Source organism: Rhizobium sp. C1 (assembly GCF_021026335.1).
Lineage (GTDB): Bacteria > Pseudomonadota > Alphaproteobacteria > Rhizobiales > Rhizobiaceae > Ensifer_A.
In genome coordinates this window covers 1-56067 of the sequence record NZ_JAJNCY010000012.1, presented here as the reverse complement: position 1 = coordinate 56067, position 56067 = coordinate 1, and the positions used below count along the sequence as shown (strand labels likewise).

The following is a 56067-nucleotide window of genomic DNA, read 5'->3' as shown; positions in this document are numbered from 1 at the left end:
GACCGTGATCAACGGCCCGCTGCATACCGATCGTCGGCACGATTCCGCCCATAAGCATGTGGCCGGTTCCGCCGACTATATCGACGACATGCCGGAGCCCGCCGGCATGCTGCATGCAGCCCTCGGCATGACCGACCGGGCGCACGCGATCATCACCAGCATGGACCTTTCCGGTGTCGAGACCTATCCCGGCGTCGTCGCCGTGCTGACGGCGAAGGATTTCCCGGTCAATGATATCAGTTCCGCGCATAAGCATGACGAGCCGGTTCTGGCCGAAAAGCTGGTCGAGTTCCACGGCCAGCCGACCTTTGTCGTCATTGCGGAAACCCGCGCCGCTGCCCGTCAGGCCGCCCGCCGCGCCCGCATAGACTATGAAGACCTGCCCGCCATCCTCTCGGTCGCCGACGCGAAGGCCGCCGGCGGCAAGCTCGTCACCGAACCGCTGACGCTGAAGCGCGGCGATGCCGATACGGCCCTCGCCAAGGCCCCAAAGCGCCTTCAGGGGCAGATGGAAGTGGGCGGCCAGGAGCATTTCTATCTCGAAGGCCATATCTCCATCGCCATTCCCGGCGAGGACGACGAAATGACCATCTGGGCCTCGACCCAGCATCCGTCCGAAATCCAGCACATGGTCGCAAATGTGCTGGAAGTGCCCTCCAATGCCGTCACCGTCTTCGTGCGCCGCATGGGCGGCGGCTTCGGCGGCAAGGAAACGCAGGGCAACCAGTTCGCAGCCATCGCGGCCATCGCTGCCCGCAAGCTGAAGCGCGCCATCAAGATCCGCCTCGACCGCGACGAAGACATGGCCGCGACCGGCAAGCGCCACGACTTCGTTATCGACTATGATATCGGTTTCGACGAAGAGGGCCGCATCCATGGCGTGAAGGCCGAATTCGCCGCCCGCTGCGGCTTCTCCGCCGACCTGTCCGGGCCGGTCACGGACCGCGCGCTCTTCCATGTCGACAACGCGTACTTCTATCCGCATGTGGAGGTGAAGTCGCTGCCGCTGAAGACCAACACGGTCTCCAACACCGCCTTTCGTGGCTTCGGCGGCCCACAGGGCTGCGTGGGTGCCGAACGTTTCATGGAAGAAATCGCCTATGCGCTGGGCAAGGATCCGCTCGATGTCCGCATCGCCAATTTCTATGGCGAGCCGGGTTCCGACCACGTGCTGACGCCCTACCACCAGACGGTGGAAGACAATATCATGCCGCGCCTCGTCGCCGAGCTGTCCGAGAAGACCGACTACCGCAAGCGCCGCGAAGAGATCATCGCCTTCAACAAACAGAGCCGCGTCATCCGCAAGGGCATTGCGCTGACCCCGGTGAAGTTCGGCATCTCCTTCACCATGACCGCCTTCAACCAGGCCGGCGCGCTCGTCCATGTCTATCAGGATGGCTCGATCCACCTGAACCATGGCGGCACGGAAATGGGCCAAGGCCTTTACACAAAGGTCGCGCAGGTCATTGCCGATTGCTTCCAGGTCGATCTCGACCGCGTGAAGATCACCGCGACGACGACGGGCAAGGTACCGAACACATCCGCCACCGCCGCCTCCTCCGGCACCGACCTCAACGGCATGGCGGCCTATGACGCGGCCCGCCAGATCAAGGAACGCCTTGTCGGCTTCGCCGCTGAGAAATGGAAGGTCTCGGAAGCCGATGTCGAATTCCTGCCGAACCGCGTCCGCGTCGGTACCGACATCATCCCCTTCCCCGAATTCATTTCACAGGCCTATTTCGCGCGCATCCAGCTCTCCGCTGCCGGTTTCTACAAGACGCCGGAAATCCACTGGAACCGCGCAACCGGCCAGGGCCGCCCGTTCTATTACTTCTCCTATGGTGCGTCCGTCTCCGAAGTCTCTGTCGATACGCTCACGGGCGAATATATCGTCAACCGCGCCGATGTGCTGCACGATGTCGGCCATTCGCTGAACCCGGCCATCGACAAGGGCCAGGTCGAGGGCGGCTTCATTCAGGGCATGGGCTGGTTGACGACGGAAGAGCTGTGGTGGGATGGCAAGGGGCGGCTGCGCACGCATGCACCCTCGACCTACAAGATCCCGCTCGCATCCGACAAGCCGGAGATCTTCAATGTCGAGCTGGCCGAATGGTCGGTCAACAAGCTGCCCACCATTGGCCGATCCAAGGCCGTTGGCGAACCGCCGCTCGTCCTGCCGATCTCGGTGGTCGAGGCCATTTCGATGGCCGTCGCAAGCGTGGCGGACTATCGGCAATGCCCGCGCATCGACACGCCGACGACGCCGGAGCGCGTACTGATGGCGATTGAACGGCTGAAGACGGCATAAAGCCAAAACTTGTCCTTTGATGAACGAAATGCGATAATTCGTTTGAAGGAAAAGCCGATGACAGAAGGCGAAGAAGCAAGATTGCTGGCGATCATGAACGCCATGTTCGAGGGGCAAAAACGCACCTTGGGCATGGTGGAAGCGGCTATTGAGAAATTCGACTCAGTGGGAACTGAGATCACCAAACTGAACCGGCGCATGAACGCACTTCAGGAACTCGCAGTGCGCAACCATGCGGAGACGAGCGGCAGACTTGATGCAATTTCGTTCCGGCTGGAGGAGACCGAACGTGTCCTTGATGAGCATGGCCGCGTTATAAAGAAGATGCAGATCGAAGTTGTAAGCCAGTACAACGAGGTGCTGACAGCCCTCCGCGATGCCTCTTATGCGTCCCGCATTGCTGATGGTATGGATGCCCGACTTGCAGAGGTCGAAAGGCGCATCGCCCATCTATGACCCACGATCCCGCCCGCTTTCTGGATAAAGAGGGGGCAAAGGTCCTTGTCGAGGTTGCCTCGGTCAGGGGCTCGGCCCCGCGCGAGCAAGGTGCCTTCATGCTGGTCTCGATGGACGCCATCGCCGGCACGATCGGCGGCGGCCAGTTGGAATATATGGCGATAGACCATGCCCGCCGCATGCTTGCCGGCAAGGCGGCTGACACGGCTATTTCCGTCCCGCTCGGCCCGGAAATCGGCCAGTGCTGCGGCGGTCGGGTCGAGATCGGCTTTCGCCTCGTCGATGCGGAGCTGAAGGCGGAACTCGCCGCCCGGCTAGCCCGCGAAGCCCAGCAACAGCCTTCGGTCTACGTCTTCGGCGCGGGCCATGTCGGCCATGCCATTGCGGCGGCGCTATCGCTTCTGCCCCTCAACGTCACGATGGTGGAATCGCGCGAACACGAACTTGCCGGCCTACCGGACAATGTCACGGCGAAGCTCGCCGCCATGCCCGAAAGTGTGGTCCCAACGATCCCAGCCGGCAGCGCCGTGCTGATCCTGACGCACGACCACGCGCTCGACTTCCTGATCGCGGCGGAAGCCTTGAAACGCAGCGACCTCGCCTATGTCGGCATGATCGGCTCGGCCACCAAGCGCGCCACCTTCGCAAACTGGCTGAAACGCGAAGCGCCTCAGGCCGATCTCGCCGGCCTGACGCTGCCCGTCGGCGGCCCACTCAAAGACAAGCGACCCGCCGTCATCGCAGCCCTCACGGCTGCGGAAATCATGACGGCGCTCACCCATCATGCATTGCAACATGACGCTATTGGGCGTCATATATCGCCCAAAATATAAGTTGGGGAACAAGAGGATCTGAATGTACGAATACGCCATTGCCTGGGAATGGCTCGCCTTTGCGGTGAGATGGCTTCACGTCGTGACGGCCATCGCCTGGATCGGCTCATCCTTCTATTTCATCGCCCTCGATCTGGGCTTGCGCAAAGCGCCCGACCTGCCGCCCGGAGCCTATGGCGAGGAATGGCAGGTCCATGGCGGCGGCTTCTATCATATCCGCAAGTACCTGGTCGCCCCGGCAAGCATGCCGGAGCATCTGACGTGGTTCAAATGGGAAAGCTACGCCACCTGGCTCTCAGGCTTTGCCATGCTGGCAGTGGTCTATTATGGCGGCGCCGACCTCTTCCTCATCGACCGCCACGTGCTCGACGTGCCGCAATGGCAGGCGATCCTCATTTCGCTCGCCTCGCTCTCGGTCGGCTGGATCATCTATGACACGCTGTGCAAATCGCCCATCGGCAAGAACACCTGGGGCCTGATGGCGCTGCTCTATGTCGCGCTGGTCGCCATGGCCTGGGGCTACACGCAGGTCTTCACCGGCCGCGCCGCCTTCCTGCATCTCGGCGCCTTCACCGCCACGATCATGTCGGCCAACGTCTTCTTCATCATCATCCCGAACCAGAAGATCGTCGTCGCCGATCTCATTGCGGGCCGCACACCCGACCCGAAATACGGCGCGATCGCAAAGCAGCGCTCGTTGCACAACAACTACCTGACGCTGCCCGTCATCTTCTTTATGCTGTCCAACCACTATCCGTTGGCCTTCGGCACGAAATACAACTGGATCATCGCAGCCCTCGTCTTCCTCATGGGCGTCACGATCCGCCACTGGTTCAACACGACCCACGCCCGCAAGGGCAAGCCGACCTGGACCTGGGCCGTCACCGCTATCATTTTCATCATCATCATGTGGCTTTCCACCGTGCCGAAAATTCTCGGCGGCGGCGAGAACGACACGTCCTCGATCGCCCCCGCCTTCCAGCGCTTCGCCGGCGACCCGCATTTCAATGCGGCCAAGGACGTCATCGGCACGCGCTGCATGATGTGCCACACGGCAGAGCCTGTCTATGAAGGCATTGCCCGCCCACCCAAGGGCGTCGCCTTTGACAGCGACGCGGCCATTGCCGCCCATGCCCGCGAAATCTATCTCCAGGCAGGCCGCTCGCATGCCATGCCACCCGGAAATGTCACCGATATCACGCTGGATGAGCGCAAGGTTCTGACCGCCTGGTACGAAAGCGCCACTGCCAAGGCTTCTACTCAATGACTGCATTTCTTCTTCGCGGACGCGTCCTCTCCTTCGACCGCAAGCCTGAAACCCTTACCGATACCGCCGCCTATCTCTACGAAGAAGACGGCGGCATCCTCATCGAAGACGGCCTCGTCTCGGCCGTCGGCGGCTTTGCGGACGTGAAGGCCAAGGCCCCGGCAGATACCGAGACGCGCGACCACCGCCCAAATCTCATCCTGCCCGGCCTGATCGACACGCACCTGCATTTCCCGCAGATGCAGGTCATTGGCTCCTATGCCGCGAACCTGCTGGAATGGCTGAACACCTATACGTTCATCGAGGAGCAGCGCTTCGCCTCCGCCGATCACGCCGCCCGCATCGCTGTCCATTTCTTCGACGAAATGGTCCGTCACGGCACGACGACGGCGGTTGCCTATTGCTCGGTGCATAAGACCTCCGCCGACGCCTTCTTCGCCGAAAGCCTGAAGCGCAACATGCGCATGGTCGCCGGCAAGGTCATGATGGACCGCGATGCGCCCGAAGCGCTGCGCGACACTGCGCAAGCCGGCTATGAAGACACGAAGCAGGTGATCGCCGACTGGCACGGCAAGGGCCGCAACCATGTCGCCATCACGCCCCGCTTCGCCATCACCTCGACGCCCGAACAGATGGTAGCTGCCGGCGCGCTGGTGAAGGAATTCCCCAACCTGCATGTGCAGACGCATCTGTCGGAAAACCTCGACGAGATCCGCTTCACCTGCGAACTCTATCCGCAGGCGAAGGATTACACCGACGTTTACGCGCATTACGGCCTGCTCGGCCCCAACACGCTGTTCGGCCACGCGATCCACCTGTCGGAACGCGAGATGGACGCCTTGAGCGAGGCTGGCGGCATCGCCGTGCATTGCCCGACCTCGAACCTCTTCCTCGGCTCCGGCCTCTTTCCGCTGCGCAAGATGACCAACCGGGCCAAGCCCGTGCGCACCGCGGTCGCCACCGATATCGGCGGCGGCTCGTCCTATTCCATGCTGCGCACGATGGACGAGGCCTACAAGATCCAGCAATTGCAGGCCGAGCGCCTGAACCCGCTGGAAAGCTTCTGGTGGATGACACGCGGCAACGCCGAAGCCCTGTCGTTGCAGAACCATATCGGCGGGATCGCTCCCGGCATGGACGCCGACCTTGTCGTCATGGACATGCGCGCGACGCCCGCCATGGCGCTGAAGGCCGAAGTGGTCTCGACACTGGCCGAAGAGCTCTTCCTGCTCCAGACAATGGGCGACGACCGCGCCATTGCCGAGACCTATGTCGCTGGAAAGCCAGCGAAATCGGCACTGGCTGGATAATCGTCAATTCGGGGCCTTGAAACCCCGAAAACGATTAACCATTTGTTAAGCATCTGAGCGCACACTGGTCTCAATCCGGTGTTTTGACGCCGAATGATAGAGGGCCGCGTGAGCACGGATGTACTGCCACGCGGCTTTTGCTATTCAGAGATATCGGATTATTCCAGCCAGCCCCTCGCCAGCGCCGACGCCCACTGCGGTCGACCATAGCTTGCCGCAAGCGCCGCCATGGCCATGTGATCGTAAGAGACATTACGGAAGGTGACGCCGTAGCCCGCGGCGCCCTTTTCCACGATGGCATAGCTTGCCAGTGGATGCCCCGCCTCGATCTTGTGCGGATAGGGCGCGACATCGTCATAGCCAGGGCAACCGACACTGCCCGGATTGACCATCAGCCGCCCATCCGAAAGCCGCAGCATCGCCGGCAGGTGGCTATGCGCAAAGAGGACAACAGGCTGTTCGATCCCCTCAGCCAGCGCCTCGATTTCCGCGAGAGACTTGCGTCGAACCGATCCGTCCTCCAGCACCTCTTCCAGCCAGTATCGATTATCGTCCTGCGGCGTCGCATGGCACATGTAGAATTCGCCGCGATGCACATGGGTAACCGGCAGCCCCCTGATCCAGTCGAAATGCCCGGGCAGCATCTCGCCATGCGCAATCCTGTCGGATGGCCACATCGCCTCGGACGACTGCTCGATCAGATAGCGATCATGATTGCCGCGCACCGTGGGGATATCCATCGCCGTCAACCGTGCAGCAACCTTGCCCGGCTCCAGCGGCCCGCTGAAGCAATCGCCGAGGTTGACGATGTCATCGATCCCCTGGCCCGCGATGTCATCCAGCACGGCCTGAAGTGCAAGATCGTTCCCGTGAATGTCGGCAATCACGGCAAGGCGCATGGTTTAGCTCCCGCGATAGGTGGAATAGCTCCAGGGCGAAATCAGCAGCGGCACATGGTAATGCGCGCTCGTGTCGGCAATGCCGAAGCGGATCGGCACGAGATCGAGAAACGGCGGGTCAGCCAGCACCTGTCCGGTCTTCTTCAGGTATGCGCCGGCATGGAACAGAAGCTCGTATTGCCCCTTCTGGAAGTTATCGCCAATCAACATCGGCCCGCCGTCAACGCGGCCGTCGGAATTGGTCACCACCGACATGATGCGAACCGGGCCATGCGCCTCGATCTTGAAGAGATCGATCGTCAACCCCTCGGCCGGCTTGCCGAGCGCGGTGTCAAGAACGTGCGTGGTGAGACCGGTCATGCGTTGGGCTCCTCGATGATGAAGGGTTCGGAATAGAAATATTCCTCGAGATTATTGCCGGGCCCGGTCCGGTCTACAACGAGAAAATCGCTGATTTCCTTGAGCGACATCAGCGGATGATGCCAGACATTGGCGCGATAGTTCACGCCCTGATGCGCGCCGGCCAGAAACACCTGCGGCACGCCTGGCTTGCCGCCCTCGTCCTCGGCCACCACGACGAGGAAGAGCCGACCGGACAACGGCGAGAACGACTGGCTGCCGAACGGATGCCGCTCCATCATGTTGACGGAATAGGGAAAGGCGCGCGGCTGGCCGCGGAAGATGTTGAGGATGACACTCGCGCCCTCGCCCAACGCCTCGGCATAGGCCAGCGCATGAAACCGCTCCGTCGTGCCGCCATTGATGAGCCGCATCGTGGAAGGGTCAGCCTCGATGACATCGCCGAAGGGCGCGAAGGCGGATCTGGTGAGGGGATGGATGGGGAGAATGCGTGTCAGGGGAAGCTCCGGGTCTTAATCTTCAAGAAGGATGCCATCGAGTTGCCCAACAAAGGATCGGCAAGGATGCCACGACTGTTCGGTACACAAGTTCGAGATTGATGTCAGAATACCCATGAACGATGCGGTTGCGCAGACCTCGCATTTCATGCCACGGCAACGCCGGATGACTGTCAACAAAGTTGCGGTGGCGTTCAGCAATACGCGCCGAGGCTTCTCCGATGGTCGTCAGGCACATGATGACAGCGCGCTGTGTCTTCCGATCCTCTTCAAAAGCTTCAAACGTCATGTCTCCGATGAACGATACCGCATCGCTCGCCGCCAATCTCATATCTCGGATGTAATCCGGGAGGCGCCTTTCCCTACTCATATGGGCCGGGCTTCATTCAGAACCTGCTGGCGCACACGCGGTGGGAAATCTCCAGGGGTCATCACATCAACCTTGACGCCCAGAAGCTCCTTCAACTCCTCCATCAATCCGCCGATATGAAACAACGTCGCACCATCCAGCGCATCCACCAGAATGTCGATATCGCTATCCGGCCGGTCGTCCCCACGCGCCGCCGAACCGAACACGCGCGGATGGGCAAGCGTCGGATAGCGCGCCGTCAGCGCGCGGATTTCAACTGCCTTCAACCGTACCAGTTCCGATGGCCGCATGACCTTGGCTCCCTGCAGCAACCCCGTCAGTATAGTCCAGACCGGACCATCCGTCACGCCATGCGCCGGCTTGAGGGGTTTGCGACAAGCGCACACCGAACGATCCTCAGCGTCCTTCCGGAAGCAGGCCGGTCAGCCGCAGAAGCGCGATGCGTTCCACCTGCGCGGAGGCGGTTGCGAACTCCGTGTTCCGGTCGTTGTTGATACGCGTTTCGAAGGACTTGAGGATGTCATCCTTGTTCAAACCTTTCACCGCGATGATGAACGGAAAGCCGAACGTCTCGACATAGGCGCTGTTGAGGGTGGTGAAGCGCACATGTTCGTCAGCGGTCAGACGATCGAGCCCGGCGCCCGCCTGCTCCTTGCGGCTGTCTTCCGTCAGCTCGCCGGCAATCGCAAGTTTCCCCGCGAGATCGGGATGAGCGCGCAGCACCGCGAGCCTCTCGGCCTCGGCAGCCGCGCGAAAGACTGCAACCATAGCCCCGTGAACGCCGCCGGCTGTCAGCGGTCTGGCAACCCCCGCGTCAAAAGCACGCTCCGCCACCCATGGCGAGTGCTCGAAAACCCCGCCGAAGCGGCTCACAAATTCATCTTTGGTCACGACGCGTCATTCCTGATTTATCGGCGCAGTAGACCAGCGCGTCTGCAGCCTTTCAAGGGGCTGGCGAGGCGAGGATATCAAAAAAGCCGTCCAGCCAAGGCCGGACGGCGCACCTTTTGAAACAGCCATGCAATATCAAAACCTGAAACCCTGCCACGCGAAGACGTCCGACGCCTGCAAACACTGACGATCGATCGCAATCCCGCCTCGCGCGAGCGTCAATATGCGCAGCAACTGTTACAGCGTTGTGAAACCTTTGGGTGTGCGTTCACTTCGGCAGATGATGCTCATACCAATGGTTGGCGATATCGATGCGGCGCGGCACCCAGACCTTTTCGTGGGACAGCACGTACTCGATGAAACGCTTCAGCGCCGCTGCACGACCGGGACGGCCGACGAGGCGGCAATGCAGGCCGATCGACATCATTTTCGGCGAACCTTCCTTGCCTTCCTCATAGAGCGTGTCGAACGCGTCCTTGAGATAGCAGAAGAACTGATCGCCGGAATTGAATCCCTGCGGCGTGGCAAACCGCATGTCGTTGGCTTCCAGCGTATAGGGGATGATCAGGAACGGCTTGCCGTCAATCCCCGGCACCCAGAAGGGCAGATCGTCGGAATAGTTGTCGGAGGAATAGACGAAGCCGCCCTCTTCCATGACGAGCCGCAGCGTGTTGTCCGACGGCTTGCCCTGATACATGCCGAGCGGCCGCGAACCGGCAACCTCGGTGTGGAGCCGCACGGCTTCGGCGATATGGGCCCGCTCCACCTCTTCCGGGCAATCCTTGTATTCGAGCCAGCGATAGCCGTGGGAGGCGATTTCCCAACCCGCTTCGTTCATGGCGGCCACGGCTTCAGGATTGCGCGCCATGGCGAGCGTCACGCCATAAACGGTGACTGGGACGTTCAGCTGTGTGAACATGCGGTGCAGCCGCCAGAAACCGGCGCGGGAACCGTATTCGTAAATCGATTCCATATTGAGATTGCGTTGTTTCGGCCAGGCGGCGGCGCCGACGATTTCTGACAGAAGATTCTCGGACGCAGGGTCGCCATCGAGAATGCAGCTCTCACCACCCTCCTCGTAATTCACCACGAACTGCACCGCGATGCGCGCACCGCCCGGCCATTTCGGGTCCGGAATGTTGCGGCCATAGCCAATGAGGTCACGGGAAGTTTTGACGTCGACAATCATCTGTTCTGCCTTCAGCGGTTACGCAATGTCTCGGCAGGAGAGAACTGCAAACCGCCGCGGCAGTCCAGAGCGAATTTCACCTTTGCGGCATATGCATCAAGCCTGAAGCCAGCTTACCGCCCGATCGCGCTCCGCCATGGCAAAGACCTGCATCTCGGCGGGGATCATGAAGGCGAAATTGCGCGTCAGCGCCGCCATTGCCTCATCGTCGGTGACGAAGGCAAATTTCCGGAAGTCGTGAAAATGCTTCAGCCCGAACGCCAGATCGTCGCGCAACGCTTTGAGTTCCATTCCGTGGAAACCCTCGGGCAACACGAACAGAAGATTGACCGGCCCATTCTTGATGGCCGCATCCATTGCCGGCATCAGCACCGTCTCGTAATCCGCTGCCGTAAACTTGCCGCGCGCCTCGAAGCCTAGAACGGCCGAAGGCAGGTCGGTCAATAGCGTGAACATGGAAGGCTCATTCCGTCTGTCGTCTGGATAAACCGAAAGCCCCAAACACCGTGAAAGCGGAAGAGTTCTTCCCGCTCACGCGCCTGATCTCCGGCAGCTGCCTCTCAAGCCAGATGATGTTCGACGCGAAACGTCGAAGGGATCTCCACTTCGGCACTGCCGAGCACCGATCGCAGTGCCGCATCCGCCAGCCGGTGGGCAATGCCGAAGGAGACTTTGAAGCCCCCTGTCAGCGCGATGATGCGCTGGGCTTCGGGCACTGGCCCCACCATCGGGTCGCGGGCCAGAGCCTTGGGCCTGAGGCCGGCCCAGCGGTCGATCACAGGCGCATCCTTGAGAGCCGGCACCAGTTGCCGCGCCCGCCTAATCAGCGCCTCAAGCTGCTCGTCCGTCGCGAAGGGCTCATCGAAAACATTCTCGCTGGTCGACCCGATGGCAATCTTCGCGCCCTCATGCGGAACCACATAGAGCCCATCCAGAAAGATCAGAGGCAGCGACGGGTCGATCTCTGCCGCCAGCAGTGCAGACTGCCCCTTGACCGGCATGCCGAGCGGCGTCTTCCGCGCCGGGAGCAGACGCTCCAGCATCGGGAATGCCTGATAGCCCGAGGCGACAATCGCGTGGCCGAAGCCGATGATGTCGCCTGTCGAAAGCCGAGCCTCGGACCGCATTCCATCCAGATCAAGCACCGCAACATTCTCGGCCACGCCAACGTTGTTGAAATGCCGGAGTGCCGCCGTCAGAGACGCGGTGAAGCCGCGCGGATTGGCGCGGGCAGCGAAGGTGTCCAGCACGAAGCCGCCCTCAATGCCCTCCGTTTGAGACCAGCCGGGCACCGGCGGCTGATCGGTCACCCGCCATTCGAAGCGGCGGCCGTCGCCTGCCCGCCAATTGATCCTGGCCTCCGTCTCATGGCGCAGAGCGATATCGCGCAGATGCGGCTTCGGCAGCGGGATCAGCCGGCCCGTGCGGGCATAGCCGGTGGAAAGACCAGTCTCAGCCTCGAGCGCGCGAACCTCCGTCTCCAGCGACAGAAGCGCATCGAACTGAAACTGCTTCTTGGCGTTCCACTTGTCCGGCATGTGCGCCATCAGCGCACCGAGATGGCCGTAGCTTGCCCCCTGCCCCAGCCGTCCCTCATCGACCAGCAGGACATCGAGGCCCGCGCGCGCCGCCTTCAGCGCCGCCCAAAGCCCCATGACACCGCCGCCAACGATCAGCAGATCGACGCTGCGGCCCCATTGACCGCCGTTGCGTGGCGCTTTATCGCCTTCGGTCATGGACAACGAAACTCCCGCGAAACCCGAGGCCGGAAAGCCCCAGCCGCTCGAATGGCTCGACGGCGATATGCCCTATTCGACGGCCTTTGGCGACCATTTTTATTGCCGCGAAGATGGCCGCGCCGAATGCGCCTATGTCTTCCTCGACGGCAACGGCCTGCCCGGACGATGGGCCGAAGGCGGCGAATTCGTCATAGGCGAACTCGGCTTCGGCACCGGCCTGAATTTCTGTGAAACGCTGAGACAATGGAAAGCGTTTAACAGGCCCGCCTCCGCCCGGCTTCATTTCATCTCCTTCGAACTCTACCCGATGGAGCGCGACAGCATTGCCAAGGCTCTTGGTCGCTGGCCACTGCTGGATGCTGAACGTGACGCCCTCACTGCGCGTTGGCCGGACAGTCCGGAAGGGACGGTTGCACTCAATTTCGACGAAAACGTCCGCCTCTCCGTGGTCTGCGGCCCGGCGCGTCAGAACATCGAGGCCAGCGCCCGACTGTTCGACGCGTGGTATCTCGACGGCTTTGCCCCATCGCGCAATCCCGACATGTGGTCGCTCGATATCATGCAAGCGCTCCATGAACACACAAGCAAGCACGGCACCTTCGCCACCTACGCCGCTGCAGGTTTCGTCCGCCGCAATCTGCAGGGCGCGGGCTTTGAAGTCCTCCGCCGTCCGGGCTTCGCCGGCAAGCGCGAAATGCTTTACGGAACAAAGCGACCTTAGTCGGCAGGTGCAGTGCCCGGATCACGTGCCGTGTGGAAGACGCTCAGGATGCTTATGGTATTCGCCTCAGCCAGATAGAATATCCGGTAGGGGTACCGAGGCACGACCAGCACGCGGACATTCGCAACCTTGGTCGATCGGCCCAAAGCTGGCATGATCTTCAGATGGCTAAAAAGCAGATCAAGGGCGGCAAAGAAGTCCTCGCCGGCCCTCGGATTGTGATCGAGAAAATATAGACTGATCTCATCGAGTTCATGCGCAGCGCGTTGCGTATAACGCAGCTTCATGCGCGACGATGCCGAGCAAAAATCGTCTCGATCTCCGAAGGATCGGCAAAGCGGCCGGCTCGAACATCCTCCAGCCCATCCTGAACAGCTCTCAACGCAGGCTCAGACAGTTCGTCCGCGCCCGCGCCGGCCGCGGCAAAGAGCGCCACAGCCAACTCGTCCTGCCTCTGGTCCGGCAGGTTGCGAATGATATCGATGGCCTTTTCGAGCAAAAGGGTCATGCGTGTGGTCTAGCACATCGCCAACTGAAATGCGATGGCCCAAAACAACAAGGCCCGCCGTCGCCGGCAGGCCTCTGGAACTTGGGCGGGATATGCGAAACCAATCAGGCGGTTTCGAGATAGTCCGTATTGCCATCGGGCTCGCGCAGCACATAGCCGCGACCCCAGACGGTTTCGATATAGTTTGCGCCGCCGGCAGCGTTTGCGAGCTTCTTGCGCAGCTTGCAGATGAAGACGTCGATGATCTTCAATTCCGGCTCGTCCATACCGCCATAGAGGTGGTTGAGGAACATTTCCTTGGTGAGCGTGGTGCCCTTGCGGAGCGAAAGAAGCTCCAGCATCTGGTATTCCTTGCCCGTCAGGTGAACGCGCTGGCCGCCGACTTCAACCGTCTTGGCGTCGAGGTTCACGATCAGGTCGCCCGTCGCGATCACCGACTGGGCATGGCCCTTGGAGCGACGAACGATGGCGTGGATGCGGGCAACCAGTTCGTCCTTGTGGAAGGGCTTCGTCATGTAGTCGTCAGCCCCGAAGCCGAGACCGCGAACCTTGTCTTCGATACCAGCCATGCCGGACAGGATGAGGATCGGCGTCTTCACCTTGGACAGGCGAAGTGTACGCAGCACTTCATAGCCGGACATGTCGGGAAGATTGAGGTCCAGAAGAATGATGTCGTAGTCGTACAGCTTGCCGAGATCGACACCCTCTTCACCGAGATCGGTGGTATAAACGTTGAAATTCTCGGATTTGAGCATCAGTTCGATGCTCTGCGCCGTCGCGCTGTCGTCTTCAATAAGTAGAACCCGCATTCCCTTGTCCCCTTTTCCGCCGCTCAAGGTCCCTCGTTGGCTGCCCCACGCGGAACGGATCCAGTCGTTGCCTGATTTGAAGCTGCCACGAAATGGTTAACAAATTCTGATTCACCCTGGCAAGATGTCTCTCATTCGTTAAAGAAATTTCTCAGCCCCCTGATTTTCATGAGAAATCAGATTAAGAGATTCTAACTTTCAAGGTTAAGAAATCCCTCTAACCGACTCTTTCGACTCAGCAATGACATATGGCGTTTTTTTGCCCTCGTCGTTTACTGACCCTTAAATCATCCCGCATATCATTCACCATGGCCGTAAACGAATGGTTACCAGCGGTAGGAATTTATTAAGATTGCCGTGGATTTTTCGTCTGCCGCCGGGAATTGCCGTTCGTTTGCGGCGTTCATAACCCAGAAGGTCTCACTTCACGGGAGTATTGCGTATGAAGTCACGTGAGAGCCTCGTTCGCCTGAAGAATTTTCAGGTTAACGAAAAGCGCCGCCAATTGAAGCAGTTACAGATGATGATGGCGGATTTTGAGCGAATGATTCGCGATCTCGAGGCACAAATCGCCTTCGAGGAAAAAAAGTCGGGAATCACCGACCCGAATCACTTTGCCTACCCGACCTTCGCAAAGGCAGCTCGCCAGCGGGCCGATAACCTCGTCGGTTCGATCAAGGAATTGAAGGTTCAGCAGGACGCAGCCGAGCTGGCGCTGGAAGAGGCGGAAGCCGAATACAGCAAGGCGGCAGCGCTGGAAGAGCGCGACACCGCAGCCCGCCTGCGCGCCTGACGCAGACGTCCTTCAGCAGGAGCACGGCCCTTCGCAAGCGCCTGGCAGCAGACGCTTGCGCGGGGTCACGCTGTTCGTGGCAAAGATATCCTGAAATCGTACAACGGGGCGTCTAGGCGCCCCGATCGTTTTGGAAATATCCGCGAAAACGCATCAACGATTGTGAAAACTGAGCGCCGGGCACCAAACACCCCGCTGCTGGCCAAACCGGCCATAACAGGTCAGAGCCAGAGGCGTTTCTGGATCATTTCAGCCCAGCAGCGCCCCAAGTAGCGACTTGATGGCGTCCGTGTCATAGGGCTTGCCGATATTGACCGCATCGCTCAAATCCTCCGGCAGACGCGCACTATCCCCATAGCCGGACGCGAAAGCGAAGGGCACGCCCTGTTGACGCAGCCGACGACCGATATCAAAGCTTGTGTCCGGCCCCAGATTAATGTCGAGAAGCGCGAAGTCAAAAGGTCTTGCCGCACGCTCCACCGTCTGCATCGCAACCCTGAAGCTCGACGCAACGACGATATCCACGCAGCCGAGCGCCTGGAAAATCTCCTCCGCCTCAAGGCCGATAATGAGATTGTCCTCAACGACCAGAACAGAATAAGGCGGCTCGAAATCCGTTGCGGGGATCGCAGAACCGATGCCAGACATATCGCTCTCGGCATGGTCGACCACAAAATGATGCTCGGGCAGTTGAAAGCGAGCGCGCAGCCCCTCCGGATCATAAGAGATCTCGGTCTCTCCTCCGAGTTCAAAGGGAACTGTTCGTTCAACGATCGTAGATCCGAAGCCACGGCGGGTCGGCGCATTGACACGTGGCCCGCCTGTCTCGCACCAGTCTATCACCAGCGGCCCGTTCTCGTGGATCGAGACCGTGATTTCCACGCGGCCAGACTTGTCGGACATCGCGCCATACTTGGCTGAATTCGTCAGCATTTCATGCATGACCAACGCCATGGAAGAAAAGGCCTGCGGTAACAGCCGAACGTTCGGGCCCCTCAGGATCAGCCTGTCCTTCCGATCCAGCAGATAGCTTTCGGCCTCCGTCTGCAGCAATTGCCTGAGAGAAACGGCAGACCAGTTCTGTCGCGTGATGTGATCGTGCGCGCGCGCTAGGGACTGAACGCGGCTATCGAGTTTCCGAACAAACTCCGTTGTCGTCTCGCCACCACTATTGGTCTGCGAGATTAGACCACGAACCAGCCCGAGGATGTTGCGGACGCGATGATTGAGTTCCGCAATCAGCAGCTCCTGCCGCTCCGCGGCCATCTTCTTCTCCCGACCTGCCTCGTCCGTCAGACTCAGCACGATTTCGAGAAGCATGATCCGTAGCTGCACGGCAATGCGCACATCCCGTGGCGTCCACGGTGTACTGTGACACAATACGGTTTCATGCCAGGCTTCGAAGCTCTTCCGGGGCGAGAGCCGCGCACCGTTCTGGCTGAACGTCACCGATTTTGCGGGATCTCCCGCCCAGTTCACGTGCCGGGATTGCTCCTTGCGGAAAAAGATAACGTAGTCGCGGGGGCTGCGCGAAAGCGGTATGACGAGAACACCGGATGCAACATCGGCAAACGCCCCCGCTTCAGACATGAAGCTCGCGAGATGGTCTGTCTCGAAGACCTTGTTACCCGGCAGACCATTCAGCCGCGCGCCGATGCGCAGAACTTCCGCCTCGGAAGGCGTCACACCTTGCAGCACCACCACCTGTTCGTGCACCACAGCATAGCCGTCTGCCTTCAGGAGCTCCATGAACCCGCCGGCGGCGGAGACAAGCACGTCAAACACTGCAGCGCCCGCGGCAACTTCCCGTGAGATCTTGGTCGTGAGGTCGAAAACCTGGCTGTCGCTCGCCTTCTCTTCGGCACTCTCTCGCATCTGGATAATCAACGACAGCATCTGTCCGAAAAGCAGAGCGGAACTCCGCTGGCTCATGGACGGCCTGTGCGGCAAGTCGTGATGACAGGCGATCAACCCCCACAATTGTCCACTCACGATGATCGAAATCGACATGGACGCGCCAACGCCCATGTTACGCAGATATTCGAGATGGATGGGGGAGACAGACCGCAACCGGCTTCCCGAAAGATCAAGCACGCCGGCCGGCGTGAGGGCCGCGTGCCCTACGATAGGTACGCCCGCGTCTGAAACGTCGGCAATCAGACGGATCGGATTTTCGACATAAAGGGCGCGGGCCTGTTTCGGTATATCGCTCGCGGGATAGCGAAGGCCCATGAAGGGCTCCTTGCCGTGCTTCACCGCTTCGGCAACAACCTCACCGCTGCCATCATGCTGAAATTGGTAAAGCATGACCCGGTCGAAACCCAACACCATCCGGACAAAGCGAACCGTCTGCTTGTAGATCGCCGTCATCGACGGCAGGTCACCAATCTGATCGATCGCCGTTCTGACATTGGCTATGTCATTCGCCATGCTCGCCAGCCGATCGGCAGGCTCGAATTCCATGACAATATGGCCATCCGAAATATGAACAGACACGTCGAAAAGCTTGTCAGTGGACTTCAATTCCAGTCCATACACGACCTCAACGCCACGGCGCGGCCGCAAGAATTGCAGCCGGTTGCGAATGGAGTGAATGGCTTCGCGCGGCAAGATCACTTCCGCCGACTGTCCAAGCAGATTGACCGCGCTGTCCGACGCAATCTCGTCAATGTTTTCGGAGGCCCATGAAATGATCCATTCGTTATCGACAGCCAGAAGATAGCCGAATTTCTGGACGCGTCCCAAAAGGTGGATGGGCTCTGCATCGCAACTTGTCAGATCAACTTCGTGAGCCATATGGCCGCATTCCTGTTTATTGCGCCCTGGACCCAGACAAATTCGTCCCCGACACGTGCATCTTTTTCATTACAACCGCCAAGGATAAACCCATATCCTCGCGCTTAAACCCCTGCCCGCTCAATCCAGCGCCGCAAGATATTCGTCAAACATGGCCTCGGCGGCATATGTCGCACGATCAATGCTTTTTCTTGACTGTTCGCGCGTCGAAAGCCAGTCAAGAAAGCTTCGCCAAAGCGGCAGGTCGCGGCCCTGCGAAAGAAAGTTCACGGGATGCGAAGCACCGTCTCTGCCAATCAGGGTGGCCAGATAGGCGCCGCCCAACCGCGAGCCTTCCAGCACGTAACAAATACCGGCAACAGAGGCGGTTTCATTTAAAAATGACATGTTTCGAGGCGCTGGCATGGGTACATTGAGGAGCTGGAAGTCCCGCGCAAGCTCGGCTGACCTCTTGCGATTATCTGAATCGGGGATCGATTGAAATTCCTGCGTGCTGGCAAGCCATGTCTCGACAGTCGGAAGAACACGCGCATGCATGGTGAGGAAGCGGACATACCCATCATGGGTCACGATAGAGCGATCAGCGACTCTCTCATCAAGCATGCGATGCAATTGATGAGTATGGTCTCTCAAGGCCTGCAGCAAAGTATTGTTCGACGGCCCTGCCGATGCGTTCGCGACTGTCATCTAGGCGGACATTCCTGCAGACGCCTGACGGGCAGCGCCGATGGCCTGCTGCAACCGCTGAGGATCAGACGGCTTGGTAATCACCTGTGCGCCGCTGTATCGGGTTGCCAGCTCATCGCTCTTGCTGTTCGCCGTATGGAAGATCAACGGCACGTTGCGACTTTTGAGCTGATCTGCGATCGGAAAGATCTCTCCATCGAGCAAGTTGACGTCGAGAAGCGCGACTTCAGGCGTAACGTCGTCGAGCAGCGAAGAGGCCTCCCGTATCGAGGGAAAAGGACCCACAACCTCAAGGCCGAGGGAGCTCACGACATCTTCAAGCATCCACGCGATCAATGGCTCGTCTTCCACGATCAGAACGCTCGATCTCAGCACTTTCATGCACTCCACTCCGTGTCGGGCTTTGAACCCTATTGACTCTATTCGTTCTCGAAAACGAACAAAGAAGCATTAAGTTCCTCCGAAGCCAGAAATAATTCCCCTGCAATTTCAACACCAAAATTAATATTCATGAACAATATGTTAATATTTTAAGAATAACGAATATCGGCAAGACAAAAAACAGCATTAGAAAAACATCAAAAAAGCATAGGACTTCAGGCGATACAACTTCGCATCAAGACGCTTCCGGCGCGCAGGAATTGCTGAAAGGCTCACATTCATAATGGCCTGCATTTCGCCGCGAAAGAACGCCGAAAAAAGAAAACCCTGGCGCAAAAAGCGCCAGGGCCAAACCTGCAATAGCCAGGGAGTTCGCAATCAGTCGACGTTGAACGCCAGCGGCTTGGCCTGGCGGATCGCCGGGTGGGCGGTCAGCTTGGCCAGAACCTCGTCCTTCACCTTCTCGTCGACATAGAGAAGCGCGATGGCGTCGCCGCCCTGCTTGTCGCGGCCGAGCTGGAAGTTGGCGATGTTGACGCCGCCTTCGCCCAGCGTCGTACCCATATAGCCGATCATGCCGGGAACGTCGGTGTTTGCGATATAGATCATGTTGGCGCCGACGTCGGCATCCATGTTGATGCCCTTGATCTGGATGAAGCGCGGCTTGCCGTCGGAGAAGACCGTACCGGCCACCGAGCGCGTCTGTGTCTCGGTCGTCACGGTCAGCTTGATGTAGCCGTCATAAACGCCGGTCTTGTCGCGCTTGACCTCGGAAACGATGATGCCCTTTTCCTTGACCATGATCGGGGCCGAAACCATGTTGACGTCGGCGACCTGCGGACGGATGAGACCAGCCAGCAGCGCGGAGGTCAGCGCCTTGGTGTTCATCGTGGCGGTGACGCCGTCGAACAGGATTTCGATTTCCTTGATCGGACCTTCCGTGACCTGACCGACGAAGGCACCGAGGCAATCCGCGAGCCGGATGAACGGCTTCAGGATCGGCGCTTCTTCAGCGGTGATCGAGGGCATGTTGATCGCGTTGGAGACGGCACCCTTGACGAGGTAGTCCGACATCTGTTCGGCAACCTGCAGGGCCACATTCTCCTGGGCTTCCGTGGTCGATGCACCAAGATGCGGCGTGCAGACGACGTTTTCCAGACCGAAGAGCGGGCTCTCGGTGGCGGGCTCGACCTCGAACACGTCAAAGCCGGCACCGGCGACATGGCCGGACTTGATGGCTTCGGCGAGCGCTGCCTCGTCAACCAGACCACCACGGGCGCAGTTGATGATGCGAACGCCCGGCTTCGTCTTGGCCAGCGCTTCCTTGTTCAGGATGCCGCGCGTCTTGTCCGTCATCGGCACATGCAGCGTGATGAAATCGGCGCGGGCGAGCAGATCGTCCAACTCGACCTTCTCGACGCCCATTTCCTGGGCGCGCTCCTTCGACAGGAAGGGGTCATAGGCAATGACATTCATGCGCAGGCCGATGGCGCGGGCGCAGACGATGGAGCCGATATTGCCGGCACCGATGACGCCGAGCGTCTTGCCGGTGATTTCGACACCCATGAACTTCGACTTTTCCCACTTGCCGGCCTGCGTGGAGGTGTCCGCTGCGGGAAGCTGACGGGCCACGGCAAACATCAGCGCGATGGCGTGTTCGGCGGTCGTGATCGAGTTGCCGAAGGGCGTGTTCATCACGATGATACCGCGCTTGGAGGCGGCCGGGATGTCAACGTTGTCGACACCGATGCCGGCGCGGCCGATAACCTTCAGATTGGTCGCAGCCGCGATCAGCTTCTCCGTCGCCTTGGTGGCCGAACGGATGGCAAGACCGTCATATTGCGGGATCAACTCGAGGAGCTTTTCCTTGTCCTTGCCGAGCTTCGGCATGAAATCGACATCGACGCCGCGATCGCGGAAGATCTGGACGGCGGTTTCCGACAGTTCGTCAGATACGAGTACGCGAGGTGCCATGGTGAGGCCTCCTGAAAAAGGGTCTATTCTCTGAAAGGGGAAAGTGACCCCGCCTGATCAGGCAGGGCCAGGATCGGCTCAGGCAGCAGCCTTGGAGAGCGTCGCCTTCTGGGTCTCGAATGCCCAGGTCAGCCACGGCATCAGCGCCTGCATGTCGGCGGTCTCGATCGTGGCGCCCGCCCAGATGCGAAGACCGGACGGCGCATCGCGGTAGGCGCCGATGTCATAGGCAACGCCTTCCTTGTCGAGCAGCGTCACGATGCCCTTGGCAAAGGCGGCCTGTGCGTCGGCATCAAGCGCCAGCACGTCCTTGTCCGCGATCGTCAGGCAGACCGAGGTGTTGGAGGCCGTTGCAGGATCCTTGGCGAGATTGGCGATCCATTCGTTTGCGGCGACGAAATCGGCAATGACCTTGGCGTTGGCGTCAGCCCGCGCCATCAGCGCCTTGAGACCACCGAGCGACTTCGCCCACTTGAGCGCATCAATGTAATCCTCGACGCAGAGCATGGACGGCGTATTGATCGTTTCGCCGGTAAAGATGCCTTCGATGATCTTGCCGCCCTTGGTCATGCGGAAGATCTTCGGCAGCGGCCAGGCCGGCGAATAGCTTTCCAGACGCTCGACAGCGCGGGGGCTGAGGATCAGCACGCCATGACCGCCCTCGCCGCCGAGAACCTTCTGCCAGGAGAAGGTGACGACATCGAGCTTGGCGAAGTCAAGGTTCTGCGCGAAAGCCGCAGACGTTGCGTCGCAGATCGTGAGGCCCTTGCGGTCGGCCGGGATGAAGTCGGCATTCGGAACGCGAACGCCCGAGGTCGTGCCGTTCCAGGTGAAGACCACGTCGTGATCGAAATTGATCTCGGCGAGGTTCGGCAGCTCGCCATACGGCGCTTCGAGCTTGCGGGCGTCCTTGAGCTTCAGCTGCTTGACGACGTCGGTCACCCAGCCGGCGCCGAAGCTTTCCCAGGCGACCATGTCGACCGGGCGCTCGCCGAGCAGCGACCAGAGCGCCATTTCGACGGCGCCGGTGTCAGAAGCGGGCACGATACCGATGCGGTAATCAGCCGGCACTTCGAGAATTTCGCGGGTAAGGTCGATGGCCTCTTTCAGCTTCGCCTTGCCAACCTTCGCGCGGTGCGAACGGCCGACGGGAGCATCGGAAAGTGCGTCGAGCGACCAACCGGGGCGCTTCGAGCAAGGGCCAGAAGAAAAATGGGTGTTGTTCGGGCGCACGCCCGGCTTTGCGGCGGTCTCAGCCATGTCAGTCTATCCTTCCAGATAGTTGGCTCCTCGTTGGGGAGGAGTGTCCCGCCGCTGGGAATATGGGAATCGGCCTTCACAGTCAAGCGCCCCATGACGCAAACGGCAAAATATTTGCCGCACCGGGAAAACAGGCTTCCAAACGCAAGAAAGCCCGCACGTGGCGGGCTTTCCGGATCAGGATCGCAGGATCTTACTTGTAGACCGGCAGCGGAGCCGGCGGAGCGGCGGCAATCTCGCCACAGCCGCCATTGCCGAACTGGTAGCGCAGACCGCCGCGAACTTCGTGGATGTCGAAGCCCTTGTCACGGCCGGGACCGACCTGAACGCCGGAATTGAAGCTGATGCTGTTGAACATCGGGCCGCCATTGACGTGACGGTAACGGTATCCGACGTCAGCCTTGAGGTTGCAGGTCAGATCGACGGAGGCACCGGCCATGAGGGCATAGGTGAAGCGCCAGCTGGAGGTGCCGCCGTGGATGAAGGTGCCGTCATCGTCGGAGTTCGACAGAACATCCCAATCGACATGCGACGCGCCGATACCGGCGCCGACGTAGGGCGTGACGCTGCCATAGGTGCCGAGGTCGAGATAGGCGTTGGCCAGAAGGCTGAAGAGCGTCATGTGCGAGATGTCGCGCGAGCTGCAGGGATTGCCGGTACCGCAGAAGCCGTCCGTGGAGCCGTTGAAGGTGGTGCGGAAGCTGTAGTCGAGCGTCACGTCGCTGCGCAGGTAGTTATTGAACTGGTAACCTGCACCGACGCCGATGGTGCCCGTGTTGTCCACCTTGGTTCTGGCGAACGTGTTGCCGCCGACATAACCGGTGGCGCTGTTGGTGATATCGTAGCCCGCGCCACGAATGTTCACGATGCTATAGGCGGCGTCGCCACGAAGATACCAGCCGCTGACGGAGGCAATCTGCACTTCCGGCGGCGGGGCCTGCACAACTTCGGGCTGGATGAGATCAGCGGCCTGGGCGTTTGCACCCATCATCACCGCAGCAAAGGCACTCCACATCAACTTTTTCATTTTTGTCTCCGGGATTCGGTTGTGCCGGCGGCTTGGCTCGCCGTCAGACCCATATCCCCGAAACTAAAACGCAAACGTTAAATTGAACTTAACCAAGAAAATTCACCATGCAGCTAAACCCACGGTTAAACATAGGCGGTTCGTTTGCCTGAGAAAAAAACGTCAATGCAAACGAAAAGAGCCGGCAAACTGCCGGCTCCTTGCAGGGATCGGGGATTTTCCGAGCACAAAAGACGAGCCTCAGGCCGCCCTGCAGGCCCCCGCGATGACATCCGTCAGATCGTTGACGATCCTCTCGATCTCACCACGATCATCGCCTTCCGCCATCACCCGGATCAGCGGCTCGGTGCCGGACGGACGAATGACGAGGCGCCCGCTCTTCTTCAGATCGGCTTCCGCAGCAGCGATCGCCTCCTTGACAACCTTGTTTTCAAGCGGCGAAGCACCTGAGAAGCGAACATTCTTCAGAAGCTGCGGCACCGGATCGAAGCGCCGGCAGACGTCGCTGACGGTTTTGCCCGTGCGCTTGACGCATGCCAGGACCTGCAGGGCGGCGACGAGGCCATCGCCGGTCGTCCCGAAATCCGAAAGCACCATATGGCCGGACTGCTCGCCGCCGACATTGAAGCCGAAATTGCGCATGTGCTCGACGACGTAGCGGTCGCCGACCTTGGTGCGGGCGAGCGTCAAGCCGCGCGCGTCGAGAAAACGCTCGAGGCCGAGGTTCGACATGATCGTTGCAACAATGCCGCCGCCACGCAGCAGCCCGTCATTGGCCCAGGTCTCCCCGATCAGCGCCATCAGCTGGTCACCGTCGATCTCCCTGCCCTTTTCGTCGATGATGATGACACGGTCTGCATCGCCATCGAGCGCAATGCCGATATCGGCCCGGACCTCATGCACCTTCTGCGCCAGCGCTTCAGGATGCGTCGAACCGCAATTGAGATTGATATTGGTGCCGTTGGGCTCGACACCCAGCGGCACAACTTCCGCGCCCAGCTCCCACAGAACGGCGGGCGCCACCTTGTAGGCCGCACCATTGGCGCAATCGATAGCGATCCGCAGGCCCTTCAGCGTCACGTCGCGCGGCAGGGTGCGCTTGGCATGCTCGATATAGCGGTCATGCACGCCGTCAATGCGCTTGGCCCGGCCGATATGGTCTGGCGCGGCAAAGTGGGGCGACATGTCCTGATCGAGCAGCGCCTCGATTTCGCGCTCGATATCATCCGAAAGCTTGTAGCCGTCCGGCCCGAAAAGCTTGATGCCATTGTCCTGATAGGGATTATGGGACGCGGAAATCATCACGCCCACATCCGCGCGCAGCGATCGCGTCAGCATGGCGACGGCAGGTGTCGGAATAGGGCCGAGAATGAACGCATCGACACCGGCCGCGGTGAACCCCGCAACCATGGCATATTCGAGCATGTAGCCCGAAAGACGTGTATCCTTGCCGATGACCACCCGGTGCCGATGACCGCCGTTGCGGAACATCTTGCCGGCGGCCATGCCGACCTTCATTGCAGTTTCCGCTGTCATCGGGGCACGGTTGGCCTGTCCACGGATTCCGTCCGTGCCGAAGTAACGTCTTGTCATGATGCGCTGTCCATCCGATCTCTGCGAGCCCCGAAAGGGCCATTTCCGATCACGTCCTTAGTGAGCCCCATGCGACACGGCAAGATCATACGCGTGATCCGGGCCCGGATTTGCTGTGTCTTTGCCATAAAATGCTGCGAACGCCTCATCAAATTCAGAAACGCGGCAAAATATCCCGTTATGAAACGAGACGAGGCCCGGCGTTGTTACGCCGGGCCTCGATTGATCCGATTTCAGGTTCTGAAAGATCAGAACTTGATGTTGTAGGAAGCGCCCAGCGCGTAGGCCCAGCTTCCAGAGGTCGTTGCGTTGAAGGTCGCGCCCTTGGCGACCGACTGGCTGCCGCCCGTGATGTAGGTGACGCCCGCGCCCAGCTTAAACTGGCCAGGACCTGCGTTGATCAGCGCGCCAGCGCCGAACGTCCAGGTATCCGTCTGGATATCTGCGCCCGAACCGACGCCCTTGTCCCAGGTGACGTTCAGCGTGCCGGAAACCGTGTCGTTGAACTTGTGGCCGACGCCGCCCTGAATGGTCCAGCCGTCGTTCCAGAAGAACTTGTCGGACTTCGGAGAGCCGGCAACGGTGTAATTGAGGGTCTGGAGAACGCTCCAGTCGGTCCACTCAACCGAGCCGTAGACCAGCCAGTCAGGCGCGATGCCGGACTGCACGTAGACCTTGACCGACTGCGGCAGTGTGCCGGAACCGGTTGCAGCGACGCGAGCCGGAAGCAGGGGGTTGGCAGCCAGAGCGATGTTCGAGAAGGTGAAGCTGCCGCCAGCGTTATGCTTGACTTCCGAACGGTACATGACCGAAGCGCGCAGAGCATATTCCGGGATTTCGTAAGCAGCGCCGAGGCGGTAGCCGACCGAACCGTCATCCTTGAAATTCAGCGTACCCGTCAAGGACTGAGCGGTGTACGAGAAATCTTCCAGGAAAAGACCGCCGAGAACGTGGAACTTGCCCTGGCCGGCATCGAATTTCACGTCGCAGGTCGCGCCGTATTCGTTGCTGGTGAAGCCCTTGGAGATCGTGTAGTTCGCGTTGGCGCGGCCGCCAGCGAGAATCGAGTTAGTCAGTTCGGCGTTGCGCGCATCGGTCCCATAGGACGCGCCAGCGCCAAAGGACTGCGTGTAGGTCAGCGCGCAACCGAACACGTCAACCGGACGTACGGCCACTGCGATATTCGGGATCCAGTAGTCGTCCGTGAACTTGCCGTCGTTCGTCTTCTGCCCGTTGATCGTGTCATACTTGACCTGCGGCGCTACGTAGATGAAGCCGGCGTCAATATTCGCCTTGCCACCGTCGAAGAGAACGTCCGTGTTTGCGTCGCCGCGCGAGAAGCCGCCAGCAAAAGCAGAGCTTGCGCAAAGAACTGCGCCAAGTGCTGCAACAACGCTGATTTTCATATTTCTGTTGATCATCAAGATCCTCCCTCAGACTGCCGGGAAGAATATCGAGGCCGCTGAGACACGCAACCCCTCCGACATCAGACGGTCCAATTTGCAACACAAAAAAAACTTACGTAAGCCACGATTGAAAGACCTTTATTTAAAGTTCATTTAGAATTTAATTTCGTAATTTCCATTTTTGTGTGCCTATAATGGTAATTTTTTCCAAAAAATTGCAAGCTGTTGCAGTTGAGCGACGGCATGAGAATTATCAAAACGGTGTACTAAAAAAGCCCGCAACGTCACCATTGCGGGCCTTATTTCGGCTTACAGCAGCCTTGGTTATTGCGGCTGCGGCTCAAGGCCCTCATCAGGCTTCGGTTTTGATTCTGTTCGCCCGCCGGCGGAGGGAACGGCCGACCCGCGGCTGGGCGGCGTATCGTCACCAAGATCGCGCGACGGCTTCTCCCCCTTCAGCAACTGCTTGATCTCATCGCCGGTCAGCGTTTCATATTCCAGCAAGCCTTCGGCACAGGCGACAAACCCATCGTGATATTCCGTCAGGATTCGCTTAGCATCCGTATAGGCCTCATCAATCAGGCGGCGCACTTCGCTGTCGATCTTCTGTGCCGTTGTCTCGGAGACGTTCTTCGACTGCGAGACGGAATGACCAAGGAAGACCTCCTGCTGGTTCTCACCATAGGCGACCTGACCGAGCTCGTCGGAGAAGCCCCATTGCGTGACCATGGCGCGGGCCAGCTTGGTGGCCTGCTCGATATCCGAGGATGCACCCGAGGTGATGTTCTCCTTGCCGAAGGTAATTTCTTCAGCCACGCGGCCGCCCATCATGATGGCGAGGCGTGAGATCATCCACTTGTAGCTCATCGAATAGCGATCGCCTTCCGGCAGCTGCATGACCATGCCGAGCGCGCGGCCGCGGGGAATGATCGTCGCCTTGTGAACCGGGTCGGCGACCGGAACATGCATGGCAACGATGGCGTGGCCGGCTTCGTGATACGCCGTCAGCTTCTTTTCGGCTTCGGTCATGGCGGACGTGCGGCGTTCCGCACCCATCATGATCTTGTCCTTCGCGTCTTCAAACTCCTGCATGGTAACGAGACGCTTGTTGCGCCGTGCCGCCATCAGGGCTGCTTCGTTGACGAGGTTCATCAAATCGGCGCCCGAGAAACCGGGGGTGCCGCGTGCCAGAACCTTGAGGTCGACATTCGGTGCCAGCGGCACGTTGCGCACATGAACCTTGAGGATACGCTCGCGGCCGACGATGTCCGGGTTCGGCACGACGACCTGACGGTCGAAGCGGCCGGGACGCAGAAGCGCCGGGTCAAGAACGTCGGGACGGTTGGTCGCCGCGATCAGGATGATGCCTTCGTTCGCTTCAAAGCCGTCCATCTCGACCAGCAGCTGATTGAGCGTCTGTTCGCGTTCGTCATTACCGCCGCCAAGACCGGCGCCGCGATGGCGGCCGACGGCGTCGATTTCGTCGATGAAGATGATGCAGGGCGCATTTTTTTTGGCCTGCTCGAACATATCGCGGACGCGGCTCGCACCGACGCCGACGAACATTTCAACGAAGTCCGAGCCGGAGATCGTGAAGAACGGCACGTTGGCCTCACCGGCGACAGAGCGCGCCAGCAGCGTCTTACCCGTGCCCGGAGGGCCGACGAGAAGAACGCCGCGCGGGATGCGCCCGCCGAGACGCTGGAACTTCTGCGGATCGCGCAGGAATTCCACGATTTCCTCGAGATCCTGCTTGGCTTCGTCCACGCCGGCGACATCGTCAAACGTCACGCGACCATGCGCTTCGGTCAGCAACTTGGCCTTTGATTTGCCAAAGCCCATCGCACCGCGCGAACCGCCCTGCATCTGCCGCATGAAGAACAGCCAGACGCCGAGGATCAGGATCATCGGGAGCAGCGTTCCGAGATAGGACAGGAAGCCCGAGGAGCCGTCGTTTTCCGGACGAACCGTCACGACCGTATTCTTCGCCTGCAAACGGTCGACAAGCTGATCATCGATGCCGGGCGCATAGGTCTGGAACGTCGCCCCGTTTTCCGTGTAGGAGCCGGTGATGCGATGACCGGTGATCACGACGTCTCGAATGCGGGATGCATCGGCGTCACGCAGGAATTGCGAATAGGGAATTTCACGTGAACCTGTCTGCGCTGGCGCCGATTGGAACATCGTGAACAGCGCGATCAAAAGCAGCGCTATGATTGCCCAAAGGGCGAAATTACGTAAATTAGGGTTCATTGAACTCCCCGGTCATGTGTCGCAGCGTCTGAAACCGCTGTCATTCTCGGCCTTAACATAGGTCCCGCGTGTGTCCTTGCCAAGGCGAGATGGCAACGGTCACGGCAAATAGTATACGAAAAGCGCAACAACGCGGATCGCGAGCCTTGGTGACACCCGCGCCGGGCAAAATAGGAGCCGCATCGATAGCCGGTCAGGAACGGAACGGCAGGCCCGGAAGCATCGGAGCCATACCCACCTTTCGCCCATTCTCTCGCGCCATCTCATCGTAGAACAGATAGAAAAGCACGGCGGCAAGAAACAATGCCAGCACCCAGAGGGCAATCGATTTCAAACGCATCGTCCAACTCCATACAAGACGAAGAACACGTCCGACAAGCACCCGCCTGCCTGGCGACACGAACACCCCAGCCTGGCGGTTTTCGAACGGGGAACATCTAGCTTCCGCTTCGAAAGGCTATCGGCATTCCTTTTACCGACTAATCGGCAATGTTTCGAGCCCGCCACTAACAAAACAGGGGAAAACCGGACGGCCCGTCAACGCGCAAACGGCGTCCGCCAGCGGCAGATCAAAACAGGACAGTACGGTCTCAAAGGGCGCAAGGTAGGGCACTGCCCTCACCCCGCTCCCTTGGAGGCCAAGGGCAGCGAGATCCGGCAGGGCCGAAAGCGCGCGCTGGGCAATCCCCGGCGGCACGTTTCCGGCGGCGCTGGCCACCGCGGCTGAAGCCATCAGCGCCGTCTGGGAGCCCCTGCCGGCGATCCGGAAACGTCCGTCCCAGATCGCGTCCCCGTCTGCAGAAACGGTTTCAGATGTCAGGTTGCGCAGGTCGCGGCCGATATGGATGGTTTGCCGCCGGCGCTCCACCACCGTTCGCCCCAGCGAGACCGCGACGCGCGGCGCATCTGTGCGCAGATCGGCAAGCAGGCGATCGAGCTGTTCCCGCCCCGGCAGATGCTCCTGCCCTCCCGCCACGGCAATGAGCGTCGCGATGGCGAGACACGTGATCTCTTCCTCCGCCTCTGCACGGTCGAGCGCGAAAAGCATTGGCATCGGCATCCGCACATGCTCGGCGACGTAGTCGGCTGCAGCCTGCGACAGCGCCAGGCGCTCGCACGCAGCCACCGAAATCTCGTCGGCTCCCAGAACGAATTGCGCCGACTGCCGGACCCGAGCACGCTCGAACAGCGGGTTGCTGTTGCTCGGATCGTCGACCCATTCGATCCCGCGCTCCCCGAGAAAGGACCGGATCGCCGCACGGCTCACGGACAGAAACGGACGATGCACCGGCATGGCGCCGAAAAACAACGCGGCGGGGGCAATGCCGGCCAAACCGCGATTGTCGGCCTCGCGACGTCGGCGGCGCATTTCCACGGTTTCGAGTTGATCGTTGAGCGTATGCGCCGTGACAAGGCAGCCGGCCCTGAATGCGCGCGCGCCTTCGGCCAGAAGCCGGTAACGCGCGAGCCGTGCGGCCGCGCTCAGTCCCGTTCTCGGCTTTTCCCCCTGCCAGACGAGTGTCCTGTGGGGAATGGACAGGGTATGGCAGAATCGCTCCACAGCGGCCGCCTCGCCGGCCGAACCTGAGCGCAGGGCGTGATCGACGGTGAGGGCCACGAGCCGCACACGCTGACCGTGAGTAGAGGCTACGTCGTGCAGGCAGGCCAGAAGACCGAGTGAATCGCTGCCGCCCGAGACGGCAACCGCCACGGTCACCCCATCCGGCAAGCCATCGAGATAGCGGCTGGCCGCATCAAGCGGCGACGAGGTCAGGCAGTCGCTCAGCCCACCGGGCATGAAAGACGGGACTGTTCGGACGATACCTTGCTGATCACGGCCTTCGACGCCTTCGGGTAGCGCTTCGGGATCTCGCGGAAGGTGGCGCAGGCAGTCTCCTTGTTGTCGAGGGCTGCCAGCGACATGCCGAGCTTCAGCAGGATGTCCGGAGCCTTCGGCGACTGGCCGTAGGACTTGAAGGCATTGAGGAAGGTCTTGGCCGCGTCGTTGTAATGACGCTGGGAATATTGCGCTTCACCCAACCAGAACGACGCATCGGCGGCCTTGCCGCTGCCTGGGAACGCGTCGAGATAGGTTTTGAACCCCTTCTCCGCTTCGGAATAATTGCCGCTGAGGATCGACTGATAGGCCTGCTGATAGCTCTGTTCCGCAGTCGGCGCAGCGCCCGTCGCCGAAGCCTTGGGGGTGATCGACGCCTGCTCCATCGGCTTTGCAGCCGAAGAGGCAGCTCCTGCCTGCGCCGCTGCGGCCGGTTGCCTGGGGCCGCTCGTGGCGGGCGGCAGGCCCGGCTTCACGCCCGGCAGGGTGTCGGCTGAATTGTCGGCGGGGTTGCGCGTCGTTTCAATGATCCTGCCGTCGCCATTGAAAATCAGACTGCCGAGCGTACCGGGCTTCATGTTGGCCATCTCGTTCGGCGCGTTGACCGCCGGCTGTCCGGTCGGCGCGGCAGTCTGATTTGCAATGGTCGGATCGGTCGCGGGCTGCGCTGCCGCGGGAATGCCGGCCGTGTCGCCGACGCTGTCCTCGCCGATCTGCGCGGAAGGCTCGGCTGCCGCCTGCTCGACCGTCTTCGGCTCCGACGGAGCCGCCGCTGCCGCGGAAGACGGGTCGGAGGCGGCCGCAGAGGCCGCTTCCTTGTTCGATTGCGAGCCGGCCGGCATCTCGAGTTCAGTCTTCTTGCCGGAAGACTTCTTCTCAAGCTGCTGGAAGCGGAACTCGTTGTCCTCCTGGGTCTTGCGGAGCTGTTCCTGCATCTGCAGAACCTGGAAGTTCATGTCCTCGATACGGCCCGTCAACTGCCGGACAGTCTCCTGCAATTGCTGGATCTGCACCTCAGCAGTCGATGCCTGCACATTGATGGCTGCGGAAGGTTGCGCCGCAGGCCGCCCTTGCAGCCAGTTCCCCAGTGTCCCGGCGTGAGCGCCTCCTGCCCCCGCAAGGACAGCGGCCATCGCGCCAGCCAAAACCAGTCTTTTCATCATCACCTCAAATGATTCGCGGAATCTATGCTCAACACGCCGCCAACATCGCCGATTGGGGACAAAAAGCAATGAAACTCTGGCCAAACTATGGAGAAAAATGCCCGCCCACACGGGATTGGCGCCATTCCGAGCGGGAGCATCGCCGTCGCCTCCAGCCGCTTGTTGTACCGGCATGCCTGATCCGTATGCTCTCTTTGAGACAGGTCCAACGGTTCCGATCCAGGGCCTGCGCCGGTGCAGCAAAAGCTGGCGACAAACAAAAAGGGCGGCCCCGAGGCCGCCCCTGACACCGGTCGATCTTTCGACCGTGGAATTACATGCCGGCGCCGCCGAGAACGGTAACAGCGCGGCGGTTCTGCGACCAGCAGGAGATGTCGTCGCAGGTCGCAACCGGACGTTCCTTGCCGTAGGAGATCGTCCGCATGCGGCTGGCCGGTACACCGCGCGAAACCAGATAGTCGCGCGCTGCATTGGCGCGGCGTGCGCCGAGAGCAAGGTTGTATTCGCGCGTGCCGCGTTCGTCGGCATGGCCTTCGACAGTGATCTTGTAGTTCGGATACTTGGCGAGCCACTGGGCCTGACGGTCAAGCGTCTGCTGGGCGTCTGCGCGGATCGACGAGGAGTCCGTATCGAAGAAGATGCGGTCGCCGACATTGACCGTGAAGTCCTGGCTGGAACCCGGCTTGGCATTCGCACCGTTGGCGCCGTTTGCGCCGAGGCCGAGATCGGCAGCGTTGTTCGGCAGGCCCTTCTTGGAGGCGCAGCCCGCAAGCGACAGTGCCATGAAGGTGGCAATGATGACGGGATTGCGCGCCAGCTTCTGCATGCCGTGAGCGCTCAGGCTAGAAATGTGGCTCATCGCCAGTCTCCTTGGGATATTGGAATCGAGGTTGCCGGAACGTAACATTCTTCAGTTAACCGGTGTTCAACATTTATGGTTAACAAAGCGTTAAAAGAGCCCTCAATCCCTTGATATTCAGGTGATTGAGGCAAGAACGTGGCGTCAGCGCGAAACTGGCCGGACATCCCGGACGGCAATCGAAAAAACAAAGGCCGCGCGAATTTCTTCACGCGGCCCGATGGTGTCAGAGGGCGCCGCTCAGTCGAGTAGCGGCGACCAGGCGGGATCCGAGCCATAGGCGGGCGTCGGGATCTGCTGTTCGTTATAGCCAGAAAGATCGATCGAATAGAGATGCGGACCTGCCTCGCCGGCGTTCTGGCGGAAGAACATGATGACGCGGCCGTTCGGGGCCCAGGTCGGGCCTTCGTTGTGGAAGTTCGTCGTCAGGATACGCTCTCCCGAACCGTCCGGCTTCATCACTCCGATCGAGAACTTGCCGCCCGCCTGCTTGGTGAAGGCGATGAGATCGCCGCGCGGCGACCAGACCGGCGTCGAATAGGAGCCGTCGCCATGCGAGATGCGCGTCTGGCCGGAGCCATCGGCGTTCATGACATAGATCTGCTGGCTGCCGCCGCGGTCGCTTTCAAAAGTCACGCGCTTGCCATCCGGCGAATAGGAGGGCGACGTGTCGATGGCGGCCGTGGACGTCAGACGCGTCGTGGTGCGCGAGCGCAAGTCCATGGTGAAGATGTTGGCGTTGCCGCCCTCTTCCAGGCTCATGATCACGCGCTGGCCATCCGGCGAGAAGCGCGGCGAGAAGGTCATGCCGGGGAAATTGCCGACCACTTCGCGCTGTCCGGTTTCCAGCTGCAGCAGGTAAACCCGCGGCTGGTTACCTTCGAACGACATGTAGGTGATTTCCTGATGGTTCGGCGAGAAGCGCGGCGTCAGAACGATATCGTTGGAATTGGTGATGGAGCGGACGTTGTAGCCGTCCTGGTCCATGATCGCGAGCTGGCGCTTGCGGGCATTCTTCGGCCCGCTTTCGGCAACGAACACGATGCGCGTGTCGAAATAGCCCTTCTCGCCGGTGATCTTTTCATAGATCGCATCGGCAATGATGTGGGCGACGCGGCGATAGTTTTCCGGCTGGGTGAAATACTGCTGGCCGATCATCTGCTGGCCCGCGAACGTGTCCCACAGGCGAAACTCGGCGCGCAGGCGGCCATCGGCCTCCTTGACGACCTGACCGGTCACAAGCGCCTGTGCGTTGATCGTGCGCCAGTCCTGGAAGCGCGGCGCGGCGTTCGGGTTCGTGATCTTTTCGATGAAGGCCTTGCTGTCGATCGGCGCGAACAGACCGGACCGCTTCAGGTCGGCGGCGACCACGTCGGAGATCTGCTTGCCGACGCCGTCCTTCGCCAGAAAGTCGGTAATCGCTATCGGCAGCGGCGTGACATTGCCCTTGTTGATGTTGATCTCGACGACGGCATGGGCGGGGTTGGCCGCGAGCGCGAAGAGCGCCCCCATCATGAACAGTGTCCGGATTATCATGCTTTTCATCGTGTCTCTCGCTCTCAAATGGTCGAGGCCGGGTTAAGTTCGGTTTACATGAAGTCGCTCGGGTCGAAATTCACGACCACATCGCTCCACGTGTCGTATTTGTCAGCCGGTAGACTGGTAAATGGGGCGGATTTCAGGATGGCGCGCTTGGCGCTCGAGGCCAGAACGTCGCGCGAGCTGCCATCGCCACCCGTCACCGTCACCTGCGGGTCGCCCACAATCTCGCCGCTGCGGTCGAGATGGAACGAGACGCGGATGCGGATATTCTGCGCGTCCATCATGCCCGGAATGACGTTCCAGTTGTTCTGGATCGCGCCCTTCAGGGCATCGAGTTCGCTCTGAGACAGCTTGCCTGCACCGATCGTCTTCTTGCCTCCAAGAGATGCCTCCTGGTTGGACCGCTTCGCCCCGCCGCCGGACGCATCCTCCTTGTTCAAAAGAGCGGACACTTCGTCAGCCAGCTTGTCGGTTTCACGCGAGGACGCGGACTTGGCGGTTTCCTTTTTTTCCTTGTCCTTGCCGGTCTTCGAGTCGGAACTTGCCGTCTTGGTGTCGGACTTCGACTGGCTCTTGGCATCCGTCTTCGTGTCCGACTTGGAATCAGACTTCGTATCCGGCCGCGGCTTCGGCTCAACCTTCGCTTCCTTCTGCTCAGGCTTGGGCTTGTCTTCCGGCTTCGGCTTTTCCTGGGGCGTCGGTTCCTTTTTCGGCTCGTCCTTCGGCTTGTCCGGCGTCGGCTTCTTGGTCGGCACAGGCAGTGCGTCCGGCGACGGCGAATCGTCCGACTTCTCCGGCTGCTCCTGCGTCTTCGGCTCGGGCTTGGGCTCAGGCTTCGGCGGCGTCGGTTCCGGTTTGGGCGGTGTGGGTGCAGGTGTCGGCTTCGGCGGGGTCGGCTCGGACTTCGGCGGCGTGGGCTCAGGCGTCGGCACAGGCACGTCGGCCGGCTGCGGGGCTGCCGTCTGCTCCTTCTGGATCTCCTTGACGTTGTTCGTCTGGGTATCCTTGGCCGCTTCCGCCGGCTTCGGCGCGGCAGCAACTTCGGTGTTCTGCGGGCGCTGCGTCGGCGTCGGCGTACTCTTCAAATCGACATTGTTCTCGCCGGTATTCTCGGCATTGTCGACCTTGTCCTGACGCTTCGTGGCCTTGGGCGACGACTTCTCCTTCAGCGGCGCGGTCTTTTCGCCCTGCTGGATATTCGTGAACTGCTCGATCGGTACGATATCGACAGGCAGCGATTCCGTCGGCTGCACCTCGAGCGGGGGCGGAGAGCCCAACGAGATCAGCGCGATCGCAAGAACGACCGCGTGAATCAACGCCGATGTGACAACACTGCCCCTCATCGTCTTCGCTTACTTGTCCTGCTTCTGGGCCGTGACCAGCCCGATATTCTTGTAGCCGGCAGCCGAAATGGCTGCCATGACCTGCATGACCGTGCCATAGCCGGCGTTCATGTCGCCGCGCACGAAAATGCGCTCCTCGTAACCCGTCTTCGAGATCGCCTGCAGCTTCGGGATCAGCTCATCGATCTGGATCGGCGTTTCCTGCAGATAGATCGCGCCGTCCTTGTTCACAGAAATGGTGATCGGCTGCGTCTCCGCATTCATTTCCTTGGCCTTGGTCTGCGGCAGGTCGACCGGTACGCCAACCGTCATCAGCGGTGCCGCCACCATGAAGATGATGAGCAGCACGAGCATGACGTCAACCATCGGCGTGACGTTGATTTCGGCAATCGGGCCACCGCCCTTGCCGCCACGACGGCGTCCGCCCCTGCGTCCGCCGCCACCGCCCTTGCCTGAGCTGACTGCCATACCCATCGGAAAACTCCTTCAGCAATTCCAGCAAAACATTGAGTGGGTTTTACGTTCGGAATTGCGATATTCTTGCGGTTCGAACCGGACGCGCTGAGCGGCGGCCTTCATGACTTGCCGGCCTTATTGTGCAGCCTGGCCCGGGCGCGACGATTGCAGCTTCTCGTCGATCTGGCGCGACAGGATGGCCGAGAACTCGTCGGCAAAGCCCTCCATGCGCGACGTCAGCTTGCCGGCATCGCCCGAGAGCTTGTTGTAGGCGATAACGGCCGGGATAGCGGCGACGAGACCGATGGCGGTCGCCAGAAGTGCTTCCGCGATACCGGGAGCAACGACTGCGAGGTTCGTCGTCTTGGAACCGGCGATCGACTGGAACGAGGTCATGATACCGACAACCGTCCCGAAGAGACCGACGAAGGGAGCCGCCGAACCGATGGTGGCGAGCGAACCGAGGCGGCCCTCGAGATATTCGGATTCGCGCGAGAGCGTGACATCCATGGCGCGATCGATACGCATCTGCAGGCCGATGGGCGAACGCGCGCCGCGCTCGAAGGACTTCTTCCACTCGCGCATGGCGGCGACGAAGATCGCGCTCATGCCGGCGGCAGGACGCTCCGACAGGCTGCGGTAAAGCTCTTCCAGCGATTGACCTGACCAGAAGACCTGCTCGAAATTGTCGAGCTGGCGGCGCGTCTTGCGGAAGGTGACCGCCTTGTCGATAACGATAGCCCAGGTCCAGACCGACGCGGACAGCAGGCCGAGCATGACCAGCTTGACGACGATGCCTGCCTGCATGAAGAGCGACCAGAGGCTGACCTCGCTCACTGCGCCCAAAGCTGCCTGTTCCATGTTCTAGCGTCCTTCGAATCCAAACGCCCGGCTTTGGACCGGGCGGCGAAAAAATTTGTCTCAATATGCCGGCAGCAGCCGCTCTTCGCTCTTAGCGCCCATGCTCGACTAGCCTCTTTGCTGCCAAATTTGGTTAAAGGAAGGCGTGGCTTCACCGGCATTCGATCGAATTCATCAAGACACCATTATGGTTAACACTTGGTTATGAAAACGCGATGCAGCGCAGCATTTGCGTTTTGAGAAACGTCACCGCAGCATAATCATGCCTCGCATCAGTTCCCTCCCCTAACATCCTGCCAAAAGATCGAGCATCGGGACGGAAACGGCATGCATATTCTCATCACCGGCAATCAGGGCTTCATCGGCCCCGTTCTGACAAGGCTGGCGCGCGAAGCGGGGCACCGGACGACCGGGCTCGACATCGGGTATTTCGAGGACTGCGTCTCGCCCCTCACGCCGGACATTCTCCCCGACCGGCAGATCGTTCGCGACATCCGCGACGTGAAAGCTGAAGATCTCGAAGGCGTCGATGCCGTCATCCATCTGGCAGGCCTTTCCAACGACCCGATGGGCGCGCTGAACCCGGATCTGACATACGACATCAATCTCGAAGCGACGGGCCGGCTCGGCGAACTGGCTCGGGACGCAGGCGTCTCCCGCTTCATCTTCGCCTCCTCCTGCTCCATCTATGGAGCGGCCGGTAACGAAGGCGCGCTGGACGAGACTGCCGCCTTCAATCCGGTTTCTGCCTACGCCATCTCCAAGGTCCGCTCCGAAGAGCGGCTCTCAGCGCTGGCCAGTGACACCTTTTCCCCCGTCTTCATGCGCAACGCCACCGCCTATGGCGTCAGCTCCCGCACCCGCTTTGATCTCGTCGTCAACAATCTCTCCGGCTGGGCGCATACCGCCGGCATCATCAAGGTCATGTCGGACGGCACGCCCTGGCGGCCGCTGGTGCATATCGAGGACATTTCCCGCGCAGCCCTTGCCGCCGCGACCGCCCCGCGCGAGACGATCCACAACCAAGCCTTCAATGTCGGCCGCAATGACGCGAACTACCAGGTCCGCGACATTGCCCAGGCCGTCAAGGCGGCCTTTCCCGCCGCCAATCTCGAAATTACCGGCGAAACGGGCGGGGATCCGCGCTCCTACAAGGTCGATTTCACCAAGGCGCTGACGAAACTGCCGGGCTTTGCCCCCCAATGGACGTTGGAAAAGGGCGTCGAGGAGATCGCCCGCTTCCTGAAAGACAACGGCCTGAGCGATGGCACCTTCGACAACCGCCTCTTCATCCGCCTCAAGCAGCTGAAATACGGACTGGACAGCGGCGCACTGGACGCTAGCCTGCGACGCACAGACAGGCCGCTTTAAACGATAGCGGCTGAGGCATGCAGGGAGGAGATGTGGATGGATTGCGATCTGCTGGTGATCGGCGGCGGACTGGCTGGCCTTGTGGCCGCAACGGAAGCGACCGCGCGCGGCCTCAAGGTCATTGTCCTCGATCAGGAAGGCGAGCAGAACCTCGGCGGACAGGCCTTCTGGTCGCTGGGCGGTCTCTTCTTTGTCGACAGTCCCGAACAACGCTTCATGCGCGTCCGCGACAGCCTCGATCTCGCCCGCCAGGACTGGATGGGTTCCGCACAGTTCGACCGGCCGGAAGACCATTGGCCGCGCCAATGGGCGGAAGCCTATCTCAACTTCGCCGCAGGCGAGAAACGCGCATGGCTGCATTCGCTCGGCATGCGCTGGTTTCCGGTCGTCGGCTGGGCGGAGCGCGGCGGCTCGCTCGCCAACGGCCACGGCAATTCCGTCCCCCGCTTTCATATCACCTGGGGCACCGGCCCCGGCGTGCTCGACCCCTTCGTCCGGCTCGCCCGCGAGGCCGAAAAGAAAGGCCTGCTCTCCTTTCGGTTCCGTCATCAGGTCGATGAACTCATCACCACCAACGGCGCCGTCACCGGCGCACGCGGCACACGGCTTGCACCCGACCCGGTCCAGCGCGGCGGCAAGAGCAATCGCGATCCCATCGGAGATTTCGAAATCTCGGCCGGCGCAACACTGGTCGCCTCCGGCGGCATCGGCGGCAACCACGATCTGGTGCGCAAGAACTGGCCGGTGGACCGCCTGGGCAAGCCGCCGGAATTCATGGTTGCGGGCGTGCCCGCCCATGTCGACGGCCGCATGATTGCGATCACGCAAGCCGCGCGCGGCTCCGTCATCAATGCCGACCGCATGTGGCACTATACCGAGGGCCTGCGGAACTGGGACCCGATCTGGCCGAACCACGGCATCCGCATCCTGCCCGGCCCCTCCTCGCTCTGGCTGGATGCCGAGGGCAACCGCTTTCCCGCGCCCGCCATGCCCGGCTTCGACACGCTGGCGACGCTGAAGGCCATCAAGGCGACCGGCTACGACTACAGCTGGTTCATCCTCACCAAGGCGATTATCAAGAAGGAATTCGCGCTCTCAGGTTCCGAACAGAACCCGGACCTGACCGGCAAGGACATTCCCCTCCTCCTGAAACGCCTCGGCAAGGAGCCCAACGCCCCGGTCAAGGCCTTCATGGACAAGGGCGCCGATTTCGTCGTCCGCAACAATCTCGAAGACCTCGTCGAAGGCATGAATGCGCTGTCCGGCGAACACCGCCTCGACACCAAGCGCATCCGCGCCGTGGTCGAAGCCCGCGACCGCGAGATCGACAACACGTTCTCCAAGGATGCGCAGGTGACCGCCATCCGCGGCGCGCGCAACTATCTTGGCGACAAGATCATGCGCACCGCCAAGCCCCACCGCCTGCTCGACCCGACAAAAGGCCCGCTCATCGCCGTGCGCCTCAACATCCTCACCCGCAAGACGCTGGGCGGCCTCCAAACCGATCTCCAAGGCCGCGTGCTGGAAGAAAACAGCAACATCGTCCCCGGCCTCTACGCCGCCGGCGAAGTCGCGGGCTTTGGCGGTGGCGGCTATCACGGGTATAATGCGCTGGAGGGGACGTTCCTCGGCGGGTGTATATTCTCCGGACGCGTGGCAGGGCGGAGTGTGGGGAAGTAGGCTCAGCTCAGCCAAGCGCTCCGGTCCGTCAGCATGGCCACATGACCAAAATGCGCTGTTCTCGCGACATGCCGCTTGTCGGCAGTCACAAACACGGCACCGAGTTCAATAGCCATTGCGTGGTAAATCGAGTCCTGCAGCGAAGGATATCCGGCTTTCGGCGAACCGTCCGTCGCCATTCTCTGCGCCGTCAAAATCGTTGCGAGATCAGGTTCCAGAAGACGCATGCCGGCCGAACGTTGAACCGCGAGCAGGCGATGAACATCCTCGAAGGGAACGCCATAATGAAGCGCAGCACTGAGCGCTTCATATAACAGCAGACTCGGCGCAACGATCTGCAGTCCGCTTTCGAGCGCGTGGCGAAAGAGAGCAATCGCCTCCGGCTTGTCTGGTTCATTGAGAAATAGCTTATTGAAGACCGACGCATCGACGACGATCATCGGGGTCGATCTTCATGCCGCGCAACAACACTTGCGTCCCGCTCCTGCCTGATACGCCGCAGAATCTCGACGCTGTCTTCGCCCTTGGTTCCGTACGACGGCAGATTGTCCAAGGCATCCAGCGCACGCTGGCGCGCATCGCGCAGCAGCGCGTCCGCAATCGCCTTTTCCACAAAGCGCGAGCGTTTCGACGCAGGCACGACATCTTCAAGCTCCGCCTTCAGAGACTTGGAAATCGTGAATGCCGCTCTTTCCTTGTGATCGTTCACGGATTCGCTCCCTATTTGTGTGCATAATATCATACACAGAAAAAGCGACAAAGAGGACTAAACCTGATCCTCCGCCACGATCCGCGACGGATCGAACACGGCGTGGATCGGCAATATCTCACGCGATGCAAACAGCCCGGCGATCTCATACGGATCTGCCGCATTGAACGCCTCGATCGCGGCCTCATCGGCGGCTTCCATCACCATCCATGTGCCCGTCATCATCTCGCGCCCCAGCGGCGAACCGACGAGGACGCGCACCAGCCCGCCGCCGCCTGTCTTCACATGGGCGAGATGGGCCACGCGGTTTTCCTTGCGGACCTCCAGCATGCCCGGCTTGTCCTGCGAGATAACGAGAAAATGCGGCATGTCAGGCGACGTCCTTCTTCGGCAGCTGGACGATGGAAGGGCGGCTGTTCAGGCCCTCGACGTCCATGCCGGCGATCTTCTTGTAATTGGCGGCGATCTCTTTCAGTTCCGCCTCGTCCAGCACATCCGAAACCTTGTCGAACTCGCCGCCACAGCGCTCTTCCACGATGTTCATAACATGGTCCGGCCCATTGCCGCGATTGGCCATGACGAGCCGCGTCGTCGCCGGCCGGCGCTCGCTCTCGTAAGCTTCCAGCGCCTCGACGCCGACGCCATGCGCGATGAATTCGCGCACCAGAACGCGGGCATCGAGGATACCCTGCGACGCCCCGTTGGAACCTATCGGATACATGGCATGTGCCGCGTCACCCGCCAGAGTCGTGCGGCCAAAGGTCCAGCGCTCGACCGGATCGCGGTCGACCATCGGGAATTCGTAGCAATAGCCGCCATCCTGCATCAGCTTCGGAATGTCGAGCCAGTCGAAATGCCAGTCCTGGAAGGCCGGGAAGAAATCGTCGAAATTGCCGTGACGGTTATAGTCCTCGCGGTTCCATTTCTTGTCCGGCGGGAATTTCAGCTCCGCGATCCAGTTGATCTCGGCCTCGCCCGTTTCCGGATCGGCCTTGCTGATCGGATAGGTGACGAATTTCTGCCACTCATGACCAGCCATGCCCATCGTGGCTTCCGTGATGAACGGCTTGGCCTTAGCCGTGCCGCGCCACAGGATCGAGCCACCCCAATGCGGTGCGCCCTCGCCCGGATAGAACTTTGCGCGAATGTTGGAATGGATGCCGTCGCAGGCAATGAAGACCGTGCCTTCGGCGGTCGACAGATTGCCCTGCTTGTCGCGAAAGGTGACGATCACGCCGCCATCGACATCCTTGCAGTCGACCGCCTCGCGGCCGGTCACCACCGTGCCCTTGCCGGCGCGGGCTTCCAGCGCATGGAACAGCATCATCTGGAAACCGCCGCGATGGACGGAGAACTGCGGCCAGGAATAGCCCGCGAACTGCCCGCGCGGCTCAGACCAGATCTGCTTGCCCTTCTTGGAGAAATAGGCGACCTCGCGGGTGCGCACGCCGATCGCGTCCATCTCCGCCTCGAGCCCCATCTCGAACAGTTCGCGCACGGCATGCGGCTGCACATTGATGCCGACGCCCAGCGGCTTCAGCTCGCTCACCTGCTCGAAGATGCGAAACGGAATGCCCGCCTGATGGCACGAAATGGCAAGCGTCAGGCCGGTAATGCCGGCCCCGGCGATGATGACGGTCATGAACCCTCCCGCGTAGCGCCCTTCACTTCTTCGTGGTGAAGGCGCGCAAACTGAACCTGAGCCTTCTGGTAAAGCCAGTGGCTGTTGGCTCCTGTTTTAACGGCTAAATGTTATGCCCGCAAACTATTTCGTCTGGGTAAGGCCGCGTCAGACCTGAAGCTCCGCAAGCTCCCGCCCATCAAATTGCAGCGAAGCAAGCCGCGCATAAATCCCACCCTTGGCAACAAGGCTCTGGTGGTTGCCCTCTTCCACCACGCGCCCGTCATCCATCACGAGAATGCGGTCGGCCTTGAGCACGGTCGCCAGACGATGTGCAATCACGATCGTGGTACGATCCTTCATCAGCCCGTCGAGCGCATTCTGCACCAGCTTCTCGCTTTCCGCATCCAACGCCGAGGTCGCCTCATCAAGCAGCAGAACAGGTGCATTCTTGAGAATGGCGCGGGCAATAGCAATGCGCTGGCGCTGACCGCCCGAAAGCGTGACGCCACGCTCGCCCGACATCGTGTCATAGCCGTTGTCGAGCCGCTCGATGAAATCATGCGCATGCGCAGCCTTGGCGGCTGCAATCACATCCGCGCGACTGGCATCGGGGCGCCCGAAGGCGATGTTGTCATGGATAGATGAGGCAAAGATCGTTACGTCCTGCGGCACGATCGAAAGCCTTGCACGCAGATCCGCCGGATCGGCATCACGAACGGAGACGCCATCCAGCGAGATATCGCCCGCTGTCGTATCGTAATAGCGCATGATCAGCGAAAGCACCGTACTTTTGCCGGCCCCGGACGATCCGACGATGGCGACCGTTTCGCCGGGCTCGACGTTGAAGGTCAGACCTTTCAGCGCCGACCGCTCCGGCGCCGATGGATAGGCAAAGCGCACGTCGTTGAAGGCAATCGCGCCGGCTGCCGTCGCCGGGAAGCGCTTCGGATTGGCCGGCGCGCGAATGGCCGGCACTTCGGCCAGCAATTCGGAAAGCCGCTCGGCAGCACCCGACGCCTGGGCGATCTCACCCCAGACTTCCGAGAGCGCGCCGAGGCTGGAGGCGGCAACCACCGCATAAAGCACGAATTGGCCAAGCGTCCCCGCAGACATCGTCCCGTCCAGCACGGCATGCGCGCCATACCAGAGCACGCCGGCAATGCTGCCGAACACCATGGAAATAGCCACACCTGTCAGAATCGAGCGCGAGCGGATTGCCGCCTGCGCCGCACCAAACGCACCTTCAATGGCATCCGCATAGCGCTTGCCCGCAGCCGGCCCTCCGTTGAAAGCCTGTACGGTGCGGATCGCGCCGATCGACTCACTGGCGAACGCGGAGGCTTCAGCCAGCGTATCCTGCGCCGAACGCGAGCGCCTGCGCACGGAGCGTCCGAAGGCAATGAGCGGAAAGACGATGAAAGGAATGGCGATCAGCACAAGGGCGGAGAGGCGCGGGCTGGTATAAACCATCATCGCCGCGCCGCCGAGACAGAGAATGAGGTTCCGGAGCGCCAGCGACGCCGTGGCGCCCACGACCGACTTCACCTGAGTCGTGTCCGCCGTCAGACGCGAGATGATCTCGCCCGACTGGTTGACGTCAAAGAAGGACGGAGAAAGCTTGATAACATGCGCATAAACGTCACGCCTGAGATCGGCAACGATCCGCTCGCCGATGGAGATGACGTAATAATACCGCATGGCGCTGGCAAAGGCGAGCATGACCGCAAGGCCAATCAGCATGCCGAAATAGTTGTTGATGAACCCGGCATCAGATTGGGAGAAACCGTGGTCGATCATCCGGCGCACGGCCAGCGGCAAAGCCAGAGTCGTGACTGCGGCAAGTGTCAGGAAAATCAGCGCCTTGAGAACCATACCGCGGTAGCGCCCAAGGTAAGGCAAAAGGGTTGCGAGCGGCTTCAGCGACCGCGTACGCGGCGCGTCCGGATAATCGATGTCACTCAACGCATTTTCCTCTCGCTCGGCCGCCGGCGGTGCTCAACGGGCAGGCTTGCGGGAATGCGCAAGTTTTGTCCGCCGGGCCTTGTTATCCGGCAATCCTTCATGTATAGGCACGGCACTCATTAAGGGACCGGCCAAAATTCGGTTGCGGCCCCATTTACGCGTTTGGGTCAGATGCCGCAATGGTCTGCGGCAATTGTTCCCACCCCAGGCAGGAAGACAAGGTTATGAAGGCTGACATTCATCCCGACTATCACGTGATCAAGGTGGTCATGACCGATGGTACCGAATACGAAACCCGCTCCACATGGGGCGCTGCAGGCGACGTCCTGAACCTCGACATCGACCCGAAGTCGCATCCGGCCTGGACCGGCGGCAACCAGCAGCTGATGGACCGCGGTGGCCGCGTTTCCAAGTTCAACAAGCGCTTCGGCGGCCTCGGCCTCTGATCCTGTTGACAGGTAAGTTCTGAAAAACCCGGCCTTCGCGCCGGGTTTTTTTGCGTTTGATACAGGCCTTTCAAACACCTGCCCCCCTGCGGCAAACGAAAAAGACGGCGAAGTTGCCTCCGCCGTCAAGTCGTACTCAGGATGGTAAAGTCAGTCTGTATCAGTGACGGCCGAAGGCGGTCTGCAGCAGCGAGAGCTGCGCCTGAACGCTGTTCTGGTTGTCGTGAACCACAGGCGCATCGGCCGGACGGTAGATTTCGCGGTCGAGAAGAGCCACGCGGTTCTGCAGGCGATGGGAACGCTCGATGAGTTCGCGGAAGGACAGCGGCAGGTCTTCCCAGCCCGGAGCCTCGCGATCGAGGTTGTAGGCGTCGAGACGAACCTTCTTCTTCTCCGACATGACCTGGTCGCGGGTCATTTCGCCGTTGTTGACGGCGCGCTGCAGCAGAAGCCAGGAAGCCATCTGCATGAGGCGGGTGGTGAGCCGCATGGATTCAGCGGCATAAAGAACCGAAACCTGACGCGGCAGAACCTTGGAGGCAGCGCGACCCGGACCGTCGAGATAGCTCGCCGTCTCTTCAACCAGCGCCATGCCCTCGGCATAGAGCGACTTGAACTGGGTGGACGAAGCCGCATGGCCTGCGAAACTGATCGTGTTCAAACCGGTGTCGGACATTTCTTTATCGCCTCGATACGCATCAAACTTTTAAAGGCTGAAGGGAATTTTTGTTCCCTGCTTATGTGAAGATAACATGATGCCAATACCACAGACGCGCAAGCCGAATCTTAAGAAAAGGTTAATACCCACATTAACCAGACGCCCGGATCTTTACGGGCCTGAAATATGTTGCCGTTTGAACAAAAAAAGAGCCGCTGGAAGGCGGCTCTCAAGGTAAAACAGGGAGAAAATCAGAAGTCGCTCATGAAGCTGAACCATCTGAACCCAGAAAGCTCTGGATGGCGCTAGTAATATCTTATGAAGGTTTCTGATTACTTAACGGCGTCGCAGAAATTGTAAATTTCCGTCCCGCCATCAACGCTTGAACAGGCTGTCGGCAGCCGCGCGGCTCGCGCCCTTGGCGGAGGCTTCCGCCTCCAGCCGGACGATTTCCGACTTCAGCAATTCGATACGAGCTTTCAGCTCATCGACAGACAGCAGCGAAAGGTCCTGACCGATTTCGTGGAGCGCCTTGCGCTGCAGCCGATCTTCGTCAAACATGCTCATGCGGCCTTCTCCTCACTGCCCCTTCCATGCCGATCGCCGGAGAAATTGTCCTCCGAGGCGCTGTTGGCGAGCGGGCTCAGATTGAAACTCTCGGGGGTCTTCACGTTGATATTGCCCATCGCGATATAGGCTTCGCGGTCTGCTGCCGGCACCGGCGCCCGCACCCGGGATCGGATCACCGCGTAAATGGTGATGGCCACATGGGCGATCGAGGTAATGGCAAACAACGCATACGGCCCGAAGGCGGCCATGACCGGCCCGCCAAGCGTCGGCCCGATAATCGTCCCGATGCCGTAGAGCAGGAGCAGCCCGCCGGAGACCTTCACGTAGTTTTCCGGTGACGCGTGGTCGTTGGCATGCGCGGAGGCGAGCGGATAAAGCGCGTTGGCGGTTGCTCCGTAAATCGAAACGATGCCGAGCAGAACCACCACATTATCCGGCTGAAAAAGCGCCAGACTCCAGCCCGCGAGCGCACCGATGCCCGCCAGCACAGCCAGAACCATGCGGCGATCCAGCCGGTCGGAAAGCCGGCCTGTCGGAATCTGGATCAACGCGCCGGCGGCGATCGCCAGGCTCATCATCAGCGCCACATGACCCGGCGAAAGATTGGCCTTCGAACCGAAGACCGCCCCCAGCGTGCCGAAGGCGCCGTTGGCAATGCCGATCAGCACCATGCCGACGGACGCGATGGGCGAATTGCGATAAAGGGCGGCGATGTCGAGCTTGACGCTTTTCAGCGGCTGCGGAGATGCCGCCGTCGAAAGCGTCGTCGGCAGCATGGCCACACAATAGAGAATGCCGACAATCATGAAGAGGATGGTCGTGTGGATATCCCCGGACGCCACCATCATCTGTCCGCCAACGACCCCGGCCAGCGTGATCATGATATAGGTCGAGAAGATCACGCCGCGGTTCTGGTTGTCGACCCGCTCATTCAGCCAGCTCTCGATGATCATCGACGTGCCGGCCGAGGCGAAGCCCGTCAGCGCGCGCAGCCCGATCCATGCTGTCGGTTCGACCAGAATGCCGGTCAGCAGCGCAATAATCGCCGTCAGCGACAGAAAGCCGGAAAAGGCGCGCACATGGCCAATGCGGCGCACGACAAGCGGCGCAAAGAAGCAACCCGCCACGAAACCCGCGGACCAGGATGTCCCCAGAAGACCCAGCGTCGTCGTGGAATAGCCTTCCGCCGTCCCGCGCAGAGGCAGAAGCAGCGAATGCAGCCCGTTGCCGAAGAACAGGAACAGTGTTCCGACGAGAAGCGAAAACACCGGAAGAAGATTGCGCCGCATGAATGTCCCGTCCCAACCCGCGCAAAGGTGCGAGCCTCAAATAAAGTGTCTGGCTTGAAAGAGGACCGCCTTTGCGATAGCGCCAAGGAAGATCATGGTCCCGAAGCATTTGCTCCCGAATGCTTATGACGCAAATCATGACACGGATATGGCGAAACTCAAGAACAAGGCTTGACGCGGCGTGACGAAGATCATCGCATTGTTGCTCATCCTGGCCATGCTGGTCCATATCGTGAAGCCGTTCGGCCTGCCGGGATTGCGCCGGCGCGGCGACTTCTGGAAGATCGCCCTCTTCGCCTTTGCGATCACCATGTTCGTCAGCCTGCTCAGATAGACGAAAAACGCGCGGCAGTTTCCCGCCGCGCGCCGATCTTTTTCAAAAGGACCGAATGAGGCTCAAGCCGCCTTTTCGAGATCCGCCTTCCAGTTGCCGAGAGCGGCCAGGCCGTTCATGCGGGCACGGTGCGAGAAGGCGCGCTGGCCGGCAGCGACATTCTCGGCCTTGCCGCCCCAGGCCTTGAGGGCCGTTTCCTGCAGGGCGCGGCCATAGGAGAAAGTCAGCTTCCAGGGCAGTTCGAACGTGTTCATGGCCGACAGATGCGCCGTTGCCTCTTCGGAAGACTGGCCGCCGGAGAGGAAGGCGATGCCCGGAACGGCAGACGGAACCGTGCGCTTCAGTACGCGAACCGTGCGCTCGGCGACTTCCGCGACGGATGCCTTGCGGGCATTCTTGCCGTCGATGACCATGCTCGGCTTCAGGATCATGCCTTCGAGGCTGACGCGGGCTTCGGCAAGTTCCTCGAATGTCGTGCGCAGCGTCCATTCCGTCACCTCTTCGGAACGGTCGATGGAATGCGTGCCCGGCGCACCGTCCATCAGGACTTCCGGCTCGACGATCGGCACGATGCCGGCGGCCTGGCAGAGTGCTGCGTAACGGGCCAGCGCCTGCGCATTGGCGCGCAGCGAACCGCGCGTCGGCAGCGCGTCGGAGACGGCGATCACGCCACGCCACTTGGCAAAGCGCGCACCGGCTTCATAGTAGCGAGCCAGACGCTCACCGAGACCGTCGAGGCCTTCCGTGATCGTTTCACCGGGGAAGTTGACCATCGGCTTGGCGCCCGTGTCGACCTTGATGCCTGGAATAGAGCCGGCAGCCTTGATCAGATCGGCCAGCGGCGTACCATCCTTGGCCTTCTGGTAGAGCGTTTCTTCATAGAGGATGACGCCCGAAATGTAGTTCTTCATCGCATCGTCGGCGCGGAACAGCATCTCGCGGTAATCGCGACGGCTGTCCTCCGTCGATGTCAGATTGATGCTGTCGAAGCGCTTCTTGATCGTCGAAGTGGACTCGTCAGCAGCGAGCAACCCCTTGCCCGGCGCAACCATTGCGACTGCGATATCTTCAATCCGTTCGGCCATTTTCAAACACCTCCGTTCAACCGTTTCTTCGCCGATAACAGAAGAACATGACAAGGAAAATGGGCCTTAAAATGCCTTAAACGATTTAAATTTAACTAAATCGGTTTAGAAGGAAATAAATCGGTTTAAAAAAGACCAGTTTTACACATTGTTTTTATTATGTTTAATGCGGCCGCCGAATTAATCGGCGGCCGCAGCATCACTGTTACTTCGAAGCGTTGAGGATATCGACGCCCGGAAGAGGCTTGCCTTCCATCCATTCGAGGAAGGCGCCGCCGGCGGTCGAGACATAGGTGAACTCGTCGCCCACTCCGGCATGGTTCACAGCCGCAACCGTGTCACCACCGCCGGCAACCGAGACGAGCTTGCCGGCGACCGTCTGCGCGGCGGCGTGTTTCGCAGCCGAGACGGTGGCCTTGTCGAAGGGCTCGATTTCGAACGCACCGAGCGGGCCGTTCCAGACAAGCGTTGCGGCCTTGGAAATCCAGTCATTGACCTTCTCGACCGACTGCGGACCGACGTCGAGCATCATGGCATCCGCCGGGATAGCCGAAACCGCGACGGTTTCGTTGGCGGCATTGGCCTTGAACTCGCGGGCAACCACGCCGTCGACCGGCAGCACGATGGCGCAACCGGCCTTCTCGGCCTCGGCCAGGATCGTGCGTGCGGTGTCGGCCAGATCATGCTCGCAAAGCGACTTGCCGACATTGATGCCCTGCGCTGCCAGGAACGTATTCGCCATGCCGCCGCCGATGACCAGCGCGTCAACCTTCTTCACGAGGTTCTGCAGCAGGTCGATCTTGGTGGAAACCTTCGCGCCGCCAACGATGGCAACGACGGGACGGGCGGGATTGCCGAGACCCTTTTCCAGCGCCTCAAGCTCGGCCTGCATCGTGCGACCCGCGTATGCCGGCATATGATGGGCAAGGCCTTCGGTGGAGGCATGCGCGCGGTGCGCAGCCGAGAAGGCGTCGTTGACGAAGATATCGCCATTGGCGGCAAGTGCGGCGGTGAATTCCGGCGTGTTCTTCTCTTCGCCCTTGTGGAAGCGGGTGTTTTCGAGAAGCAGGATATCGCCATTCTGCATGGCATCGATCGCGGACTTCGCGACATCGCCGATGCAATCGGCAGCAAAGAGCACACGACGGTCCAGCACCGCCTCAACCGCCGGAGCGATCGTCTTCAGCGACATGTCGGCGACGACTTCACCCTTCGGACGGCCGAAATGGGCAAGCAGGATGACCTTCGCGCCCTTGTCGGACAGCTCGAGAATGGTCGGAGCAACACGCTCGATACGCGTCGCATCCGTCACCTTGCCGTCGCTGACAGGAACGTTGAGATCGACGCGCACCAGCACGCGCTTGCCGGCGATGTCGTTGAGATCGTCAAGGGTTTTGAAGGTCATGGCAGGTCCCCGAATGGCAATGGACTAAGGGAGGAAGGCACGGCTTCCCGGATCGGACCGGACCATACACGCCAGCGTTCAGGAGACAAGGGGATAGATCAAGCGTCTTCGTTGCGAGAACTGGGAGAAATGCCTCGGCGCAAAGCGCCGCAAGCGCAAGTGCGCGTCGCCGGCAGTCCGGCGCCCCCGTGGAGCGCAGCCCGCAAGGGCGACCAGCGCGTGAGCGAAAAGAGAGTGCGATCCACGGCAACCGATGGTGCTTTACGATCCTGGGCGCCTACAGAAGTAGGTGGGCACCATGTGACCAAACCCACGGGTCTGGTCAGGGACAGTTCCCTTAGGATCGAGTATGGCCCCAGGGATGTGATGACCTGTCGTGAGGCGCAGACCGCAACACCAATGTAGGCTGAAACGGCTTCGATTACCAGTGCGGGATTTCGTTTTACGCAACCGATCTGCAATCCCTGCATTGAACCCGGCGGCATCAGCACCTATTATGCCGTCATTCGCAGGCCAGTCACCGCGCCACCCCACTGCGAATGCCCTGACCCGAAGCCGCCAGACCGCAGGGTGCGAGCGGGCCAACACCATGGAATTCCCTTGCTAACCGAAATTGTCATCGTCGTTCTCCTGACCATTCTCAATGGCGTTCTTGCCATGTCGGAACTGGCAGTCGTCTCCTCGCGGCCAGTCCGGCTGCGAATGCTGGCCGAACAGGGCAGCAAGGGCGCGGCAACCGCCATCCGCCTGGCCGAAAACCCCGGCCGCTTTCTGTCAACCGTGCAGATCGGCATCACCCTGGTGGGCGTCCTTTCCGGCGCATTTTCTGGCGCCACGCTCGGCGCGCGCCTGACCCAATGGCTTGAGGCGCAGGGGCTCTCACCCAGCGCCGCCGATTGGCTGGGCGTCGGCTCGGTCGTCGTCGCCATCACCTATCTCTCGCTGATTGTCGGCGAACTCGTGCCGAAACAGATCGCCCTGCGCGCGCCCGAGGCCGTGGCCGTGAAGGTCGCCCCGGCCATGTCGTGGCTGTCGCGTTTCGCCTTGCCTCTGGTCTGGCTGCTCGATGCCTCCGGCAAGGCTGTTCTCGCCCTTCTGGGACAGAAAGGCGTCTCGGAAGAAACCGTGACCGATGAGGAAATTCGAACGGTGCTCGCCGAAGCCCACCATGCGGGCGTCATCGAGGCGGAGGAATCGGCGATGATATCCGGCGTCATGCGCCTCGCCGACCGCACCGCGCGCGGCCTGATGACGCCACGTCGCGATGTGGAAATCCTCGACATCGAGGACACGGATGCCGAAATCCGCGAGCAGCTGCAAAAGACCACCCGCTCTCGCCTCCCCGTCCGTGACGGCGCTTCGGACGAAATCGTCGGCGTCCTCTTCGTCAAGGATGCGCTGGACGCCCTGCTGCGCGGTGAAAAGCTGAACCTCAAGGCGATCATGCGCGATGCACCGGTCGTTTCCGACCTCTCGGGCGCCATCGACGTCATCGAGGCACTGCGCCAGACGCCCGCGCATATGGTGCTCGTCTACGACGAATTCGGCCATTTCGAAGGGATCATCACCTCCGGAGACGTGCTGGAAGCCATCACCGGCGTCTTCATCGACGACGCCTCGGAAGAGCCCGCCATTCTGCTGCGCGACGACGGTTCCTACCTCGTCGCCGGCTGGACCCCTATCGACGAATTCGCCGACCGCATGAACATTTCCGTTGGCGACGACCCCGATTTCGAAACCGTCGCCGGCTTCGCCATCGAAGAGCTGAAACACCTCCCCGTTCTCGGCGAGACCTTCACGGCCCAGGGCTGGCATTTCGAGGTCATCGACCTCGACAACCGCCGCATCGACAAGCTGCTGGTAAAGAGGGTGGAGTAAGAAAGTTGGAGGAATTCATGGCTGCACAAGCAAGACATGAACGCGAGCGTTGCCCCTCGCATCCGGGCGCATTGCTTGATGACATCATTCCTGCGACCGGCAAGACCAAGGTCGAGATCGCAAATCTGCTCGGGATTTCGCGACAGCAGCTCTATGATATCATCAACGAAAAGAAGCCCGTCTCGCCCAACGTCGCCGCGCGTCTTGGAAAACTGTTCGGCGATGGGGCCGGCGTCTGGCTTAGGATGCAGGCTGCTCACGACGCATGGCAGGCAGAGCATTCGATTGATGTGTCCGCCATTCCAACATTGAAGTCAGCGTAAGACTGGCATCAATCAGCCGCCGTTGATCTTCTGCGTGATACCGTTGATCTGGTTCGTCAGTTCGCCCAGCGCTGCGACGAGAAGCGTGTCGCTCTTGTCGGAGGCCGCGAGCATGCTCTCACGCGAGCGGGCGAGGCTTTCGGCTTCCGTCTCCAGCGCCTTCAGCCGGCGGCTCACATCCGAGAGCTCGTCCATGACCATGATGCCGGCCATGACAGTGAGACGCAGATCGCCGATTTCACCGAACTGTGATTTCAGATGCATGACATATCGGTCAAACCGGGCCGCCAATTCGGTCAGGTGATCTTCCTGGCCCTCTTCGCAAGCCATGCGATAGGCTTTGCCGTCGATTTGTACGGTGACCTGGGCCATGATTTTTCCTGTCAGCGATCGAGCACGGCGCGAATGGTTTCCATCGCCGTCACGAGGCGGCGTGAAACCTCGCGGTTGACTTCTTCCAGCCGGTTCGCCCGGAATTCCGACTGGTCGAGATCATGGGCAAGCTTGGCGCGGTCCTGATGAACGCGGCGCACCTCCGCGCGATATTCTGCGGAAGACATCTCACGATCAAAACGGCCGTCGATCGCGCCCGCGAGCGCTTGCACAGCAACCCTCAGTTCCTCGACCGCCGATTTGACCGTCTTGTCTCCCGGAGTCATCTCTGCCTTGCACCCTCGCACACTTCATACATCTGACCGCTACCCGAATCGTCACTGCTTCGGGCGGCTTATGGACGAACACTAGTCAGGTCAGACGACAAGCGTCAATAAAGCCGGGCATGATCGGCGCGCCCTCAAAGTCGCTTTGCTGTGGATGAGATATCAATCGTTTCAAATCCCGTCGCCATTGTGACCGTTGCAGGAAACCACTTGAACTTATCGCGAAACGGGCGGTTAGAAATGCCGCAGAACACTCAGTTTTGTTGACTCCAGCGTCCCACCTGCTATGTCTCTCCGCGATTTCACGGAGGCCGCGGGAGGAACGCGCGGTCACTCAATCGACACCGGAAAAAACGGGTAAATCATGATCTCGCGCGAACAACACAACCGGATGGCCAACGCGATCCGCTTCCTGTCCATGGACGCAGTCCAGAAGGCAAATTCGGGCCATCCCGGCCTGCCGATGGGCGCTGCCGACATCGCCACGGTCCTCTTCACCCGTTATTTGAAGTTCGACCCCAAGCAGCCGCACTGGGCTGACCGCGACCGTTTCGTTCTCTCCGCAGGCCACGGCTCCATGCTGCTCTACTCGGTCCTCTACCTCACCGGTTATGAGGACATGACGATCGAGGACATCAAGCAGTTCCGCCAGATCGGCGCCAAGACCGCAGGCCACCCGGAATATGGTCACGCTGAGGGCATCGAAACGACGACCGGCCCGCTCGGCCAGGGCATTGCCAATTCCGTCGGCATGGCCATTGCCGAGCGCAAGCTGCGCGACGAATTCGGCGCAGATCTGCAGGACCACTACACCTATGTGCTCTGCGGCGATGGCTGCCTCATGGAAGGCATCAGCCAGGAAGCGATCTCGCTGGCCGGCCACCTGAAGCTCAACAAGCTGATCGTCTTCTGGGACGACAATGACATCACCATCGACGGTCACGTCGGCGTTGCCGATAGCACCGACCAGCACGCCCGCTTCCGCGCCTGCGGCTGGAACACAATCGCCGTCGACGGCCATAACCCGGACGAAATCGCTGCGGCAATCGAGACGGCGCAGAAGTCCGACAAGCCGACCATGATCGCCTGCAAGACGATCATCGGCTTCGGCGCGCCGAACAAGCAGGGCACGCACAACGTTCACGGTTCGCCGCTCGGCGCCGAAGAAATCGCCGCTGCCCGCAAGCAGCTGAACTGGGACAGCGAACCCTTCGTCGTTCCCGCTGACGTTCTCGACGCATGGCGCGCCGCCGGCGCCCGCTCCGCCAAGGCACGTGCCGACTGGGAAGCCCGTCTCGCCGCTGCTGACACGGCCAAGAAGGCCGAGTTCACCCGCCGCTTCGCCGGCAAGCTGCCGGAAGGCTTCGACGCCGCCATCGCTGCCTACAAGCAGAAGCTGGCCGACGAAAAGCCGACGGTCGCCACCCGCAAGGCGTCTGAAAACGCACTCGAAGTCGTCAACGGCATCATCACCGAAACCATCGGCGGCTCGGCCGACCTGACCGGCTCGAACAACACCAAGACGAGCCAGACCAAGTCGATCACGCCCACGGACTTCTCCGGCCGCTACATGCACTGGGGCGTTCGCGAGCACGGCATGGCCGCTGCCATGAACGGCATGGCGCTGCATGGCGGCCTCATCCCCTATTCCGGCGGCTTCCTGATCTTCTCGGACTATTGCCGTCCGTCGATCCGCCTCGCCGCGCTGATGGGCATCCGTGTCATCCACGTCCTGACCCACGATTCCATCGGTCTCGGCGAAGACGGCCCAACGCACCAGCCGGTCGAGCAGATGGCGGCACTGCGCGCCATCCCGAACCTCATGATGTTCCGCCCGGCCGACGCCACGGAAACGGCAGAATGCTGGCAGATCGCCCTCGAGACCCATGACCGTCCGTCGGGCCTCGCGCTGACCCGCCAGAACCTGATGGCCGTTCGCACAGAAATGTCGGAGAAGAACCTCTGCGCGCTCGGCGCCTACGAACTTGTGGCCGCCAAGGACGCCAAGGTTTCGATCTTCGCCTCCGGCTCGGAAGTCGAGATCGCCGTTCTCGCCGCCAAGGCACTGGGCGAAAAGGGCATCGCCGCCCGCGTCGTCTCCGTCCCCTGCTTCGAGCTCTTCGCCGAACAGCCGGAAGACTATCGCAACGCCGTCATCGGCACCGCTCCGGTCAAGATCGGCGTCGAAGCCGCCATCCGCCAGGGCTGGGACGAGATCATCGGTTCGCATGGCACCTTCATCGGCATGAAGAGCTTCGGCGCTTCGGGTCCGTACAAGGAACTCTACAAGCATTTCGGCATCACGGTGGAAGCCGTCGTCGCAGCGGCCGAAAGCCGCGTCTGACGCATATCCGCGCCGGGATCGGGAACGGTTTCGGCGCACGACTTGCGGGAGATCAAGGAATTTAGAGCGCCGATCCGCTCGGATTAGTCAGCGTTCTAGAAAATCGGAATTGTCCACGGGATTGGAGATATCCATATGACTGTTAAAGTTGCCATCAACGGTTTTGGCCGCATCGGCCGCAACGTTCTGCGCGCCATCATCGAAGCCGGCCGCACCGACATCGAAGTCGTTGCCATCAACGACCTCGGCCCGGTCGAGACCAACGCGCACCTGCTGCGCTACGATTCGATCCACGGCCGTTTCCCGGCCAAGGTCGAAGTTTCCGGCGACACGCTGATCATCAACGGCGGCAAGCCGATCAAGGTCACCGCGATCAAGGACCCGGCAACGCTGCCGCATGGCGAAATGGGCGTCGACATCGCGCTCGAATGCACCGGCATCTTCACCGCCCGCGACAAGGCTGCCGCCCACCTGACCGCCGGCGCCAAGCGCGTCGTCGTCTCGGCTCCGGCCGATGGCGCTGACCTGACGGTCGTCTATGGCGTCAACCACGACAAGCTGACCAAGGACCACATGGTCATCTCCAACGCCTCCTGCACGACGAACTGCCTCGTGCCGGTCGTCAAGGTTCTGCATGACCTCATCGGCGTCGATCATGGCTTCATGACCACGATCCACTCCTACACCAACGACCAGCCCTCGCTCGACCAGATGCACAAGGATCTGTATCGCGCCCGCGCTGCCGCCCTTTCCATGATCCCGACATCGACGGGTGCCGCCAAGGCCGTGGGTCTCGTCATGCCGGAACTGAAGGGCAAGCTCGACGGTTCGTCCATCCGCGTTCCGACCCCGAACGTCTCGGTCGTCGATTTCAAGTTCGTCGCCAAGCGTTCGACGACGGTTGCCGAAATCAACGACGCGATCAAGGCTGCCGCCACCAGCGGTCCGCTCAAGGGCATCCTCGGTTACACCGACGAGCCGCTCGTTTCGCGCGACTTCAACCACGACCCGCATTCCTCGATCTTCGCGCTCGACCAGACGAAGGTCATGGAAGGCAATTTCGTGCGTATCCTCACCTGGTACGACAACGAATGGGGCTTCTCCAACCGCATGCTCGACACGTCGGTTGCCTTCGCCAAGCTCATCTGAGCTGGCATGAAGCTTTGGAAATAGAAAGCGCGCCGGAAACGGCGCGCTTTTCTTTTACGCTCAAGAGAAGGCTAGAGTATCCGTGTTGATCAAGCAGCTTTTGGCTGCCATTTTTGCTTTTTCCGGAGCAAGGCGTTTGCGAGCACGGCGAGTTTTCGCATGATTGCGGTTATCGCGACTTTCGGTGGTTTTC

At 60.7% G+C, this 56067-nt stretch carries 56 protein-coding genes, 1 other RNA gene and 1 pseudogene (1 of these 58 only partly in view); 15 read left to right on the top strand and 43 right to left on the bottom strand.

Annotation, left to right across the window (positions count from 1 at the left end):
• The 5 genes in view from xdhB to guaD are tightly spaced (at most 57 nt apart) and all read left to right on the top strand, a layout consistent with a single transcriptional unit that may run on beyond the window.
• Positions 1–2308: the 3' portion of a xanthine dehydrogenase molybdopterin binding subunit gene (gene xdhB / locus LQK83_RS20010; RefSeq protein ID WP_230839251.1), read on the top strand. The gene continues 26 nt to the left of window position 1, outside the view; 2308 of the gene's 2334 nt are visible here — the last part of the coding sequence; the start codon falls outside the window, past its left edge; its stop codon occupies positions 2306–2308.
• 57 nt (positions 2309–2365) lie between these two features.
• Positions 2366–2764 (top strand): hypothetical protein, encoded by a 399-nt coding sequence (locus LQK83_RS20005; RefSeq protein ID WP_230839250.1) that lies wholly within the window; start codon positions 2366–2368, stop codon positions 2762–2764.
• On the top strand, positions 2761–3597 hold the full coding sequence (gene xdhC, locus LQK83_RS20000; RefSeq protein WP_230839249.1) for a xanthine dehydrogenase accessory protein XdhC: 837 nt from the start codon (positions 2761–2763) through the stop codon (positions 3595–3597). The genes LQK83_RS20005 and xdhC overlap by 4 nt, the downstream gene beginning before the upstream one ends.
• Before the next feature lie 22 nt (positions 3598–3619).
• Complete coding sequence (puuD, locus tag LQK83_RS19995; RefSeq protein WP_230839248.1) at positions 3620–4864, top strand: urate hydroxylase PuuD; 1245 nt, start codon at positions 3620–3622, stop codon at positions 4862–4864.
• Entirely contained in the window at positions 4861–6174 is a 1314-nt protein-coding gene (gene guaD, locus LQK83_RS19990; protein WP_230839247.1) for a guanine deaminase, read from the top strand. The genes puuD and guaD overlap by 4 nt, the downstream gene beginning before the upstream one ends.
• Before the next feature lie 158 nt (positions 6175–6332).
• On the opposite strand, the gene LQK83_RS19985 is transcribed toward guaD, so the two are convergent.
• From LQK83_RS19985 to LQK83_RS19945, 9 genes are all read right to left on the bottom strand, one after another.
• Positions 6333–7073 (bottom strand): metallophosphoesterase family protein, encoded by a 741-nt coding sequence (locus tag LQK83_RS19985; protein WP_230839246.1) that lies wholly within the window; start codon positions 7071–7073, stop codon positions 6333–6335.
• Positions 7074–7076: 3 nt separating this feature from the next.
• The gene (uraH, locus tag LQK83_RS19980; protein WP_230839245.1) at positions 7077–7433 is read right to left on the bottom strand and encodes a hydroxyisourate hydrolase; all 357 of its coding nucleotides are present in this window, start codon (positions 7431–7433) and stop codon (positions 7077–7079) included.
• A complete protein-coding gene (locus LQK83_RS19975) occupies positions 7430–7930 on the bottom strand; it encodes an ureidoglycolate lyase (RefSeq protein ID WP_230839307.1) in 501 nt (166 codons plus the stop codon). Before LQK83_RS19975 ends, uraH begins: the two co-directional genes overlap by 4 nt.
• A 22-nt stretch (positions 7931–7952) precedes the next feature.
• The gene (locus LQK83_RS19970) at positions 7953–8255 is read right to left on the bottom strand and encodes a HepT-like ribonuclease domain-containing protein (protein WP_230839244.1); all 303 of its coding nucleotides are present in this window, start codon (positions 8253–8255) and stop codon (positions 7953–7955) included.
• Positions 8256–8296: 41 nt separating this feature from the next.
• Positions 8297–8686: a nucleotidyltransferase family protein gene (locus LQK83_RS19965; RefSeq protein WP_442966805.1), complete on the bottom strand. Its 390-nt coding sequence runs from the start codon at positions 8684–8686 to the stop codon at positions 8297–8299.
• A gap of 10 nt (positions 8687–8696) precedes the next feature.
• Positions 8697–9191, bottom strand: coding sequence for a 2-oxo-4-hydroxy-4-carboxy-5-ureidoimidazoline decarboxylase (gene uraD, locus LQK83_RS19960; protein ID WP_230839243.1), 495 nt, complete (start codon positions 9189–9191; stop codon positions 8697–8699).
• 268 nt (positions 9192–9459) lie between these two features.
• A complete protein-coding gene (gene puuE / locus LQK83_RS19955) occupies positions 9460–10380 on the bottom strand; it encodes an allantoinase PuuE (RefSeq protein ID WP_230839242.1) in 921 nt (306 codons plus the stop codon).
• 96 nt (positions 10381–10476) lie between these two features.
• On the bottom strand, positions 10477–10836 hold the full coding sequence (locus tag LQK83_RS19950) for an STAS/SEC14 domain-containing protein (protein ID WP_230839241.1): 360 nt from the start codon (positions 10834–10836) through the stop codon (positions 10477–10479).
• 104 nt (positions 10837–10940) lie between these two features.
• On the bottom strand, positions 10941–12116 hold the full coding sequence (locus LQK83_RS19945; protein ID WP_230839240.1) for an NAD(P)/FAD-dependent oxidoreductase: 1176 nt from the start codon (positions 12114–12116) through the stop codon (positions 10941–10943).
• On the opposite strand from LQK83_RS19945, the gene mnmD reads away from it, so the two are divergent.
• A complete protein-coding gene (mnmD, locus tag LQK83_RS19940; protein WP_230839239.1) occupies positions 12115–12840 on the top strand; it encodes a tRNA (5-methylaminomethyl-2-thiouridine)(34)-methyltransferase MnmD in 726 nt (241 codons plus the stop codon). The two genes, LQK83_RS19945 and mnmD, sit on opposite strands and share 2 nt — an antisense overlap.
• On the opposite strand, the gene LQK83_RS19935 is transcribed toward mnmD, so the two are convergent.
• From LQK83_RS19935 to ctrA, 3 genes are all read right to left on the bottom strand, one after another.
• On the bottom strand, positions 12837–13127 hold the full coding sequence (locus tag LQK83_RS19935) for a type II toxin-antitoxin system RelE/ParE family toxin (RefSeq protein WP_230839238.1): 291 nt from the start codon (positions 13125–13127) through the stop codon (positions 12837–12839). The genes mnmD and LQK83_RS19935 overlap by 4 nt on opposite strands.
• Entirely contained in the window at positions 13124–13348 is a 225-nt protein-coding gene (locus tag LQK83_RS19930; RefSeq protein ID WP_230839237.1) for a hypothetical protein, read from the bottom strand. The genes LQK83_RS19935 and LQK83_RS19930 overlap by 4 nt, the downstream gene beginning before the upstream one ends.
• Before the next feature lie 104 nt (positions 13349–13452).
• Positions 13453–14157, bottom strand: a complete 705-nt coding sequence (gene ctrA, locus LQK83_RS19925) for a response regulator transcription factor CtrA (RefSeq protein ID WP_230839236.1) — start codon at positions 14155–14157, stop codon at positions 13453–13455.
• Between the two features lie 442 nt (positions 14158–14599).
• On the opposite strand from ctrA, the gene LQK83_RS19920 reads away from it, so the two are divergent.
• Positions 14600–14950 (top strand): flagellar export protein FliJ, encoded by a 351-nt coding sequence (locus tag LQK83_RS19920; protein WP_230839235.1) that lies wholly within the window; start codon positions 14600–14602, stop codon positions 14948–14950.
• A 249-nt stretch (positions 14951–15199) separates the two neighbouring features.
• Here the strand turns inward: LQK83_RS19920 and LQK83_RS19915 are convergent, their stop codons facing one another.
• The 17 genes from LQK83_RS19915 to tolQ form a co-directional block, all read right to left on the bottom strand.
• Positions 15200–17746 carry an HWE histidine kinase domain-containing protein gene (locus LQK83_RS19915; protein WP_230839234.1) on the bottom strand — a complete coding sequence of 849 codons (2547 nt, stop codon included), beginning with the start codon at positions 17744–17746 and terminating at the stop codon, positions 15200–15202.
• Between the two features lie 120 nt (positions 17747–17866).
• A complete protein-coding gene (locus LQK83_RS19910; RefSeq protein ID WP_230839233.1) occupies positions 17867–18433 on the bottom strand; it encodes a biliverdin-producing heme oxygenase in 567 nt (188 codons plus the stop codon).
• Positions 18434–18814, bottom strand: coding sequence for a response regulator (locus LQK83_RS19905; RefSeq protein WP_230839232.1), 381 nt, complete (start codon positions 18812–18814; stop codon positions 18434–18436). It abuts the gene before it with no gap.
• A 378-nt stretch (positions 18815–19192) separates the two neighbouring features.
• Positions 19193–20788: a phosphoglycerate dehydrogenase gene (serA, locus tag LQK83_RS19900; RefSeq protein ID WP_230839231.1), complete on the bottom strand. Its 1596-nt coding sequence runs from the start codon at positions 20786–20788 to the stop codon at positions 19193–19195.
• 78 nt (positions 20789–20866) lie between these two features.
• Positions 20867–22048, bottom strand: a complete 1182-nt coding sequence (locus LQK83_RS19895) for a phosphoserine transaminase (protein ID WP_230839230.1) — start codon at positions 22046–22048, stop codon at positions 20867–20869.
• A gap of 193 nt (positions 22049–22241) precedes the next feature.
• Positions 22242–23075, bottom strand: a complete 834-nt coding sequence (locus LQK83_RS19890) for an outer membrane protein (protein WP_230839229.1) — start codon at positions 23073–23075, stop codon at positions 22242–22244.
• A 240-nt stretch (positions 23076–23315) separates the two neighbouring features.
• Positions 23316–24668: a phosphoglucosamine mutase gene (gene glmM, locus LQK83_RS19885; protein WP_230839228.1), complete on the bottom strand. Its 1353-nt coding sequence runs from the start codon at positions 24666–24668 to the stop codon at positions 23316–23318.
• Positions 24669–24916: 248 nt separating this feature from the next.
• A complete protein-coding gene (locus LQK83_RS19880) occupies positions 24917–26089 on the bottom strand; it encodes an OmpP1/FadL family transporter (RefSeq protein WP_230839227.1) in 1173 nt (390 codons plus the stop codon).
• Between the two features lie 309 nt (positions 26090–26398).
• Positions 26399–28327 (bottom strand): ATP-dependent zinc metalloprotease FtsH, encoded by a 1929-nt coding sequence (gene ftsH / locus LQK83_RS19875; protein ID WP_230839226.1) that lies wholly within the window; start codon positions 28325–28327, stop codon positions 26399–26401.
• 193 nt (positions 28328–28520) lie between these two features.
• Entirely contained in the window at positions 28521–28667 is a 147-nt protein-coding gene (locus tag LQK83_RS19870; protein ID WP_230839225.1) for a hypothetical protein, read from the bottom strand.
• A 132-nt stretch (positions 28668–28799) separates the two neighbouring features.
• A complete protein-coding gene (gene tilS, locus LQK83_RS19865) occupies positions 28800–30125 on the bottom strand; it encodes a tRNA lysidine(34) synthetase TilS (RefSeq protein ID WP_230839224.1) in 1326 nt (441 codons plus the stop codon).
• Positions 30110–31324, bottom strand: a complete 1215-nt coding sequence (gene ybgF / locus LQK83_RS19860; RefSeq protein ID WP_230839223.1) for a tol-pal system protein YbgF — start codon at positions 31322–31324, stop codon at positions 30110–30112. Before ybgF ends, tilS begins: the two co-directional genes overlap by 16 nt.
• 316 nt (positions 31325–31640) lie before the next feature.
• The gene (gene pal, locus LQK83_RS19855) at positions 31641–32186 is read right to left on the bottom strand and encodes a peptidoglycan-associated lipoprotein Pal (RefSeq protein ID WP_230839222.1); all 546 of its coding nucleotides are present in this window, start codon (positions 32184–32186) and stop codon (positions 31641–31643) included.
• A 240-nt stretch (positions 32187–32426) separates the two neighbouring features.
• Complete coding sequence (gene tolB, locus LQK83_RS19850) at positions 32427–33722, bottom strand: Tol-Pal system beta propeller repeat protein TolB (protein WP_230839305.1); 1296 nt, start codon at positions 33720–33722, stop codon at positions 32427–32429.
• 53 nt (positions 33723–33775) lie between these two features.
• The gene (locus LQK83_RS19845; RefSeq protein ID WP_230839221.1) at positions 33776–35071 is read right to left on the bottom strand and encodes a hypothetical protein; all 1296 of its coding nucleotides are present in this window, start codon (positions 35069–35071) and stop codon (positions 33776–33778) included.
• A gap of 9 nt (positions 35072–35080) precedes the next feature.
• A complete protein-coding gene (gene tolR, locus LQK83_RS19840) occupies positions 35081–35545 on the bottom strand; it encodes a protein TolR (RefSeq protein WP_230839220.1) in 465 nt (154 codons plus the stop codon).
• A 117-nt stretch (positions 35546–35662) separates the two neighbouring features.
• A complete protein-coding gene (tolQ, locus tag LQK83_RS19835; RefSeq protein ID WP_230839219.1) occupies positions 35663–36388 on the bottom strand; it encodes a protein TolQ in 726 nt (241 codons plus the stop codon).
• Between the two features lie 327 nt (positions 36389–36715).
• On the opposite strand from tolQ, the gene LQK83_RS19830 reads away from it, so the two are divergent.
• Both LQK83_RS19830 and LQK83_RS19825 read left to right on the top strand, forming a co-directional pair.
• Positions 36716–37759 (top strand): NAD-dependent epimerase/dehydratase family protein, encoded by a 1044-nt coding sequence (locus tag LQK83_RS19830; RefSeq protein WP_230839218.1) that lies wholly within the window; start codon positions 36716–36718, stop codon positions 37757–37759.
• A gap of 36 nt (positions 37760–37795) precedes the next feature.
• Entirely contained in the window at positions 37796–39439 is a 1644-nt protein-coding gene (locus tag LQK83_RS19825; RefSeq protein WP_230839217.1) for an FAD-binding dehydrogenase, read from the top strand.
• A gap of 2 nt (positions 39440–39441) precedes the next feature.
• Here LQK83_RS19825 and LQK83_RS19820 read toward each other — a convergent pair whose 3' ends face one another.
• From LQK83_RS19820 to LQK83_RS19800, 5 genes are all read right to left on the bottom strand, one after another.
• Positions 39442–39879: a type II toxin-antitoxin system VapC family toxin gene (locus tag LQK83_RS19820; protein ID WP_230839216.1), complete on the bottom strand. Its 438-nt coding sequence runs from the start codon at positions 39877–39879 to the stop codon at positions 39442–39444.
• Positions 39876–40148, bottom strand: coding sequence for a hypothetical protein (locus LQK83_RS19815; protein WP_230839215.1), 273 nt, complete (start codon positions 40146–40148; stop codon positions 39876–39878). The genes LQK83_RS19820 and LQK83_RS19815 overlap by 4 nt, the downstream gene beginning before the upstream one ends.
• Before the next feature lie 57 nt (positions 40149–40205).
• Complete coding sequence (locus LQK83_RS19810) at positions 40206–40517, bottom strand: YciI family protein (RefSeq protein WP_230839214.1); 312 nt, start codon at positions 40515–40517, stop codon at positions 40206–40208.
• 1 nt (position 40518) lies between these two features.
• A complete protein-coding gene (locus LQK83_RS19805) occupies positions 40519–41790 on the bottom strand; it encodes a flavin-dependent oxidoreductase (RefSeq protein WP_230839213.1) in 1272 nt (423 codons plus the stop codon).
• Between the two features lie 147 nt (positions 41791–41937).
• Positions 41938–43734 (bottom strand): ABC transporter transmembrane domain-containing protein, encoded by a 1797-nt coding sequence (locus tag LQK83_RS19800; RefSeq protein ID WP_230839212.1) that lies wholly within the window; start codon positions 43732–43734, stop codon positions 41938–41940.
• 224 nt (positions 43735–43958) lie between these two features.
• Between LQK83_RS19800 and rpmE the strand changes: the two genes are divergently transcribed.
• A complete protein-coding gene (gene rpmE, locus LQK83_RS19795; protein ID WP_109856819.1) occupies positions 43959–44180 on the top strand; it encodes a 50S ribosomal protein L31 in 222 nt (73 codons plus the stop codon).
• A gap of 160 nt (positions 44181–44340) precedes the next feature.
• Here the strand turns inward: rpmE and rcdA are convergent, their stop codons facing one another.
• The 3 genes from rcdA to LQK83_RS19780 all read right to left on the bottom strand — a co-directional run bounded on the left by rcdA (position 44341) and on the right by LQK83_RS19780 (position 46697).
• Complete coding sequence (rcdA, locus tag LQK83_RS19790) at positions 44341–44856, bottom strand: protease adaptor protein RcdA (protein WP_230839211.1); 516 nt, start codon at positions 44854–44856, stop codon at positions 44341–44343.
• 357 nt (positions 44857–45213) lie between these two features.
• On the bottom strand, positions 45214–45405 hold the full coding sequence (locus LQK83_RS19785) for a DUF1192 domain-containing protein (protein WP_230839210.1): 192 nt from the start codon (positions 45403–45405) through the stop codon (positions 45214–45216).
• Complete coding sequence (locus LQK83_RS19780; RefSeq protein WP_230839209.1) at positions 45402–46697, bottom strand: MFS transporter; 1296 nt, start codon at positions 46695–46697, stop codon at positions 45402–45404. Before LQK83_RS19780 ends, LQK83_RS19785 begins: the two co-directional genes overlap by 4 nt.
• 181 nt (positions 46698–46878) lie before the next feature.
• On the opposite strand from LQK83_RS19780, the gene LQK83_RS19775 reads away from it, so the two are divergent.
• Positions 46879–47031, top strand: coding sequence for a hypothetical protein (locus LQK83_RS19775; protein WP_230839207.1), 153 nt, complete (start codon positions 46879–46881; stop codon positions 47029–47031).
• A 62-nt stretch (positions 47032–47093) separates the two neighbouring features.
• Here LQK83_RS19775 and LQK83_RS19770 read toward each other — a convergent pair whose 3' ends face one another.
• From LQK83_RS19770 to ssrS, 3 genes are all read right to left on the bottom strand, one after another.
• Positions 47094–48116 (bottom strand): class I fructose-bisphosphate aldolase, encoded by a 1023-nt coding sequence (locus tag LQK83_RS19770; RefSeq protein WP_230839205.1) that lies wholly within the window; start codon positions 48114–48116, stop codon positions 47094–47096.
• A 205-nt stretch (positions 48117–48321) separates the two neighbouring features.
• Complete coding sequence (locus LQK83_RS19765) at positions 48322–49521, bottom strand: phosphoglycerate kinase (RefSeq protein ID WP_230839203.1); 1200 nt, start codon at positions 49519–49521, stop codon at positions 48322–48324.
• Positions 49522–49755: 234 nt separating this feature from the next.
• Positions 49756–49914, bottom strand: a non-coding RNA gene (gene ssrS / locus LQK83_RS19760) — 6S RNA.
• 207 nt (positions 49915–50121) lie between these two features.
• Here ssrS and LQK83_RS19755 point away from each other — a divergent pair.
• Positions 50122–51399, top strand: coding sequence for a hemolysin family protein (locus LQK83_RS19755; RefSeq protein WP_230839201.1), 1278 nt, complete (start codon positions 50122–50124; stop codon positions 51397–51399).
• 17 nt (positions 51400–51416) lie between these two features.
• On the top strand, positions 51417–51722 hold the full coding sequence (locus LQK83_RS19750; RefSeq protein ID WP_230839304.1) for a HigA family addiction module antitoxin: 306 nt from the start codon (positions 51417–51419) through the stop codon (positions 51720–51722).
• Positions 51723–51734: 12 nt separating this feature from the next.
• Here LQK83_RS19750 and LQK83_RS19745 read toward each other — a convergent pair whose 3' ends face one another.
• Together LQK83_RS19745 and LQK83_RS19740 are read right to left on the bottom strand one after the other, a co-directional pair.
• Positions 51735–52094 carry a cell division protein ZapA gene (locus LQK83_RS19745; protein ID WP_230839200.1) on the bottom strand — a complete coding sequence of 120 codons (360 nt, stop codon included), beginning with the start codon at positions 52092–52094 and terminating at the stop codon, positions 51735–51737.
• Positions 52095–52105: 11 nt separating this feature from the next.
• Entirely contained in the window at positions 52106–52381 is a 276-nt protein-coding gene (locus LQK83_RS19740; protein WP_230839198.1) for a DUF4164 domain-containing protein, read from the bottom strand.
• A gap of 364 nt (positions 52382–52745) precedes the next feature.
• Here LQK83_RS19740 and tkt point away from each other — a divergent pair, with 364 nt between their 5' ends.
• Positions 52746–54725, top strand: coding sequence for a transketolase (tkt, locus tag LQK83_RS19735; protein WP_230839195.1), 1980 nt, complete (start codon positions 52746–52748; stop codon positions 54723–54725).
• 135 nt (positions 54726–54860) lie between these two features.
• Positions 54861–55874, top strand: a complete 1014-nt coding sequence (gap, locus tag LQK83_RS19730) for a type I glyceraldehyde-3-phosphate dehydrogenase (protein WP_230839193.1) — start codon at positions 54861–54863, stop codon at positions 55872–55874.
• 89 nt (positions 55875–55963) lie between these two features.
• On the opposite strand, the pseudogene LQK83_RS19725 reads toward gap, so the two are convergent.
• Positions 55964–56067: pseudogene (locus LQK83_RS19725) on the bottom strand (IS110 family transposase); the annotation flags it as partial.

What these genes read in the sequence shown, in the direction of transcription:
- LQK83_RS19750 (WP_230839304.1), top strand. Translation starts at nt 51,417, where the DNA reads ATGGCTGCACAAGCAAGACATGAACGCGAGCGTTGCCCCTCGCATCCG.
- tolQ (WP_230839219.1), bottom strand. Translation starts at nt 36,388, where the DNA reads ATGGAACAGGCAGCTTTGGGCGCAGTGAGCGAGGTCAGCCTCTGGTCG.
- serA (WP_230839231.1), bottom strand. Translation starts at nt 20,788, where the DNA reads ATGGCACCTCGCGTACTCGTATCTGACGAACTGTCGGAAACCGCCGTC.
- tolB (WP_230839305.1), bottom strand. Translation starts at nt 33,722, where the DNA reads ATGATAATCCGGACACTGTTCATGATGGGGGCGCTCTTCGCGCTCGCG.
- ctrA (WP_230839236.1), bottom strand. Translation starts at nt 14,157, where the DNA reads ATGCGGGTTCTACTTATTGAAGACGACAGCGCGACGGCGCAGAGCATC.
- LQK83_RS19740 (WP_230839198.1), bottom strand. Translation starts at nt 52,381, where the DNA reads ATGACTCCGGGAGACAAGACGGTCAAATCGGCGGTCGAGGAACTGAGG.
- rcdA (WP_230839211.1), bottom strand. Translation starts at nt 44,856, where the DNA reads ATGTCCGACACCGGTTTGAACACGATCAGTTTCGCAGGCCATGCGGCT.
- LQK83_RS19895 (WP_230839230.1), bottom strand. Translation starts at nt 22,048, where the DNA reads ATGGCTGAGACCGCCGCAAAGCCGGGCGTGCGCCCGAACAACACCCAT.
- tilS (WP_230839224.1), bottom strand. Translation starts at nt 30,125, where the DNA reads ATGCCCGGTGGGCTGAGCGACTGCCTGACCTCGTCGCCGCTTGATGCG.
- ybgF (WP_230839223.1), bottom strand. Translation starts at nt 31,324, where the DNA reads ATGAAAAGACTGGTTTTGGCTGGCGCGATGGCCGCTGTCCTTGCGGGG.
- mnmD (WP_230839239.1), top strand. Translation starts at nt 12,115, where the DNA reads ATGGACAACGAAACTCCCGCGAAACCCGAGGCCGGAAAGCCCCAGCCG.
- xdhC (WP_230839249.1), top strand. Translation starts at nt 2,761, where the DNA reads ATGACCCACGATCCCGCCCGCTTTCTGGATAAAGAGGGGGCAAAGGTC.
- LQK83_RS19880 (WP_230839227.1), bottom strand. Translation starts at nt 26,089, where the DNA reads ATGATCAACAGAAATATGAAAATCAGCGTTGTTGCAGCACTTGGCGCA.
- LQK83_RS19845 (WP_230839221.1), bottom strand. Translation starts at nt 35,071, where the DNA reads ATGAGGGGCAGTGTTGTCACATCGGCGTTGATTCACGCGGTCGTTCTT.
- LQK83_RS19770 (WP_230839205.1), bottom strand. Translation starts at nt 48,116, where the DNA reads ATGGCCGAACGGATTGAAGATATCGCAGTCGCAATGGTTGCGCCGGGC.
- LQK83_RS19870 (WP_230839225.1), bottom strand. Translation starts at nt 28,667, where the DNA reads ATGCGTTTGAAATCGATTGCCCTCTGGGTGCTGGCATTGTTTCTTGCC.
- LQK83_RS20005 (WP_230839250.1), top strand. Translation starts at nt 2,366, where the DNA reads ATGACAGAAGGCGAAGAAGCAAGATTGCTGGCGATCATGAACGCCATG.
- LQK83_RS19745 (WP_230839200.1), bottom strand. Translation starts at nt 52,094, where the DNA reads ATGGCCCAGGTCACCGTACAAATCGACGGCAAAGCCTATCGCATGGCT.
- LQK83_RS19920 (WP_230839235.1), top strand. Translation starts at nt 14,600, where the DNA reads ATGAAGTCACGTGAGAGCCTCGTTCGCCTGAAGAATTTTCAGGTTAAC.
- LQK83_RS19910 (WP_230839233.1), bottom strand. Translation starts at nt 18,433, where the DNA reads ATGACAGTCGCGAACGCATCGGCAGGGCCGTCGAACAATACTTTGCTG.
- gap (WP_230839193.1), top strand. Translation starts at nt 54,861, where the DNA reads ATGACTGTTAAAGTTGCCATCAACGGTTTTGGCCGCATCGGCCGCAAC.
- LQK83_RS19785 (WP_230839210.1), bottom strand. Translation starts at nt 45,405, where the DNA reads ATGAGCATGTTTGACGAAGATCGGCTGCAGCGCAAGGCGCTCCACGAA.
- LQK83_RS19945 (WP_230839240.1), bottom strand. Translation starts at nt 12,116, where the DNA reads ATGACCGAAGGCGATAAAGCGCCACGCAACGGCGGTCAATGGGGCCGC.
- LQK83_RS19805 (WP_230839213.1), bottom strand. Translation starts at nt 41,790, where the DNA reads ATGACCGTCATCATCGCCGGGGCCGGCATTACCGGCCTGACGCTTGCC.
- pal (WP_230839222.1), bottom strand. Translation starts at nt 32,186, where the DNA reads ATGAGCCACATTTCTAGCCTGAGCGCTCACGGCATGCAGAAGCTGGCG.
- puuE (WP_230839242.1), bottom strand. Translation starts at nt 10,380, where the DNA reads ATGATTGTCGACGTCAAAACTTCCCGTGACCTCATTGGCTATGGCCGC.
- tolR (WP_230839220.1), bottom strand. Translation starts at nt 35,545, where the DNA reads ATGGGTATGGCAGTCAGCTCAGGCAAGGGCGGTGGCGGCGGACGCAGG.
- LQK83_RS19780 (WP_230839209.1), bottom strand. Translation starts at nt 46,697, where the DNA reads ATGCGGCGCAATCTTCTTCCGGTGTTTTCGCTTCTCGTCGGAACACTG.
- LQK83_RS19825 (WP_230839217.1), top strand. Translation starts at nt 37,796, where the DNA reads ATGGATTGCGATCTGCTGGTGATCGGCGGCGGACTGGCTGGCCTTGTG.
- puuD (WP_230839248.1), top strand. Translation starts at nt 3,620, where the DNA reads ATGTACGAATACGCCATTGCCTGGGAATGGCTCGCCTTTGCGGTGAGA.
- LQK83_RS19890 (WP_230839229.1), bottom strand. Translation starts at nt 23,075, where the DNA reads ATGAAAAAGTTGATGTGGAGTGCCTTTGCTGCGGTGATGATGGGTGCA.
- LQK83_RS19935 (WP_230839238.1), bottom strand. Translation starts at nt 13,127, where the DNA reads ATGAAGCTGCGTTATACGCAACGCGCTGCGCATGAACTCGATGAGATC.
- tkt (WP_230839195.1), top strand. Translation starts at nt 52,746, where the DNA reads ATGATCTCGCGCGAACAACACAACCGGATGGCCAACGCGATCCGCTTC.
- glmM (WP_230839228.1), bottom strand. Translation starts at nt 24,668, where the DNA reads ATGACAAGACGTTACTTCGGCACGGACGGAATCCGTGGACAGGCCAAC.
- LQK83_RS19915 (WP_230839234.1), bottom strand. Translation starts at nt 17,746, where the DNA reads ATGGCTCACGAAGTTGATCTGACAAGTTGCGATGCAGAGCCCATCCAC.
- LQK83_RS19985 (WP_230839246.1), bottom strand. Translation starts at nt 7,073, where the DNA reads ATGCGCCTTGCCGTGATTGCCGACATTCACGGGAACGATCTTGCACTT.
- LQK83_RS19950 (WP_230839241.1), bottom strand. Translation starts at nt 10,836, where the DNA reads ATGTTCACGCTATTGACCGACCTGCCTTCGGCCGTTCTAGGCTTCGAG.
- LQK83_RS19810 (WP_230839214.1), bottom strand. Translation starts at nt 40,517, where the DNA reads ATGCCGCATTTTCTCGTTATCTCGCAGGACAAGCCGGGCATGCTGGAG.
- LQK83_RS19905 (WP_230839232.1), bottom strand. Translation starts at nt 18,814, where the DNA reads ATGAAAGTGCTGAGATCGAGCGTTCTGATCGTGGAAGACGAGCCATTG.
- ftsH (WP_230839226.1), bottom strand. Translation starts at nt 28,327, where the DNA reads ATGAACCCTAATTTACGTAATTTCGCCCTTTGGGCAATCATAGCGCTG.
- rpmE (WP_109856819.1), top strand. Translation starts at nt 43,959, where the DNA reads ATGAAGGCTGACATTCATCCCGACTATCACGTGATCAAGGTGGTCATG.
- uraH (WP_230839245.1), bottom strand. Translation starts at nt 7,433, where the DNA reads ATGACCGGTCTCACCACGCACGTTCTTGACACCGCGCTCGGCAAGCCG.
- LQK83_RS19765 (WP_230839203.1), bottom strand. Translation starts at nt 49,521, where the DNA reads ATGACCTTCAAAACCCTTGACGATCTCAACGACATCGCCGGCAAGCGC.
- guaD (WP_230839247.1), top strand. Translation starts at nt 4,861, where the DNA reads ATGACTGCATTTCTTCTTCGCGGACGCGTCCTCTCCTTCGACCGCAAG.
- LQK83_RS19820 (WP_230839216.1), bottom strand. Translation starts at nt 39,879, where the DNA reads ATGATCGTCGTCGATGCGTCGGTCTTCAATAAGCTATTTCTCAATGAA.
- LQK83_RS19930 (WP_230839237.1), bottom strand. Translation starts at nt 13,348, where the DNA reads ATGACCCTTTTGCTCGAAAAGGCCATCGATATCATTCGCAACCTGCCG.
- LQK83_RS19830 (WP_230839218.1), top strand. Translation starts at nt 36,716, where the DNA reads ATGCATATTCTCATCACCGGCAATCAGGGCTTCATCGGCCCCGTTCTG.